Source organism: Occallatibacter gabretensis (assembly GCF_001449115.1).
Classification (GTDB): domain Bacteria; phylum Acidobacteriota; class Terriglobia; order Terriglobales; family Acidobacteriaceae; genus Telmatobacter; species Telmatobacter gabretensis.
On sequence record NZ_LAIJ01000004.1, the window covers coordinates 1 to 57,671 of the forward strand.

General features: G+C 56.1%; 42 protein-coding genes and 3 tRNA genes (1 of these 45 running past the window's edge). 29 read left to right on the top strand and 16 right to left on the bottom strand.

Features of this window, described 5'->3' with window-relative positions:
- The first annotated feature begins 464 nt into the window (after positions 1 to 464).
- From VO84_RS03765 to VO84_RS03775, 3 genes are all read left to right on the top strand, one after another.
- Positions 465 to 1,043 (top strand): ECF-type sigma factor, encoded by a 579-nt coding sequence (locus tag VO84_RS03765; RefSeq protein WP_082661681.1) that lies wholly within the window; start codon positions 465 to 467, stop codon positions 1,041 to 1,043.
- Positions 1,044 to 1,089: 46 nt separating this feature from the next.
- Entirely contained in the window at positions 1,090 to 3,525 is a 2,436-nt protein-coding gene (locus VO84_RS03770; RefSeq protein ID WP_058185963.1) for a serine/threonine protein kinase, read from the top strand.
- A 101-nt stretch (positions 3,526 to 3,626) separates the two neighbouring features.
- Positions 3,627 to 7,526 (top strand): DUF7948 domain-containing protein, encoded by a 3,900-nt coding sequence (locus VO84_RS03775; protein WP_058185964.1) that lies wholly within the window; start codon positions 3,627 to 3,629, stop codon positions 7,524 to 7,526.
- A 170-nt stretch (positions 7,527 to 7,696) separates the two neighbouring features.
- Here the strand turns inward: VO84_RS03775 and VO84_RS03780 are convergent, their stop codons facing one another.
- Entirely contained in the window at positions 7,697 to 11,266 is a 3,570-nt protein-coding gene (locus tag VO84_RS03780; RefSeq protein ID WP_058185965.1) for an outer membrane beta-barrel protein, read from the bottom strand.
- A 273-nt stretch (positions 11,267 to 11,539) separates the two neighbouring features.
- On the opposite strand from VO84_RS03780, the gene VO84_RS03785 reads away from it, so the two are divergent.
- The 8 genes from VO84_RS03785 to VO84_RS03820 all read left to right on the top strand — a co-directional run bounded on the left by VO84_RS03785 (position 11,540) and on the right by VO84_RS03820 (position 21,716).
- The gene (locus VO84_RS03785; RefSeq protein ID WP_058185966.1) at positions 11,540 to 13,765 is read left to right on the top strand and encodes a winged helix-turn-helix domain-containing protein; all 2,226 of its coding nucleotides are present in this window, start codon (positions 11,540 to 11,542) and stop codon (positions 13,763 to 13,765) included.
- A 597-nt stretch (positions 13,766 to 14,362) separates the two neighbouring features.
- Positions 14,363 to 15,778: a Gfo/Idh/MocA family protein gene (locus tag VO84_RS03790; protein ID WP_082661683.1), complete on the top strand. Its 1,416-nt coding sequence runs from the start codon at positions 14,363 to 14,365 to the stop codon at positions 15,776 to 15,778.
- Between the two features lie 123 nt (positions 15,779 to 15,901).
- Positions 15,902 to 16,795: a sugar phosphate isomerase/epimerase family protein gene (locus VO84_RS03795; RefSeq protein WP_058185967.1), complete on the top strand. Its 894-nt coding sequence runs from the start codon at positions 15,902 to 15,904 to the stop codon at positions 16,793 to 16,795.
- Positions 16,796 to 16,819: 24 nt separating this feature from the next.
- Positions 16,820 to 17,362 (top strand): hypothetical protein, encoded by a 543-nt coding sequence (locus VO84_RS03800; protein ID WP_058185968.1) that lies wholly within the window; start codon positions 16,820 to 16,822, stop codon positions 17,360 to 17,362.
- On the top strand, positions 17,356 to 18,699 hold the full coding sequence (locus tag VO84_RS03805) for a Gfo/Idh/MocA family protein (protein ID WP_058185969.1): 1,344 nt from the start codon (positions 17,356 to 17,358) through the stop codon (positions 18,697 to 18,699). Before VO84_RS03800 ends, VO84_RS03805 begins: the two co-directional genes overlap by 7 nt.
- A gap of 4 nt (positions 18,700 to 18,703) precedes the next feature.
- The gene (locus tag VO84_RS03810) at positions 18,704 to 19,372 is read left to right on the top strand and encodes a discoidin domain-containing protein (RefSeq protein ID WP_157439708.1); all 669 of its coding nucleotides are present in this window, start codon (positions 18,704 to 18,706) and stop codon (positions 19,370 to 19,372) included.
- Positions 19,373 to 19,397: 25 nt separating this feature from the next.
- Positions 19,398 to 20,879, top strand: a complete 1,482-nt coding sequence (locus VO84_RS03815) for a flippase activity-associated protein Agl23 (protein WP_197413881.1) — start codon at positions 19,398 to 19,400, stop codon at positions 20,877 to 20,879.
- A 6-nt stretch (positions 20,880 to 20,885) separates the two neighbouring features.
- Complete coding sequence (locus tag VO84_RS03820) at positions 20,886 to 21,716, top strand: FAD:protein FMN transferase (RefSeq protein ID WP_058185971.1); 831 nt, start codon at positions 20,886 to 20,888, stop codon at positions 21,714 to 21,716.
- 47 nt (positions 21,717 to 21,763) lie between these two features.
- Here the strand turns inward: VO84_RS03820 and VO84_RS03825 are convergent, their stop codons facing one another.
- The 3 genes from VO84_RS03825 to VO84_RS03835 form a co-directional block, all read right to left on the bottom strand.
- Complete coding sequence (locus tag VO84_RS03825; protein WP_058185972.1) at positions 21,764 to 24,025, bottom strand: Tex family protein; 2,262 nt, start codon at positions 24,023 to 24,025, stop codon at positions 21,764 to 21,766.
- A gap of 382 nt (positions 24,026 to 24,407) precedes the next feature.
- Positions 24,408 to 24,484: transfer RNA gene (locus VO84_RS03830), tRNA-Pro, on the bottom strand.
- Complete coding sequence (locus VO84_RS03835) at positions 24,475 to 25,023, bottom strand: DUF4112 domain-containing protein (RefSeq protein ID WP_231737777.1); 549 nt, start codon at positions 25,021 to 25,023, stop codon at positions 24,475 to 24,477. The genes VO84_RS03830 and VO84_RS03835 overlap by 10 nt, the downstream gene beginning before the upstream one ends.
- A gap of 99 nt (positions 25,024 to 25,122) precedes the next feature.
- Here VO84_RS03835 and VO84_RS03840 point away from each other — a divergent pair.
- A tRNA-His gene (locus tag VO84_RS03840) sits at positions 25,123 to 25,197 on the top strand.
- A gap of 201 nt (positions 25,198 to 25,398) precedes the next feature.
- On the opposite strand, the gene VO84_RS03845 is transcribed toward VO84_RS03840, so the two are convergent.
- A complete protein-coding gene (locus VO84_RS03845) occupies positions 25,399 to 25,641 on the bottom strand; it encodes a hypothetical protein (RefSeq protein ID WP_058185973.1) in 243 nt (80 codons plus the stop codon).
- Between the two features lie 184 nt (positions 25,642 to 25,825).
- On the opposite strand from VO84_RS03845, the gene VO84_RS03850 reads away from it, so the two are divergent.
- Positions 25,826 to 27,769: a glycoside hydrolase family 88 protein gene (locus VO84_RS03850; RefSeq protein WP_058185974.1), complete on the top strand. Its 1,944-nt coding sequence runs from the start codon at positions 25,826 to 25,828 to the stop codon at positions 27,767 to 27,769.
- Between the two features lie 53 nt (positions 27,770 to 27,822).
- Entirely contained in the window at positions 27,823 to 28,290 is a 468-nt protein-coding gene (locus VO84_RS03855; RefSeq protein ID WP_058185975.1) for a hypothetical protein, read from the top strand.
- 7 nt (positions 28,291 to 28,297) lie between these two features.
- Here the strand turns inward: VO84_RS03855 and VO84_RS03860 are convergent, their stop codons facing one another.
- Both VO84_RS03860 and VO84_RS03865 read right to left on the bottom strand, forming a co-directional pair.
- Positions 28,298 to 29,062 (bottom strand): glucose 1-dehydrogenase, encoded by a 765-nt coding sequence (locus VO84_RS03860; protein WP_058186019.1) that lies wholly within the window; start codon positions 29,060 to 29,062, stop codon positions 28,298 to 28,300.
- Between the two features lie 147 nt (positions 29,063 to 29,209).
- Positions 29,210 to 32,893: a TonB-dependent receptor gene (locus VO84_RS03865; RefSeq protein WP_058185976.1), complete on the bottom strand. Its 3,684-nt coding sequence runs from the start codon at positions 32,891 to 32,893 to the stop codon at positions 29,210 to 29,212.
- Positions 32,894 to 33,021: 128 nt separating this feature from the next.
- On the opposite strand from VO84_RS03865, the gene VO84_RS03870 reads away from it, so the two are divergent.
- From VO84_RS03870 to VO84_RS03910, 9 genes are all read left to right on the top strand, one after another.
- On the top strand, positions 33,022 to 34,095 hold the full coding sequence (locus VO84_RS03870; protein ID WP_058185977.1) for a LacI family DNA-binding transcriptional regulator: 1,074 nt from the start codon (positions 33,022 to 33,024) through the stop codon (positions 34,093 to 34,095).
- Positions 34,096 to 34,109: 14 nt separating this feature from the next.
- Positions 34,110 to 36,779 (top strand): glycoside hydrolase family 2 protein, encoded by a 2,670-nt coding sequence (locus VO84_RS03875; protein WP_231737772.1) that lies wholly within the window; start codon positions 34,110 to 34,112, stop codon positions 36,777 to 36,779.
- Positions 36,776 to 38,098: an APC family permease gene (locus VO84_RS03880; RefSeq protein ID WP_058185978.1), complete on the top strand. Its 1,323-nt coding sequence runs from the start codon at positions 36,776 to 36,778 to the stop codon at positions 38,096 to 38,098. The genes VO84_RS03875 and VO84_RS03880 overlap by 4 nt, the downstream gene beginning before the upstream one ends.
- A gap of 104 nt (positions 38,099 to 38,202) precedes the next feature.
- On the top strand, positions 38,203 to 39,297 hold the full coding sequence (locus VO84_RS03885) for a YheT family hydrolase (protein WP_231737773.1): 1,095 nt from the start codon (positions 38,203 to 38,205) through the stop codon (positions 39,295 to 39,297).
- A 3-nt stretch (positions 39,298 to 39,300) separates the two neighbouring features.
- Positions 39,301 to 39,858 carry a hypothetical protein gene (locus VO84_RS03890; RefSeq protein ID WP_058185979.1) on the top strand — a complete coding sequence of 186 codons (558 nt, stop codon included), beginning with the start codon at positions 39,301 to 39,303 and terminating at the stop codon, positions 39,856 to 39,858.
- 47 nt (positions 39,859 to 39,905) lie between these two features.
- Positions 39,906 to 39,982, top strand: a tRNA-Arg gene (locus VO84_RS03895).
- A gap of 168 nt (positions 39,983 to 40,150) precedes the next feature.
- Positions 40,151 to 40,510 (top strand): flagellar biosynthesis anti-sigma factor FlgM, encoded by a 360-nt coding sequence (flgM, locus tag VO84_RS03900; protein WP_197413882.1) that lies wholly within the window; start codon positions 40,151 to 40,153, stop codon positions 40,508 to 40,510.
- Between the two features lie 93 nt (positions 40,511 to 40,603).
- Complete coding sequence (locus tag VO84_RS03905) at positions 40,604 to 41,191, top strand: class IV adenylate cyclase (RefSeq protein ID WP_058185981.1); 588 nt, start codon at positions 40,604 to 40,606, stop codon at positions 41,189 to 41,191.
- Between the two features lie 41 nt (positions 41,192 to 41,232).
- Complete coding sequence (locus VO84_RS03910) at positions 41,233 to 41,652, top strand: energy transducer TonB (RefSeq protein WP_082661687.1); 420 nt, start codon at positions 41,233 to 41,235, stop codon at positions 41,650 to 41,652.
- Positions 41,653 to 41,718: 66 nt separating this feature from the next.
- On the opposite strand, the gene secA is transcribed toward VO84_RS03910, so the two are convergent.
- The 3 genes from secA to VO84_RS03925 form a co-directional block, all read right to left on the bottom strand.
- Positions 41,719 to 44,739 (bottom strand): preprotein translocase subunit SecA, encoded by a 3,021-nt coding sequence (secA, locus tag VO84_RS03915; protein WP_058185983.1) that lies wholly within the window; start codon positions 44,737 to 44,739, stop codon positions 41,719 to 41,721.
- Between the two features lie 96 nt (positions 44,740 to 44,835).
- Entirely contained in the window at positions 44,836 to 45,225 is a 390-nt protein-coding gene (locus VO84_RS03920; RefSeq protein ID WP_058185984.1) for a hypothetical protein, read from the bottom strand.
- Between the two features lie 61 nt (positions 45,226 to 45,286).
- On the bottom strand, positions 45,287 to 46,915 hold the full coding sequence (locus VO84_RS03925) for a DHA2 family efflux MFS transporter permease subunit (protein WP_058186022.1): 1,629 nt from the start codon (positions 46,913 to 46,915) through the stop codon (positions 45,287 to 45,289).
- Between the two features lie 113 nt (positions 46,916 to 47,028).
- Here VO84_RS03925 and VO84_RS03930 point away from each other — a divergent pair, with 113 nt between their 5' ends.
- The 3 genes from VO84_RS03930 to VO84_RS03940 all read left to right on the top strand — a co-directional run bounded on the left by VO84_RS03930 (position 47,029) and on the right by VO84_RS03940 (position 51,679).
- Positions 47,029 to 47,619 (top strand): TetR/AcrR family transcriptional regulator, encoded by a 591-nt coding sequence (locus VO84_RS03930; RefSeq protein WP_231737774.1) that lies wholly within the window; start codon positions 47,029 to 47,031, stop codon positions 47,617 to 47,619.
- A gap of 107 nt (positions 47,620 to 47,726) precedes the next feature.
- Positions 47,727 to 51,104 (top strand): S41 family peptidase, encoded by a 3,378-nt coding sequence (locus VO84_RS03935; protein WP_058185985.1) that lies wholly within the window; start codon positions 47,727 to 47,729, stop codon positions 51,102 to 51,104.
- A 104-nt stretch (positions 51,105 to 51,208) separates the two neighbouring features.
- Positions 51,209 to 51,679 carry a DinB family protein gene (locus VO84_RS03940; RefSeq protein WP_058185986.1) on the top strand — a complete coding sequence of 157 codons (471 nt, stop codon included), beginning with the start codon at positions 51,209 to 51,211 and terminating at the stop codon, positions 51,677 to 51,679.
- A 16-nt stretch (positions 51,680 to 51,695) separates the two neighbouring features.
- On the opposite strand, the gene tmk is transcribed toward VO84_RS03940, so the two are convergent.
- Positions 51,696 to 52,361 (bottom strand): dTMP kinase, encoded by a 666-nt coding sequence (tmk, locus tag VO84_RS03945; RefSeq protein ID WP_058185987.1) that lies wholly within the window; start codon positions 52,359 to 52,361, stop codon positions 51,696 to 51,698.
- Between the two features lie 104 nt (positions 52,362 to 52,465).
- Here tmk and VO84_RS03950 point away from each other — a divergent pair, with 104 nt between their 5' ends.
- The 3 genes from VO84_RS03950 (at position 52,466) to VO84_RS23000 (ending at position 54,595) form a co-directional block, all read left to right on the top strand.
- Positions 52,466 to 52,936 (top strand): hypothetical protein, encoded by a 471-nt coding sequence (locus tag VO84_RS03950; protein WP_157439710.1) that lies wholly within the window; start codon positions 52,466 to 52,468, stop codon positions 52,934 to 52,936.
- A 41-nt stretch (positions 52,937 to 52,977) separates the two neighbouring features.
- On the top strand, positions 52,978 to 53,418 hold the full coding sequence (locus VO84_RS03955; protein ID WP_058185989.1) for a hypothetical protein: 441 nt from the start codon (positions 52,978 to 52,980) through the stop codon (positions 53,416 to 53,418).
- A gap of 124 nt (positions 53,419 to 53,542) precedes the next feature.
- Complete coding sequence (locus tag VO84_RS23000; protein ID WP_082661688.1) at positions 53,543 to 54,595, top strand: YXWGXW repeat-containing protein; 1,053 nt, start codon at positions 53,543 to 53,545, stop codon at positions 54,593 to 54,595.
- Positions 54,596 to 54,714: 119 nt separating this feature from the next.
- On the opposite strand, the gene VO84_RS03965 is transcribed toward VO84_RS23000, so the two are convergent.
- The 5 genes from VO84_RS03965 to VO84_RS03980 form a co-directional block, all read right to left on the bottom strand.
- Complete coding sequence (locus VO84_RS03965; RefSeq protein WP_058185991.1) at positions 54,715 to 55,935, bottom strand: pyridoxal phosphate-dependent aminotransferase; 1,221 nt, start codon at positions 55,933 to 55,935, stop codon at positions 54,715 to 54,717.
- 268 nt (positions 55,936 to 56,203) lie between these two features.
- Positions 56,204 to 56,428, bottom strand: a complete 225-nt coding sequence (locus VO84_RS23270) for a ribbon-helix-helix protein, CopG family (RefSeq protein ID WP_157439711.1) — start codon at positions 56,426 to 56,428, stop codon at positions 56,204 to 56,206.
- Positions 56,367 to 56,663: a hypothetical protein gene (locus VO84_RS03970; protein ID WP_058185992.1), complete on the bottom strand. Its 297-nt coding sequence runs from the start codon at positions 56,661 to 56,663 to the stop codon at positions 56,367 to 56,369. The genes VO84_RS23270 and VO84_RS03970 overlap by 62 nt, the downstream gene beginning before the upstream one ends.
- A 9-nt stretch (positions 56,664 to 56,672) precedes the next feature.
- A complete protein-coding gene (locus VO84_RS03975) occupies positions 56,673 to 57,194 on the bottom strand; it encodes a hypothetical protein (RefSeq protein ID WP_058185993.1) in 522 nt (173 codons plus the stop codon).
- Positions 57,191 to 57,671, bottom strand: partial view of a DDE-type integrase/transposase/recombinase gene (locus VO84_RS03980; RefSeq protein WP_058185994.1) — the 3' portion only. The gene runs 344 nt beyond the window's last position; only the last 481 of its 825 coding nucleotides appear in the window; the start codon falls outside the window, past its right edge; it ends in the stop codon at positions 57,191 to 57,193. The genes VO84_RS03975 and VO84_RS03980 overlap by 4 nt, the downstream gene beginning before the upstream one ends.

A 57,671-nucleotide genomic window follows, 5' to 3' on the forward strand; every position in this document is an offset into this window, starting at 1 on the left:
CATGGTCGCCCGACAGCACCAAGGTAGCTTTCGTCAGCTATCAACTCCTCATTGACGAGCCGCGCGATTAAGTCAGCACCTGGAGTTGAAAATAAGGATAGCCAGGGATTCCTCCGAATCTCTTACGTTCTTACCCACATCCGAAAGCAATCCATTCAGGATGGGCGAAGAAACATTGTTATTCTGCCGGGACAGTCTTCAGATATTGCAGCGTGACATTGAGCTAGTGCGACAGAGTCAGGCCTCCTACTCCAGTGTTGCCGCTATTTTTTTAGTGCCGATGGCATTTCGGTGCCCCGTTATCGTCTTTTAGCCCGAAAAATGCTTGGACAGTACTTCGATTTCGTGGTCCAATACTGCCAGCCGTACGCCGGTTTTTTGATCTTCTTCCCCAACGGAAGATCAGGTCGAGTATGTTCGGTCAATCGCATCCGGGGGCGCGATGACAAGCTGAGGGAGATGTCGTGCCGTTGACCGAACCCGTTGATAAGCCAGGGGATATTACAGTTTTGCTGCATGAGTGGACGGCTGGCAAGCCGGAAGCGTTGGACCAGCTTTTTGAACTGGTCTATCCGCATTTGCGCAAGATTGCGGGGGCGCTATTTCGCGGCGAGCGTCCGGAAAATCTGCTGCAGCCGACCAGTGTGGTCAACGAGCTTTTTCTGAAGCTGGTGCGTCAACGCAGTTTGCGCTTTGAGGACCGGGAACACTTTTACAGCTTGTCTGCCAAGTTGATGCGTCGCGTGCTGATCGACCAGGCCCGCAGCCATGCGCGCATCAAGCGGGATGGCGGTACTCCGATCCCGCTGGATGAAGGGCTTGCCTGGATCGACGCTACACCAGTGGAGGCCATGGATGTTGATCGCATTCTGAACGAGCTGGAAGCGATTGATCCTCGTAAATGCCGGATGGTGGAGCTGAGATTTTTCCTTGGATTTACCGCTGAGGAAACGGCAGACTTGCTGAGCACCTCAAAGGCCACTGTAGACCGCGAGCTACGCTTCGTCCGGGCATGGTTGCACGAGCGGCTGCACACCGTCTGACGCAGTTCCACGCCCGATCACGCGAACCTAAACAGAGTTGCCAGGAATGCCTCAGGATTCAGAAAACTGGACTTTACTGCAAAAGCTCTTCCATCTTGCGGAAGAGACGAGTGCAGAGGACCGCGAGCGCGTGCTGACCCAGCATTGCGCGGATGAAGCGCTGGTGCGTCGTGCGATGGAGATATTCCGTAACTCCGCTGTGCTGGAAGCAGGTGCGCAGGAACGGCCTCGTTCAGCCGGTCCTGCCCGCATCGGACCTTATACAGTGATCCGCCTGTTGGGCTCGGGTGGAATTGGTACTGTGTACCTGGCAGAACGGATTGTTGGCAGTTCGCCGCAGAGAGTAGCGCTGAAGATGCTCGCTCCGCATGCGGCGGGCCCATCCTTTGTCGAGCGATTTCATCGCGAGCAGCACATTCTGGCCACGCTGGATCATTCGCATATTACACGGCTGCTGGATGCCGGAATGACCGAGTCAAACCAGCCCTTCCTAGTGATGGACTATGTGGAGGGTGAGCAGCTAGACGCTTATTGCGATGCTCGCAAGCTGGGCATCGATGAACGGCTGCGACTGTTTCTGCAGGTATGTGACGCGGTTGCATATGCGCATCGCAGCCTGATTGTTCATCTTGACCTGAAGCCGTCGAATATCCTGGTCTCAAACGATGGCATAGTGAAGTTACTTGACTTTGGAACGTCGAAGCTGATCCAGACGGATGGCCTTTTCACGACCACGATGCTGGCTACTCCCGCCTATGCAAGTCCGGAGCAGTTGCGAAATGAGCCTGTAACCACTGCTTGCGATGTGTATTCTCTGGGAGCAATTCTTTTTGAGCTGCTTTGCGGGCGACGCCCACATGCGAATTCGTCTGTGGCTGCGATGATTGAGCGGGCCATTACCGAACAGAATCCAGAGAGCCTTCTGTACGCCGTCACCGTTGAGGGATCACTCAATCGGGGCCTGTCGGAGGCTCGATTGAAGCAGATACTGAGTGGCGATCTGCAGACTATTGTGGGCAAATGTCTGCAACCAAAACCGCCTGAGCGATATGCCTCGGTCGATGCGCTGATGCAGGATATGAACCGGTATCTGGATGGGAAGCCAGTATTGGCGCGGCCGCAGACTGCCTTCTACCGCCTCGGCAAGTTTGTGCGACGTCATCGTGCGGGGGTTGCAGCGAGCATCGTAGCAGTGCTGCTCCTGATTGGCAGCGTGAGTTACGCGATCTGGAGGCAGGAGCAGGCTTTACGTGAAGCCCAACGCGCTCTGAGCATGCAAACGTTTATGTCATCGCTGTTCACTATGGCGAATTCCCAGTACTCAGGCAGACCCACGATGAGTGTCAATGAGTTTCTGAACCTGGGAATCAAGGTCCTGCCGCTTTACATCCATAACGCTGCTGACCTTCGCATGGCCAAGGATAGCCTGGCGCAGTCATTGTTAGTGAATGGAGATACTGAGGATGCGCAGAAGGTTTTTGCGGAGAGCGAACGTACGGCTCACATGGATGGGGATAAGAGTGCTGAGACGGAGGCCTTGACGTATGAAGGCGAGATTGCAGCAAAGCGGGGGAATCTCAACCAATACCTTAGCCTAAGCGCGCGAGCGCTGGATCTTTCGCGCAGTCCTGAAATTCCGCCTTCGATTCGGACAATCGTAAAGAAGGACTATGCTTTTTTTCGCGACGACCATGGGCCAGCGACTGACGAAAACCTAAAACTGCTGCGGGAGTCGGTGCAGGAGTCGAAGGACGCAAAGCTATCTCCGTCGAATATAGGAAACGCAATTTACGATCTCGCTTCTGACCTTGAGGAGCGCGGCCAGATTGACGAGGCAGAGGCGCTTCTCAAGGAATCCATTCAGTATTATTCGCAAGACCCGGCATATGTCTGCAATATGAACGCGGTCGTCGGCGATCTTGGATTTATCAATTTGCTGCGGGGCAATGTCAACGACAGCCTGGTGAATGATCAGCGGGCTTATGAAGGCGCTGTTCATTGCAAAGGGCCGGAGAGCGATGACGCGGTATACCAACAAACTTACCTTGCGCAGGCGCTGACATTGGCGGGACGATACGCGGAATCCATACCGATGCTCGAGAAGATTGTGGCGATCAGAGAGACGGAGCCTGGGAAAAAGGACTACCGGGAAGAACCGCTAACTTTCCTTGCCACCGCCTATGAATCGGCGGGACGATATACGGATGCCGAAAAAGCTATGGGTCAGGTCTTCAGTCTCAACACTGAGATGGGTGAGGACAAGACGGGACGCGTGTTTGGCAACTATAACTATATTTATGCCAAAGCACTGGCGGGGCAGCATCGCGACGCAGAAGCGCTGACTCACGCGCAGATCGCCGACAAATTGCTCGGCCAGACCCACCCTTCGCGGACCCCCACGGGAAAGCAGCGCGACGTAGATGCTCATCAATTATTGCTGGATCTGGAAGCTCGACTGGGAAAAACGGCGGGGCAGCCGTAAGTCCCGCAGTCTTTCTGCCGTTTTCTGAAGGCGACATAATATTTTCATGTTTTGTGACTCACTTCTCCTGTACCTGACGCGAACGGTACAGGAGACCACCTATGAACCTAAAAGCTGCATTCGCCCTGCTGGCCCTTGCACTCTCGGGAATGACTGCTCATACGCAGCTTGCACAGCAGTCCCCGCAGCCCGTTCCCCCCACGCCTGCACGTCGATCCATTCAGTACGACAAACTGCCCCTTGGTTTTGAACCGAACGTCGGCCAGACCTCCAGCCAGGTCCAATGGCTGGCGCGCGGGCTCGAATACACGTTGTTCCTCTCAGGACGTGATGCGGTCCTCGAACTGAACAAGGCGACGTCGGGTGAGCATTCCGGCGACGGCCCTCGAGTTAGCTCATCGGTCGTTCGGATGAATCTACTCGGCGCCAATCCATCGCCAAAAGGACATGGCGAGCAACCCGAACCGGGCAAGGTGAATTACTTTACCGGAAAAAACCCGGCCGACTGGCAGCACAATGTAAGCCTGTATGGCCGGGTGCATCTTGACAGCGTTTACCCGGGCATTGACCTTGCCTACTATGGCCGCCAGGGACAGCTGGAATACGACTTCATGGTTGCTCCGGATGCAGACCCGTCTGCTATTCACCTGGCCTTCGATGGCGCCACACCTCGTCTCGCCGACAACGGTGATCTGGTGTTACCTGTCAACGGGAACGAAGTACGCTTCGATCATCCTGTCGTTTACCAGATGGTGAACGGGAAACGTCAGGTCGTCGACGGTTCTTTCGATATTGTGAAGAACGGCAATGTTTCGTTCCACCTGGGGCCGTATGATCACAGCCGCGAGCTGGTGATTGACCCAACGCTGGTGTATACGGGCACATTCGGCACCGCAAGTGAGAATGATGCTCCCGCTGGAATGGCCGTTGATTCGCAAGGGGAACTCATCATCACTGGAACAACGCTCGATTTGAATTTCCCTGCGACTTCGGGCGCCTATCAAACCTCCTGCAGTCCAGTGAGCGCGACTGATACGCAGAACGGAGTTTTTCGTTGCGCAGTTGGGGACCAGCCCGGCGCAATGAGTTCGGCCTATGTTGCCAAGCTCAACGCGGACGGCACTCAGCTGATCTATGCAACTTACCTTCATGGAATTACCGGCTGGGAAAAAGGCGCGGCCGTTCAGGCCGACGCATCCGGCAACGCCGTCGTCATCGGCCAGACCGCTTCGGCTGACTTTCCGCTGGTCAATGCCCCCGCAATACCGCAGATGTCTCTTTGCCAGCCGCTGATCTTCAACGGCCAAACCGCCCCCTCACAATCCTGCTCCGGTTATTTCAATGGCGGTGGTACGGAGTGGACGATTCAGGGACCGACCGGCTTTATTTCCAAGCTCAGTGCCGATGGCTCCAAACTGCTCTACAGCGCCTTCATGGGTTTTTCCGGGACAACTTACCCGCATTCACTTGCGTTGGATGCCTCTGGCAACATGTATATGTTGAGCCAGGTCAACAATGCCGATCCTGATCCCAACCCAGGCTCCGGCGGCGAAGTGTTTTACCCCACCACTTCAACCGCGTTTCAGACCGCAGGCGTGGGAGACTATGAAACCGCACTTACTGTGTTAAGCGCGGACGGGCAAAAGATCCTGTATTCGACAATCTATGGAGAGACAAAACCAATCGCAAGCGGTTGCGGAAGCTGTCTGAACGGGACGGTGCCCTCGAGTATTGCTGTAGGGCAAAACGGCACGGTTTTCATAGCGGGAGAAACCAGAGTCGCTACTTTGCCGGTCACTGCGAATGTTGTGCAAACCTCATGCGTAGAGTCCACACCAACCCAGTGCGCAAACAACGTTGGTTACGTGGCCGCATTCAATATCAACAAATCCGGCGCCAGCTCCCTGGAGTGGGCTACCTATGTGAGCGGACCAGACAATCCGAACACGGCCGTATCAACCCAATTGAATTCGATTGCCGCCGATGCATCGAACAACGTCTATCTCACGGGCTATACCACGGATGCCCTCTTTCCAATTACAAAGAGTGCTTATGCATCCACGTGCCCTTTAGACGGGAGGAGCGGCGCAAACTTCTGCGATAACAGCGTCTTTGTCAGCAAGCTAAATTCCTCCGGAACGGCGTATGACTGGTCCACATTCATTGCCGCTACGCAAGGCGCAGCGTCAGGCGCAAATTCCAATGGAATTGCGGTCGATCCGGAAGGGAAGGTCTACGTCTACGGCGATTCCGGGAACCTGAATATACCCGCCGTGAACCCCCTGCCGCAGTATTCGAATGACTGGTATCAACCGTATCCATTCTTAACCGTTCTGAATCCTACAGGATCAAATGTCATCTTCTCCAGCCAGGTTGCGCCGAACAATTTCGTCAGCTCGATGCAAAACGGGTTGGCGCTGGATTCGGCCGGCAACATTTACATGGTTGGAAACACGCAGGGCAATCAGACCTATTTTGTTGGCAACACTACACTCACCAGCTGGCCGACAACAGAGGGTACTTACTCCACTCCATTCACCGGAACCGGGCCTGTCCCGTTTTTTGTGAAGGTCGCTGCTGTGCTGAATCCAACGGCAACTACCCTAACTGCTTCGCCGGCAACTACTGTCTCCGGACAGAAGGTTACCTTTACTGCAACGGTTGCGGGAACTACACAATCCACGCCTGCACCAACAGGAGCGGTCACGCTGACCAATACATCAGCCACCCCGGCTACCACGCTGGGAACGATCGATTTGAGCAATGGCACCGGCACTTATTCGACGACGTCGCTTGCCGCGGGGACGTACAAGATTGTGGCGACCTACTCTGCGGATTCCGTCTACGACACAAGTACAAGCACCGCAACGACGGTCACAATCACCGCGCTGCAGAAAGCAACCGTCGCTCTAACAGTTCCGGGGACCGCTATTGTCGGCTCGTCAGTGACTTTTAGTGCAACCGTAACCGGCAGTGGTGGAACTCCGACAGGAACCGTAACGTTCTCCGACGGGTCGACCACTCTCGGAAGCGGAACACTCAGCAGCGGGAAAGCTGCCTACACCACGAAGACGCTTGCTGCCGGCATGCACACTATCTCCGCCGCATATAGCGGGGATAGCACATTTGGATCCGCAACCAGTTCGCCTTCGACGATCGATATTGCGGCTCTGCCAACGCCAACCATCGCACTTAAGCTACCATCGTCAGCAGTCAGCGGAAGTTCGGTGACACTGAACGCAACTGTCAGCGGATCGGGCACGACTCTTACAGGAACCGTGAAGTTCCTGGATGGAACGGCCGTTCTGAATACGGCCACACTTGCATCCGGTTCGGCGAGCTACTCCACCAGCTCACTTGCGGTTGGCGCGCACAGCATCACTGCGCAGTATTCCGGAGATTCGAATTACTCGTCAGTAGCATCGGCTGCACAGACTGTCACCATCACCGCACCGGCACCAGACTTCTCGGTCGATCTGAGTCCGGCGTCAGGCTCTGTCACTGCAGGCAGTACAACAACCACGATGATTACCGTAACTCCAGCAAACGGGTTTGATACTGCGACAACGTTCAGCTGCTCGGGACTTCCCGCGTACTCATCCTGCGCATTCAGCCCCACCAGCGTAACGCCGAACGGGAAGGCAGCTCCGACCACACTGACAATTGCCACGAACGTCGCCTCGGCGAGTGCGGCTCTGGATAGCGGAGTGACGAGACGGCGGCTCCATCGCTTTGCGGCTGCTGGCTCGGGCGGCGCAATTTTGGCTCTTCTCTTCTGGCCGAGCGCGTTGAGACGCAAACAGCGGCAGGCGTGGCTGCGCATGCTTGGAGTTGTGATGTTCTCATTGCTTGCTTTGCATACGCTGACAGGTTGCGGGGGCAGCTCGAAGTCCTCCGGCGGTTCTGGATCGGTAACGCCTTCAGGCACTTCTACCGTCACCATTACCGCAACTGCCGGCAGCCTGACGCACACCACAGCTTTTACTCTCACCGTCAACTAAGCATTTCAACAAAGTAGTACAAGGCAGAAGGGCCACCCCATCGCGGGTGGCCCTTTTTTTCGTGGTAGCAATGAAAAGCAGATCCTGGAACACAATGCATGGTTCCGCTTTTGTGGTTGCTTGAAGAAAGAACGCGGCACGAAGCTATGGAACTTCGCGCCTCGCGAGGGTTAGAAGGAGATACGTGCGCCAAGCTGAATGACGCGCGGACCACCGGGCCCTAACTGACTGTACACGCTGGTCGGCTGACCAAAGCCGGTATCGAGTGAAATCGATTCCGGTGTGTAAGTGTTGTTCTGGCTGTTGTAGCTGGGCAGCGTAACGTTCGCGCCAAAGTCCTTCGACGCAAAGTTGGGGTGGTTGAAGATGTTGTAGGTTTCGGAGCGCAACTGAATCGAGCGCTCCTGCTTGCCGGGCAGTGGGATGTTTTTGAACAGTGACATATCCCAGGTCTGCATGCCACCTGAGCGAAGACGGTCCGGCGTGCCGGGATCAGGATGGCCAATGGCAGGCAGAATAGGCTTCATGCTCGAGTCAACACTGAGGGTCACCGGAGGTGTCTTGCTGTACTGGCGTCCACCATCGAACTGGTTACCCGGAACATAGATCTGCGTCCAGTTCGGCGTACCGGTCATAAAGTTCGACAGGCCCGAAAGCTCGTAGTTGTCCGTGAGATAAGCCAGCCAGTGCGGCCCGCCAAAGCGCTTCACCACGCCGGGAATATCCCACACGTAGTTCACAGCTGCAACATTGCGGCGATCCCAGGCAGCAACCTGATAGTTGTAAAGCTTCGGGTTGAAGGGATCCACGTAGCCATTATCGCTCGACTCAGTCGTCATCGACTTAGACCAGGTGTAAACCGCGCCGAAGGTAAGACCCCTGCTGAAGCGGCGCTGCAGAGAAGCCTGCAGGCCGTTGTAGTTGGCCGTGCCGTTGAACTTGGTGTATGGAAGCTGGTCATAGCCCGAGTACGGAGCCAGGTAGTCAGTCGCATAAGCATATTGGCCGCTGAAGCTGTAGCCGGCCGCGGCATATTCGGGCGGAAGGTTCGGTTCCACGTTCGGTACAACGCCGCCAGCGAAGTTCGCAGGGTTCTGCGCTGCCTTGCTGAACGCCGTTCCGTAGGGAATCGTGTTGATGTCGTAGTTGGTGATCAGGTGGCGCGACTGCGTGCCCACGTAGGCAATGTCGTACGTAACGCCCCAGCCGGCCTCGCGCTGCACACCGAGCGAGTAGCTGTAGACAGTCGGAACCTGGCCGGCGCGGTCCACCCCCGTAATCGAGCTAAGTGTGCCCGGAGACGACTGCGGCGCATTCGCAATCTGGCTGAAGTTCAGATACGTCGGCGAGCTGATCGACGGCGTGGTTTCAAGCAGCGGGTTGTTGAAGGCCGGGTTGAAGACCAGGTTGCCTTCTTCGCGGTCATGCGACATGCCGAAGCCGCCGCGCAGCACGCCCTTGTGGTCGCCATACGTATCCCACGCAAAGCCAATACGCGGCTCCGGCATGATACCGCGGTCATCCCATCCGCCCTTGGGCAGTGAGCCGTTGGACGCATAGGCCATGCCTTCGAGCGCATTGCCGGTGTTGGGAATTGGGTTGCCGCTGCTGGGATCAATGTGGATCGCATTCGCCTGTACGTATAGCGAGGGGTCGAAGAGAGCGATCTGATTCTTGTCGTCATACTGCGGCGGAATCCACGCGAAGCGCATGCCGAAATCCAGGGTGAAGCGCGGCGTGATCTGCCACGTGTCCTGCAGGTAGAACTCAAGCTGGTTATAGCGGAAGTAGCCAATAGGACGCGAACTCGACTGATCGAAGGACTGGAAGTCGCCGAGCAACGCGCTTGCAAAGGGAGACCCCAGATTGGTTGCGCAGTTTGTTGGACTGCTCGACGTGGCGCAGTTGTTAAAGCTGAACTGGCCATTCGAGTTGCCCCACGCAATCTGGTCCTTGCGGTTGCGCTGGTAGAAGGCGCCGAATTTCATTGTGTGGTTCGACTTCACCCAGGTCAGGTTGTCGTTCACGTTGATGGTGGTGTTGGCCTGATACCACGGCGTGGCGCCAAAGTAAGACCATGCATAGCTCTGGCCATTGCCGCTGTAGCCCACGTCGGGAATCGATGTGGTGCTGGTCACCGGGAAGAGCAACGGCAGGTTGATATTGTTGGCGCCCACAGAGAGGTTGCCATTGTTGCCGGTGGTGTCGGAGCGGTATTCGCTGGGGCCCACGTTCACTTCGTTCAGCAGATTTGAACGCAACGTGCTGGTCAGGTCAACCGCAAGGTTCCAGCCGTTCTGCGTGTTGAGGCAGCCGCCGACAATCTGCACTTCTCCATCGCAAGGCAGACCGAGCTGGCCTATCGGAGCGACGGTTGACTGGTAGTTGCCAATCCAACGGGCGAAGATGCGCTCGCCGGGAGTGATCTGGTAGTCAGCGCGGCCAATGTACTCATGGCGCGGATTCTGGTACGAAAGCGCATCCACGCGGTTGTAGGAGTCCTGCACTGTGCCGTAGCCTGCCACGTTCGGCTGAACGTAAAGGTTGTATACCGCCTGTATAGACGGGTTGATGTCAGTCGAAGTGATCTTGTTGCCCGCGTAAGGAGTGCCTGTGCCGGGCTTATAGATGGTGAGCGGATTGCCGCTGCTGTCGATGCTCTGCGAAAAGTCACCTGAGCGCTCGGCCGTGGTGGGCACATAATAGGAGTTCGTGCCGCCGGGGACAAGCTGCTGGTAATGCTCGGTCGAGAAGAACCAGTAGCTCCTGTTCTTCTTGATCGGGCCGCCGATGGCTATGCCTTCTGTGTTGTAGCGGTAGAGCTCCTTGGGAATGTCGTTGAAGTTGTTGTACCAGCCGGTCGCGTTCATGCCGTCATTGCGATGGAAGAAGTGCGCGTTGCCGTGAAGGGTATTGGTTCCACCCGCGGAGACCACCGAAATCTGCCCGCCCGATGCCTTGCCGTACTCCGCCTGGTAGTTCGAGGTGAGCACCTTCACTTCTGAGATGGCGTCGGGGTTAATCGTTACGTGCGTGCCGCCGTTGTTGCCGGTATCCACGTTCGAGGCACCGTCAAGCGTGAACTCATGCGAGTTGGCTCGGGTTCCATTGATGTTGTAACTGTCCAGTCCGCCGGTGCCGGAGGCGCCAAACTGCCCCACGCCTGCAACACCCGGGATCAGGCGCATGTAATCGAGAACGTTGCGGCCGTTGGTGGCCACTTCCTCAAGCTGCTTGCCGGTAATCAGATCCGAGCGCTCGCCGGAATTGGCCTGCACCTGCAACTGACCGGTATCGGCCGTTACCGTGACTGAGGCAGACACCGCGCTGACCTGCAGCGTGAATGCGCCCGCGTTCAGGCTGTCTGCCGCACTCAGGAAAACGCCGGACTTGGTTAGCGTTCCAAAACCCTCCGCCGCCACCTGCACTGAGTAGGTTCCCGGCGGCAGGTTGGGAATCGAAAAGCTTCCGGTTCCGCTGCTGGTGGCTGTGCGGGTTACACCTTTGGCCGGCTCCGTTGCCGTAATGGTTGCGTTGGGAATCACGGCGCCAGTGGGGTCCTGTACTGAACCGAAGATCGATCCCGACGTCACCTGGGCCCGGCCAGCCGGAGCCAGACCGAGAACAGCTGCCAGCGTCAGAACCACACCCACAGCCAGTCTGGCCCACCGGCTATGTGGTTGGTCTGAAGCGCCGAAAGCTCGTGAGCCCGATGCTTTTGAGACAGTTGCGTACAACATACTTCCTCCTGTTACTTGTTGCGTCATGAAAATGTGAGGCTTCACCCCACGTGAGGGGGTCATTTTTGCTTCGTTCTATTCCCCCGGAGCACATCAATGCCGGACATGCAAAAACAATGTCCAGCACTTTGCACAACCGAATGACCCTAGGCTTGTGACGTAATGATGGTCATGACGACAGGCTGAGGAATTGCTGATGATTTTCTGAGGGCTTCTAATTTGCTGAAAATAGACACCTTATCTCGAAGCTTCTGCAGTGATAAACTGGTAACGATGCCAGCAACTGTGCCCCAGAGGGGGCATTTTGTCATTGCCGAATGGACCGTCGAGCCTGAATTAAATGCAATTTCGAGAGACGGCGTGACCACTCACCTGGAGCCAAAGGTGATGAAGGTCCTTCTGCAGCTAGCCATGGCGCCGGGGCAGGTTCTTAGCAAAGAGCATCTCATTGAGGCCGTCTGGCCGGACACCTTTGTGAGCGACGACGTGCTCACTCGCTGCATCTCCGTATTACGCCGGGAGATGCACGACGCCCCCCACGCCCCCCGCTATATCCAGACCATCCCCAAGGCCGGTTACCGCATGGTGGCCGAAGTACGTTATATCGAGTCGCAGGAAAACCACTTCGCTCCTGCGGCATCCGAACCACCTGCAGCCACTCCGGGCTCGCCTCCTTCCGCAGAAATGCACAACCACATCCATATGCTGACGGCCGCACCGGAGACCGTGCAGCAACCTCTTCGCAACTCATGGCTGCGCTATTGGCCGCTTCTGGCGGGAGCTGCCGCCGTGTTCGTGCTGGCCGCCGTAGGTTTTGCCGCATGGAGAGTGCACGTTCGCCGGCCCCAATCGGCCTTCAACATCCTTCCACTTACCTCCTATGCCGGCCAGCAGGATCAGGGAGCGTTTTCGCCGGACGGTACCCGTGTCGCCTTTGTATGGAGCAAACCGGACGATAATGGCAGCCGTAACCTCTTTATTAAGCAGATCGGCAGCGAGACCCTCCTGCGGCTGACCGACAATTTAGACGAGTCTGATTACTCGCCTGCCTGGTCACCGGACGGCACACGAATTGCTTATCTCTCCTTCAGCGACAAAGGGCTAGGCATCTACGTGATCTCCAGCTTTGGCGGGCCGGCGCAAAAGCTTTACACCCCGCACAATATGGTGCATTGGGAGCAGCGTGCACTTTCCTGGTCTCCTGATGGCAAGTCTCTGATCTTTCCTGATGGCGTGCCGTCGTCCATCTATATGCTTCCGCTGGACACGCTTCAGGCGCACCTTGTCACCACACCGCCGCATGTGTGGGATGGCGACGTGAATCCCGCCTTCTCCCCCGACGGGAGCCAGATCGCGTTCATCCGCGCCATTGAAGGTGCGGTCCGCGATATCTATATCGTTTCCGCTGTGGGAGGTGCTCCGCGGCAGGTTACCCATGACGGCCGGTTCGTCGAAAGCCTGACTTGGGCTGCGGACAAAAACGGAATCCTATTCTCTTCGGATCGAGGCGGAGAATTCGCCCTCTGGAAAGTAGCCCTTCGCGGCGGTGAACCGCAACGACTGCCAGTCGGTGCTGAGAATGCATATCAGCCGGCAGTGTCCCCGGCTACTCATTCCCTGCTCTACACCGAGAGTTCAGCTACATGGAATATCCTTGGTTTCCGTTTGCATACGGGCCGCGAAGCGAATCGGCATCGGGAAGCCAACAAACCCGAAGCAATTATTTCTTCCACGCAGCAGGACTCGGCGCCATCCTTTGCCCCTGACGGTTCACGATTTGCCTTTCAAAGCTGGCGTTCGGGAGCCCAGGAATTGTGGCTCGCATCCCGTGACGGCATCACCTTACGACAACTCACCTGGCGCGGCCGCGGACTCACCGGCAGCCCATCTTTTTCCCCGGACGGTCAGCAGGTAGCCTTCGACTCCAGGCCCGAGGGTCACTCCCATATCCTTGTAGTCCCGGCGGCAGGGGGCGCACCGCGGGAAGTCACGACCGGCAATTCAAATGACATCCTGCCGCGCTGGTCAGCCGACGGGCAATTCATTTATTTCGCTTCGAACCGGAGTGGCGTCTGGCAAACCTGGAAGGTTCTGGTTGCCGGCGGTCAGCCACAGCAGGTCACCACGAACGGCGGATATCTCGCCATGGAATCGCCTGACGGAAAGTGGCTCTATTTCACCAAAAATAACGACTCCGGTCTTTGGCGAATGCCTTCGGGAGGCGGTCCGGAAACACACATTTTGCCCCAACCGGCAGATGGCTTCTGGGGCTACTGGGCCGTCACAACTTCCGGCATCTATTTCCTTGATGCCAGCCAGCCGATATGGCGCATCCAGTTCTATGAGCCGGCGACCGGTAGAATTTCCACCGTTGCGGCACTCGACCGGCACCCCCCACCGTACTCCGGAATCAGTGTTGATCGCAAAGAGGATCAGTTGCTGCTCACGGACGAGGTGAACGCAGGCAGCCACATCACTCTCATACAGAACTTTCGCTGATACCGCAATGCGGCGTTGGTAGCCTGACGGCTTGCGGAGATCACAGCAGCAAATCGCCAAGCTACTCGGGAACCACCGCTGGACCATACACCTTTACCGTAATACGTCATAGTCAAAGTGCGACTGCGTGCGCGTGCAGCTGTGCAATCCACAGCTTGTGGTCTCACCGGCTCTAATTTTTTGCCCAGGCCGATCCCGCGCTGGTGTTGATGAAGAGCATGGCCTACCTCTCGTTGTTAAATTAATAGGTAGCGGGTGAAGTCGTCCGTAAGCCACAAACGATAATGAAGTGATTAGATTTAGGCTGGTACACGGAACAATTTTTTCTTCGGAAACCCCTCACTCTGCTTCAGGCCGATTGCCAAAACACTAACCCTCTATCCGGTACGTTTTGCCAGATCATTCAAGGGGCAACGGCTCGCATAACACTTGTCACATTCGAACTTCCTGAGCAGCCTGTAATTCACACATAGATAAGGAATTAGCTGCTGCTTAATATATTTTTACCTGCTGCAGCTTCTCTCATACGTGCTCGTAGTTGGACTCTGCATCTATAATCGGCGTTTTGAGTTAATTCAAGCTTTGGTTGGGAGGATCGTGCCGAAACAATCTGGTTCTGAAACAATACTCCGTTCGTTCAATCGCCGGCGGTTTCTGAAGTCCGCTGGAACTGCCGCTATTCTTCCCATAGCTCTTCATGGGTACGCTTCGCAAGGTACGAAAGCTCCCGCCAACAATCGCATCAACCTTGGCGTAATCGGCATGGGTTGGCAGGGGCCCGGCAATACGCAGGCTTTCCTGGCCTCACAGGATTGCCAAGTGGTCGCCGCGTGCGATATCGACGCGAATCATCTGCAGGCCGCGCTCAAGATGATTAACGATGCCAACGGCAATGAAGACTGCAAGGGCTATCACGATTACCGCGAGTTGCTCGCTCGCGAAGATATCGATGCCGTGATGATCGCCGTGCCTGATCATTGGCATGAAATCGTTGCCACTGAGGCCGCGCGCCGTAAGAAAGACATCTACGCCGAAAAGCCCCTGGCGCATACGATCGCGGAGCAGCAGTCCATTGTGCATGCGGTCCGGGAAAACGGAATCATTTGGCAGATGGGGTCCTGGCAGCGCTCAGTTCCCATGTTCCATAAGGCCGCGGAAATTGTTCGCAACGGACTCATCGGTACGGTGACCCATGTGCAGGTCGGCCTGCCTGGCGGCAACGCGGACTTTGACGGCGTGGGCAAAGAGGCATTGGCCAAGCTGACGGCTGCAGGACAACAGGTTACGAGCCTGGAGAAAATTGTGTCGGGCACGCCGGCGTGGGATCTGCTGGTCACTGACCCGCCGAAGGAATTGGACTACGAGATGTGGGTAGGCCCATCCAAGATGGAACCTTACATGCGGGCCCGTTCTCACAAGTCCTGGCGCTGGAATTACAACACCGGCGGCGGCGAACTGCTGGACTGGATTGGTCATCATTGCGACATTGCGCACTGGGGTTTGGGTTTCGACAATTCCGGGCCGTCGGAGGTGGAAGGAAGCGGCGAACTGCCGCCCGCCAACGCAGTTTGGAACAGCGCGCCGAAATACCGGTTTGAGCTGAAGTATCCTGGCGGGGTCACGATGACAATCGCAGGCGGATATGACGATATCAAGACCGGTGTGAAATGGATCGGCACCGAAGGCTGGGTGTGGGTGGATCGTGATGGGTTCGATGCTTCCAATCCCGAATGGAAGCAAGGAAAGTATCTTCCTCGCGAGCTGCGCAAGGTGAAGCTCTACACTTCTTCCGATCATCAGCAGAATTTTCTGGACTGTGTGCGGACCAGGCAAGCAACTGTTACGCCTGTCGAAGTCGGGCACCACTCGGCAATCCCCGGACACCTTTGCCTTATCTCCATGCTCACTGGAAAAAAGATCCGCTGGGACGTGAAGGATGAAAAGATTCTCGGTGATCCGGCGGCGAGCAAACTGATGACACGCGAATACCGCGGTCCCTGGAAAATGAGTTAGGTGCTCCGCGGTCTGTAGCCAGATCTCATTCAGCCGGCTATCGGATCGCGGAAGCATTTGAAAGGCTCTGCAATTTAGCCTGAGCTCGGGCCGAAAGTAGATGGCCGATTCAATTGGAGGAATATGAGAGCGGTGACACGCAGGAAGTTTGTTGGCGGGGCGGTAGCAGTTGCCGCACTCTCTTCAACGAAGTTTTCGTTTGGACTGCCAATGGGACTTGTCCAAGGCATCCAGTTGTACAGTGTGCGTCAGCAGATGGCGCAGGATTTTGAAGGAGCGCTGGCGGCGGTGCGCGAAGCCGGGTTTGTTGAAGTGGAATCTGCCTCGCTGCCGAAGAAGCCGGCGACGGAGATCCGTGCGGCGCTCGACAAGGCGGGGCTGAAGTGCGTCAGCTCGCACCGCTCCTTTGACGACATTACCAAGAATCTGGATGCCACCACGGAGTTTGAGAAGATTCTCGGCGTGAGCTACATCATCTGTCCAAGTCCAGGCCGCAGAAAACCCGCCGTTTCCGACGTCTGGCCGGGGTCATTCACCATCGACGATTGGAAGTACAACGCGGAAGAGTTCAACAAAACCGGTGAGAAGCTGAAGAAGGCTGGCATCACCTTCGGCTACCACAATCATTGGATGGAGTTCACGCCCGCTGATGGCAAAATACCTTACGAAGAATTACTTCGCCTCTGCGAACCCGACAAGATGACTTTCGAGATGGATTGCGGCTGGGTTAAGGTCGCAGGCCAGGACCCCGTTGCCCTGATGAAGAAGTACCCGCATCGTTTCTCCATGCTGCACGTGAAGGACTTCCATCTTCCGCCTGATATCTCGTATGCAACGCATCAAGAGGCGAAGGTAACGGAGTTGGGCCGCGGATCGATTGACTACCGGCCGATCTTTGCACAGGCGGCTAAAAACCAGAAGGTTACACATGCCTTTGTCGAGCAGGAGGAATTCGATATCCCCTGGCAGGAGTCTCTGAAAGTGGACGCGGATTACCTGAAAAACCTTAGCATTTAGCGTATCTCAACCGTCCGAGGATACATGACTGATTCAACTGAATTGAAACCGGCTCCTGTCCCACAAGCACGTTGGGACTTTACCTTCGCCTTTCTAATTTTGCGCTTTTGGCTTGGCGCGCGCGCACTGTTCGTCGGCATTCAGAAGTTCGCCGTGTATAAGTCCGTGGCGATGCCGCTTATCGATCCTTCCACCGGACAGCCCGATGCAAGCGGCGTGATGATCAACGTGAACGTCAAGTCGTATGCGCTGGCCAATTATGCAGGCATACCGGTGGCGTTCAAAGACAAATTTGCGCATGAGCCTCTGCTTCCGAAATTCGCATTGGTGCTGTTCGATCGTCTGCTCGGACCTGCATTTATTCTGGCCGGTGTCATGCTTATCATTGGCCTGGGAACACGCCTGTCTCTGCTTGTCCAGGCAGTCCTCTTCCTTGCGCTCACCATAGGCTTGATCCTGATCGATCAGAACGATGGCGTGGCATATCTTGGTATTCATATAGGCCTGGTCTCTGCCGCATTCCTACTGGCACAACACAACAGATTTGTGGTCCTCAAAAAATGGTAGATAAACTCCTGAATCGTCGTGAATTTATCGGCACGACAGCGGTTGCCGGTGCAGGTCTGTTATTGGAAGCATGCAAGTCCGACTCCGATGCGCAGAAGGCAGTGGTAAAGAAGTCTTCGCTTAACACTCTCAACGTCGCTCTCATCGGTTATGGCGAAGAAGGCAAGATCCTGCTGGAATCTTTGCTGAATATCGAGGGCGTCAGGCTTGTGGCCTTGTGCGACATCTGGGATTACCACCGCAACGAAGGCGGACGCTACCTGCAGAAGCTCGGCAATGAGGTTCGCACATACGAGAATTACGAAGACCTCCTTGCGAAGGAAAAAGATCTGCAGGCGGTTCTTATCGCCACACCGGATTTCTGGCATGCTCCAATGACCAACACATGCCTGAAGGCAGGCTTGCATGTGTATTGCGAAAAGATGATGAGCAACACGATTGACGGTGCGCGCTCTATGGTGAAGACCATGCGCGAGACCGGAAAGCTGTTGCAGATCGGCCATCAAAGGCGCAGTAATCCCCGGTATCTTTTTACCCTGAACCGTCTGCTCCATGAGGCAAAGTTTTGCGGACGTCTGACGGCAGTACAGGGACAATGGAACCGCGCAGTCAAGGAAGACTTCGGCTGGCCCAAGAAGTTCGAGATGCCAGCGAACATGCTCACCAAGTACGGCTATAAAGACATGCACCAGTTCCGCAATTGGCGCTGGTACAAAGGGCTCGGCGGCGGTCCGTTGTCTGACCTTGGCGCGCATCAGATCGATATCTTCAACTGGTGGATGGGTACCACACCGAAATCCGTCATGGCGAGTGGTGGCCTAGATTACTTCAAGAATCATGACTGGTATGACAACGCGATGGTCATCTACGAGTATCCAATGGCCGAGGGTGTGGCGCGGGCGTTCTATCAGGTACAGACGACCACCAGTGCGGGCGGCGGTTACTTCGAGATGTTTATGGGGGACGATGGCACCATCAAGATGTCCGAAGACCCGTCGCTATGTGCGATCTATCGTGAGGCTCGCGCCGATGCGGTTTCATGGGATGATCTAACTCAGAAAGGCTACGTTCGCGCGAAGCCGACCTCAGCTGAAGACGCTGCGAAAGTGGATGTTCGCGAAACAGCACAGTTGGCGGAATACGAAATCCCCGTGTTTTTCAATAAGCCGCCGCATCAGCCGCACCTTGAAAATTTCTTCAACACGATCCGCGGAACAGCAAAGTTGAATTGTCCTGGCGACGAAGCTTTTACGAGCGAATACGTCATCCATAGGGCGAACGATGCCGTCGCCGCGCAGACAAGACTTGTAATTACTACCGACGAAGTGAGGGCTTAATACCATGAGAAGAATTGTTTCCATAAATCTTGCTGTACTGGCTGGGGTGTTTGTTGCGATTGCTGCACAGGCCCAGGATAAAGTGCCGCTGCAGACTCAACTGCCAAAGCCTCTCTTTGTAGGAACGCCTGTGCCGCTCAACGTGCCTAACCTTGAGCCTCCGATGAAGGGCAAGCGGCCTGATTTTTATGTTCCCGCGGGCACAGTGAACCTCGCCAAAAACAAGAAAATTACGGCCAGCGACAACAGTCCTGTAGTGGGGACGTTGGATCTGGTCAATGATGGCGATAAAGCCGGCGACGAGGGATCATGGGTTGAACTTGGGCCTGGCAAGCAATGGGTACAAATCGATCTCGCGAAAACCGCGAATATCTATGCGATCCTCGTCTGGCACTTCCACTCGCAGGCGCGTGTGTATCGCGATGTTGTGGTACAGGTCTCAGATGATGCGACGTTCAAGTCGGGCGTGACGACCATCTTCAACAACGATTTCAAGAATGACCTTAGTCTCGGCGCAGGCAAGGATCTGAATTACGTCGAAACTTACCAGGGCAAGCTTATTGACGCCAAAGGTGTAAAGGGGCGTTATGTTCGTCTCTACAGCAACGGAAACACGACCAACAAACTGAACGACTACATTGAGGTTGAAGTGTGGGGCAAGCCCGCTGCCTGAGCGGGCTCATTACGATGCTGCCGGCGTGACCGCGGTCCCTTTTGCGCGATGGATTCGTTGGGCTGTCTTTCTTCTTGTAGCTTTAATTGGACTGGTTATTCGTCTGCCGCAACTGGGCGCGCGGCCTATGCACACGGATGAGGCCGTCAATGCATACATCGTAGGACAATTGCTTGCGGGAGAATCTTTCACCTACGATCCACAGGACCGACATGGTCCTGCATTGGCGGCTCTTGCTCTGCCTCTCGCCAGAGTTGAAGGGGCAAGAGCGTTTTCTGATCTAACCGAATCCGGTGTGCGCCTGACATCGGTGTTAGCCGGGACGATCACAATCCTTCTCTTCGGCGCGGCAGTCGAAATGTTCGGGTTCGCACCGTGCCTTATTGCTGCGGGTCTATTTGCCATCGCTTCCCTGCCTGTTTACTACGACAGATATTTTATTCATGAGTCTCTTTTTGGCGCAGCTACCTTTGGATTGATTTTGTCCGCTTGCCATGCATGGGGGAAAAACTCCGTTGGCCTGGCATCTTTGACAGCCGCATGTGCGGCGATTATGCTCGCATGCAAAGAGACCGCAATTCTTCACTTTCTCGCTTTGGCTGTCGCCGTGTTCGTCTTCTGGTTCTGGAATCTGCGCAGAAGGAGCATCGGCTGGATTCGCCCAAGAGTCGTGCTGACCGCTGCCGCCGCTTTCGTCTTCCTCAGCGTTATTTTATTCACGTGGTTTGGGCAGGACTGGAAAGCGCTGGCTGCGTTGTTGCATGCAGTTCCCAATTTCGCTATGCGGGCGGCAGGTGAAGGTCATCAAAAGCCCATTGGGTATTACGCCCAGCTTCTCACTAATAGCTGGTCGGGCCGCATGCTGTGCGCCCTTGCCTGCATTGGAATTTTCCAGATCGTAAGAAAGCGCGATTCTTCGACCTATGGGTTTCTGGCATATTACTTTTTGTTTCTTGCTGCCATCTACAGCTTGATTCCATACAAGACGCCATGGCTGGCGCTGAATTTTTGGCTACCCATCTCGTTGTTTGCCGCACTGGCGGTAGAGTCACTCTGGCGCATGTCGAAAAGATATCTCCCTCTGCGCGCAGCGATTCCTGCTTTCAGTATTTTGGCTGCATTGGCTGTTGTATTGATCGTTCATGACACGCGACAGCGCGTCTTTGTCCATGCTGCCGACGAGACCAATCCGTATGCCTATGCCCACACTTCGGAGGATCTGCTCGGACTGCCAATGGAGATTAGCGAACTGGCCCGGCGAAATAGCATTGCATCACCGCGCATCGTCGTGATTGCTTCAGATCCCTGGCCGCTGCCATGGTACTTGCGGCACTTTGCCCAAGTCGGATTCTGGCAGCCGGGCCAACCAATGGGCGAAGCGGATTTCTATATCACTTCCACCGAAGCTGCTGAGCAATACAAAGACCGCTTGCATAACTTTCGCCCGGATTTTTTCGGAGTTCGGCCGGGTGTGCTCATTCTCTTGTGGTTGCCCGCACCGAAATGAAATCGTATGGCTGACATCCATCAATTCAATCATCGCGCCATGGCCACGCACTTTCAGGTGCGTATCGCGAACGAAGAAGGCTCGTATGCCGCGCAGGCTGCACAGGCCGCGCTCGATCTTCTGGATACATTGGAATCGCACTTAAGCCGGTTTCGTGTAAACAGCGATATCTCGAAACTCGCCCAACTGGCCCCGGGCGATACGATGCGCCTCAGCGAGCCGGCCTTTGCCTGCCTGGAAATCGCAAAGAAAATGGAACAGATCACGCGCGGCGCGTTTTCCGCGACTCCTGCCGCTTTGCAGGCGCAGGTGTCCCTGCCGAAGTGGGATCTACTACGGGAAGAACTCTCCATTCGCTGCGAGAGTGGAAAGCTCCAATTCGATCTTGGAGCCATTGGAAAGGGGTTCGCGCTTGACCGCATGGCTGAACTGCTGCACGAATGGGATTGCCCTTCATTCTTGCTGGTCGCGGGTGGGAGCAGCATTCTGGCGGGCGATCCTCCCCGAGAAACTCCGGGCTGGTCGTGCGGCCTGGGGGATGACAATGCGCCGCAACGATTCTTTCTCACGCACACTTCGTTGAGCGGCTCGGGCCTGGCGGTGAAGGGACAGCATATTCTTGATCCGCGTACCGGCGGTCCAGCTTTACGGCAAAATCGGGCCTGGGCTCTTGCCGATGCGGGGGCCGAGTCGGATGCCCTTTCGACTGCATGCATGGTTTTGAGTGAACCGGAACTGGAGGGCGTGCTTGCCCAAGAATCGTCCTGGCTGGTGTTTCTCGAGACTGAAGAGAAAATTCTTACGGTGGGGAATCGCATAGCGCCGCCCAGTGCTTGATTTAGATGAGACACATGGGCTGCGCATAAACCCAACAGCAAAATCCCTTATGCACGCGTCCGCCACTTCGTGGACAATGTAGCTAACTTGTCGTCAAAGGTGGCCGGGGGCGGGGGCGCCTGTTTCTTGGGCATAGGCCGTGAGGCTGGCGTAGAGAGCGCCTTGATGGAAAGCCCAATACGTTTAACTTTGGTGTCTACGCTCAAGACCTTCACCTTTACAATCTGTCCCGTCTTGACTGCCTCGGATGGATCTTTGATGAAGCGGTTTGAGAGCTCGCTGATGTGGACTAGTCCGTCCTGATGAACACCGATATCCACAAACGCGCCAAACTTTGTCACGTTTGTCACCATGCCTTCCAGCACCATTCCTGTCTGCACGTCATCGATTGTGCGCACCGATTCGAGGAAGCTGGGCGCCACAAACTTGTCACGGGGATCACGGCCGGGCTTGCGCAACTCCGCCAGAATATCGTCCAGCGTGTAGGCCCCGGCGAAGAGCTGGCTCCGGTTGACCTTCTCGAGCAACTGCGGCTGACGAATGATCTCATCCACAGTAGTCTCGAGCGATTGGGCGATTTGCTCCACCACTGAATACGACTCGGGATGCACTGCAGTCATGTCGAGCGGATCCTCGCCATTGCGGATGCGCAGGAAGCCGGCAGCCTGCTCAAAGGTCTTTGGTCCGATGCCCGGCACATCCAGCACCTGCAAACGGGAGCGGAAACTACCATTTTGGTTGCGGTGGCTCACAATGCTCAACGCGATGCGCTCGGTGATGCCGGCAACGTGCCGCAGGAGCGTCCAGGAGGAAGTATTCAAGTCTACCCCGACGCGATTTACGCAGCTCTCAACCACGCTGTCCAGGGACTCTGCCAGTTGCCGCTGGTCCACATCATGCTGATACTGGCCCACACCAATGGACTTGGGATCGACCTTTACCAGTTCTGAGAGCGGATCCTGCAGACGACGGGCGATCGAGATGGCCCCACGTACGGTCAGATCGAGATCTGGAAACTCTTGCCGGGCCACCTCCGACGCCGAGTAGACACTGGCGCCAGCCTCGCTCACGGTCACTGAAAAGACTTCCGCAATTTCCTTGTCGCGCAGGAACTCGCGTACAAAAGCATCTGTTTCGCGTGATGCGGTGCCGTTACCAATGGCGATGGCGCGCACGTTGTGCTGCCGCAACAGGGCCTCCAGCTTCGGTGTGGCTTCAGCACTGCCGTGCTTTGAGGTATGCAGATAAAACACATCGTGCGCCAGAAGTTTGCCCGTGCGGTCCACCACTGCCACCTTGCAGCCGGTACGCAAACCGGGATCGATGCCCAGGACAGAGAGGGGGCCGGCTGGCGGGGCTAGTAGCACATGGTAAAGATTGTCGCGGAAGACCTGGATGGCCTCAGTGTCTGAACGACGTTTGAGCTCGAGCCGTATTTCTCCCTGGATTGATGAGTTCAGCAGGCGTTTCCACGCATCTTCGACGGCCAGTTCGAGCTGTGGTGTCCAGTCACCTGGCTGCCGCAGTACGTGCCGGCGCAGAATACCATTCGCACGCTCGGCCTCGATCTCGATGAGGAAATAGAGCACATTTTCACTCTCGCCGCGACGGATGGCCAGCATGCGGTGCGAGGGGATGGTCTTCACCGGCTCTTTGTACTCGTAGTACATCTTGAATTTTTCCTGCTCATCGACCGCGTCTGCGGATCGCCGGCTCATGATCACGCCTTCCTCGAAGACCAGTTGGCGCAGGGCTTTGCGCAGATCGGCGCTTTCGCTGATCCACTCCGCGACAATGTGCCGTGCGCCCTCGAGTGCTTCCTCAACAGTTGCCACGCCCAGTTCTGCATTCACAAATCCGGGGGCCAGGATGTGCAACGACTCGGCTGTGGATTGCTGCGCCCACAAATACGCGGCCAGCGGCTCCAGTCCCTTTTCGCGCGCGATGGTGGCTTTGGTGCGGCGCTTCGGCCTGTACGGCAGATACAGGTCTTCAAGCTCGTTCCTATCCAGTACGACCGTAATACGCGCTTTCAGCTCATCAGTCAGCTTGCCCTGTTCGCTAATGGAAACCAGGATGGTTTCGCGCCGCTCCTCAAGCTCGCGAAAATAGCCAAGCTTCTCCTCAATAGCACGAATCTGGACTTCGTCCAGGTTGCCCGTGGCCTCTTTACGATAACGGGCAATAAATGGCACGGTGCCACCGTCATCCAGCAGTTCGATGACTGCACAGAGTCCACGAAGCGGGACATTCAAGGTTTGAGCGATATGAGCGAGGATTGCGGGGGAGAGTAGTTTCTTGTCCGTCATGGGTGGTCCTCGTTCATCCTAAACGGGACAGGCGGCCCAATCGGATCTGACTTGTGCAAAACGCGAAATGCCAAAGTCAACTGTAGATCCGGTTGCGTTGCCGGAGACGTACTTGCTAAGGCTCGTTTCCAGCGGCGGTGGTCATCGCTTTTGAGTGTGCCCCGAATGCAATCCGGTAGCGCTTTCTCAACCTCAGTAGGCTAGTACTGCTCGCGATTGTCTTCGTCCCCTTCGACCTAGTCCTTCATACGGTGTTCGTACTCGAACGCGTCGTCAGCGATGTCGATACGCTTGGTGATATGCACTTGCATGGGCTCTCCCACGGCAAGTTCGTATCCCAACCCTGCTACTCAGTCAAACTTATTGAAAGGAAAGAGGTAGATGGTCGGGGCGGAGGGATTCGAACCCCCGGCCCTCTGCTCCCAAAGCAGATGCGCTACCAGGCTGCGCTACGCCCCGACACTGCTATTGATTGTAACGTGAAATGCGGCGACAGCGGAGGGCTGCAGGCCTTCAAAAAGGAGGGCTAACAGCCATGCGACGATGAGGATCGGAATGGCGAAGACGACGCCCAGTGCGCAGAGAAGAAGCAACAGGAAGCACCAGTCACGCCAGGTATGCCTGCGGGGCTCGTGCAGATGGCGCTGGAGCAAGAGGTAGTTGCGGCGATTGGCCTTCCAGGCGACGTCGAAGATGTCTCCGAGGAGAGGAATGGCCCCGACAAGAACACCTATGGCGATGTTGACGGCCATGCGAATGAGGGTGACATAAGGAACGCCACGAATCCATGCGGCGATCGGGATAATGAGTGAGAGGAGGCCGGCGAGAACGTCCCCGAGGCCGGGAATGAGGCCAATGATGCCGTCGATACCGAAGCGGAAATCGGTTCCAGGAATGCGGAAAGCTTCGTCGAGCAGCACTTCAAGCTGACGGAGTGTTTCGTCGCGGAAGAGCCAGACTCCTCGTTCCCACCGACCAGTAATGGGAGGCAAAATCACTGGAGTTTGTGATGGTTCCGGCAGCTTGGAGAGGGAGTTTGGCATAGGGTTTCAGAGCCAGTCAAATTGAATTTAATGGTACAATCAAAGGGTTGCATGGCGGCTATAGTTCAGCGGCAGAACGCCTGACTGTGGCTCAGGATGTCGTGGGTTCGATCCCCACTAGCCGCCCCAATTGACATTACATATATTGAATTATTGAGTGCTGGCACCTTCCGTTGTGCGATTCATGCCAATCTATTTAGAACCGTTTGACCGGAACTAAAACAGGCTTAAAGCTCTGGCTCCCGCTGAGTGAAAGCGTAACCGTCCGGCTCCAGGATGTTGTTTTCATGCTGAATCCACTCTGGAAAACCGGGCAGTCCCCCTTCATCTTCATGGCGTAATGGGCTTTTTGGGGTGCTCCTCGGGCTGGTCTGCCACGTGCGATTCCGTGCCCGCAACAATTGTGGCGTGGCCGCCTTCATGGTCGGGAGCATGGTTCGGTGGGCATTTATCACCTTCTTTGAGGGCGGAGCCGCTGTCGCGCGGCACGGCCGCGGCTACGCTTCCCATCGGCTCATCGTGCGCGGCGGTCTGTTCGGCTTCATCTTCAAGCTTCTTCTTTGCGTCTGTCATGATTCGCTCCCCTTTGGGTCTTTTCCTTCTTCGCTTTATTAGATGCAGTTTTTTCTTCGCCGTCTTCTTCGCTGTATTGCTGATTTCTCCTGTCAGAGATTCTGACCACCCAATTGGTCTAACGATGGCGCTCCGAATTATGATGTCTGAGCATTTAAAAGCCTAGCCAACATAGACTGCTGCAATGCTGCCATTTCCTCGCTTCTATCCGCGCTCAATCATCCTGCTGCTTTGCATCGCATTCTGCTGCGCTGCGGTTGCTCAGCAAATTTCCATCTCGCAGCGCATGGCCAACGCTACAATGGCTCGCTGGCCTCAAGGCCGCTTTACGAAGCCGGGTGAAAAGTGGAAGTGGAACTATGAGCTGGCCACGCTGCTGAATGGCATGGACGCGGTCTGGTACTCGTCCGCTGATGGTGACTATTTCACGTACATCAAGGAATCCGTTGACGCGCTGGTTTTGCCTGATGGCACCATTCCAACTTATGATCCGGCTGCCAGCACGCTGGACAATATCGCGCTGGGTCGCGAATTGTTGCTTTTGTATCGCGTAACCAGATATGCCCGTTACCATAACGCTGCCACCTTGCTGCGTGGGCAGCTTTCTACGCAGCCACGCACGGCATCCGGCGGCTTCTGGCACAAGCAGATTTACCCCGATCAGATGTGGCTCGACGGCCTTTACATGGCTGAACCTTTTTACGCCGAATATGCTGAGGTCTTTCAGGAGCCGCAGGACTTTGCAGACATCACGCGGCAGTTCACGCTGATGGAAGCGCACACACGCGATCCGAAAACTGGGCTGCTGTACCATGCATGGGATGAATCACGGAAGCAACCATGGAGTGATAAGACTACGGGCGTTTCACGTATCTTCTGGGCTCGCGGTATGGGCTGGTACATGATGGCGCTGGTCGATTCCCTGCCCTTTTATCCGCAGAACGATCCGGGACGGGCTGAGTTGATCGGCATTCTCAACCACACAGCCCAGACCGTAGCGCGGGTACAGGATGCGCGCACCGGGCTGTGGTACCAGGTGCTGGACAAGCCCGGCGAAAAAGGAAACTACTTCGAGTCTTCCGCTGCCTGCATGTTTGCCTATGCGTTTCAAAAAGGCGTACGCCTGGGCTATCTGCCTGCGCAGTACTCCGCGAATGCAAACCGCGCCTGGAAAGGAATCCAAGATCGTTTTGTCCAGACGGGAACGGATGGTTCGATTACGTTGACCAGCACGGTGAAAGCAGTGGGGCTGGGCGGCACGCCGTATCGTGACGGCAGCTACGACTACTATGTGCATGCGCCCGTGGGAGACAACGATCCTAAAGGCATTGGTGCATTTCTGTTGGCTGCTTCTGAAATGGAGAACTCACAGGATGGACCGAAGGCGCAATTCGATGCAAGCGGCCAGACAGTAGTTGTTGACGCGTGGTTCAACAGCCAGAAGAGAAAAAACGCTGCCGGACAGGATGAATTCTTCCATTACAAATGGGACGACATGAGCGACAGCGGCTACTCGTTGTTTGGCCAGATTTTTGCGAACCACGGTGCGACGCTTGGAACGCTTTATAGCGCGCCTACTGCGAAGAATCTTGAACAGGCGCAATACTATGTCATCGCCTCGCCTGACAATCCTTCTAAGAATCCGAATCCACATTATGCGCAGCCTGAGGACGGCGAGCAGGTTGCCTCATGGGTGAAGCGGGGCGGTATACTTGTGCTGCTTGAAAACGATCCCCCCAACGCTGACATTGAGCACTTCAACAATATTGTTGATCGATTCGGCATCCACTTCAATGCAGTACTGAGTCATCATGTGGTGGGCAATGACTATGCGCCGGGATTGATTGCAGCGCAGCCGGATGGTGCGCTATTTCATGCCGCGCATACGCTTTATATGAAAGACACCTGCACGATTACGGTCTCCGCAGCGGCTCGGGCTCTGCTTACGGATCGCGGAACCATCGTCATTGCCACAACGAAATATGGAAAGGGTACCGTGCTTGCCGTTGTCGATCCGTGGATATACAACGAGTACACCGATGGGCGCAAACGTTTGCCGGTGGATGACAACTTTGCTGCAGGCCAGGAAGTGGTGCGCTGGCTGATCGAGCAGAGGAAGCAGCAATAACGGCCGTTTTGCCCGGTCACTGAAAATTCTTCGCTGAACAGGAAGGTATCTGCATGAGGCTCATTCCGGCTTTTATTCTGTCCGTGGCGATCGGTGCTCCGGCATTTGCGCAATCGGCATCTGGTGCGCAGGTCTACGCTGGTAAAGATGTTGTCGCGCAGCTTGAAGCGCTGATTGCGCCGGCCAAAACCTCCGGTAGCAGCGGAGCAACGCTTGGCGATTTCCAATCACACGCCATCAAGCTTTCCGTCCGCACCAGCAGTGGCGGAGCCGAGGTACACGCGCATTTCGATGACATTTTCTTTGTCACGGATGGCAGCGCCACGTTGATTACCGGCGGGCAGGTCCAGCATGCGCAGACAGCGCCGGATGGAGAAACAAAGGGGAGCGGAATTGAAGGCGGAACGCGCCAGGTGATCCGCAAAGGTGATGTTGTGCACGTTCCCGCAGGCACGCCGCACCAGTTGATTCTTGCGCCAGGGGAGACATACAGCAGCATTGTGATCAAGGTGAAGGAGTAGCGCGCTCTTATCGCGCCATCCATCCGCCGTCAACTACCAGGACTTCGCCGGTCACGTAGTTGCTTGCTGCCGAGGCGAGAAAGACAGCTGCACCCGCCAAGTCCCCGGGATCGCCCCATCGTCCTGCCGGAATTCGCTCTAGAATTTGCCGGTTCCGCGTTTCATCCTGTTGCAGCTGCGCGGTGTTCTCCGTGCGGAAGTAACCGGGTGCGATCGCATTGACCTGCACATTGCGCGCGGCCCACTCATTCGCAAGAGCTTTGGTCAGTTGCGCAACGCCGCCCTTGGAGGCTGCATACGCCGGCACACGGATGCCTCCCTGAAACGCCAACAAAGACGCGATGTTGATGATCTTGCCTTGTCCGCGCTCGAGCATTGCTCGCCCTGCAAGCTGGCTCAGCCGGAAGACGCTGTTCAGATTCACCTGGACCACCTTCATCCACGCCTCAATGTCGAAATTCTCCGCTGAATCGCGGTGAATCATTCCGGCATTGTTGACCAGGACCTCGGGCGCACCCATGCTTGCCGTTACTGCAGCATAGAGCGTGTCCGCTCCGTCCGTGGCGCTGAGGTCTGCGGCAAAGCTTTCCGCACTACGTCCGAGCGAGCGGACGTACTCTGCCGTATCGTGGGCTGGGCGCCGATTGCCGTGGCACGCCACATTTGCTCCCGCCTCGGCCAGAGCCACTGCAATCGCCGCACCCAGTCCGCTTGCTGCTCCAGTTACCAGCGCCAATCTTCCATCCAGCCGAAACTTGTCCAGAACTCCCACGTTCACCCCCGCAACTTCTTCTCAAGTTGCGCAAATACCAACCAGACCAGTGTATGGGGAGATACAGAGAATCTGACTGCATGAAATAAAAAGGAGCGGCTTAGTTCAGCCGCTCCCTTTTTATGAATGACTTATGTCGACCGCACCTTAGAACGTAAAGCGCGAACCGAACTGGAACTGACGTGGCGAGTTGACGGTAGAGGTAATCTGGCCGAAGAGCTGAGCCACGGAAGCCTGTGCGTAGACGTCTGTGATATCGGGAACATTTGGCATGCCGAATTGCGCGCGGTTGGCAATGTTATAGGACGATACCTCGATGCGAATCGATCGAGTTTCTCCGAGACTGAACGCTTTGTAAATGGAGAGGTCAACACTTTTTGCGCCCATGGTGCGCACGCCGTCGAGATAGGCTGGCGCATTGCCGGCTACGTAGAGCGAGGGATTTGTAAAGCAGTTGTAGTTGAACCAATGGTCGAGGTTATGCGGCGCGCCAGATGCCGGATTACAAGTGAGATTGGGACGCTGGTTGAAGTAGGCATTGGGAGCGCCGGCGACCGGCGAAGCAATCGGAATGCCCGAGCTCCAGTAGAAGATGCCATTGAAAGTCCAGCCACCGAAGATCGCGTTGCTTACGCCGTTGAGAACAACCAACTGGTCTTTGCCAAAGGGCAGATCGTAGGAGGCCTCGCCGGTGAACTGATATTTCACGTCCTGCGGGCTAACGGAGTGCTCGAGCGAAAGGTTGCGGGTATCCTGTGCAGCGCCGAGGTGCGCGCCTACGAAGCCGAGCGGTGGATTGCCATCGTCAGTCATGAGCTTAGACCAGGTAAAGCTGCTGAGCATGGTGAAGTGCTTAGTGAGGCGCTTTTGCAGCTTGGCCTGGAGCGAACTGTATTCTGAGTCGCCGGCGGGATAGCCGTGGATGTTTATACCGTTGCCCGCGCCGTAGCTGCCATTGCCGAACTGCGGGAAGGGCTGCAGGGCAACGAAGAGTGGAACTGTCGCCGAGCCATAGTTAGCGTTTGTTGGGTCTTGAATCGCAGCCCACTGGTTGGGAACGGTGGTGTTCTGCAATGCGCCCTGGTATTTACCAATAGTGGCAAGGTCTAGCTGGTTGACGTCCACGACGCCAAACGGCAGAAAGAGCCCGCGGCTGCCTACGTACGCTGCACTGAGCACGAAGGCGCGCGGAAGTTCCACCTGGTAGCCGAAGTTGAAGTTGTAAGTGGTGGGCGTACGCTGCGAGTGCAGCATGGCGTTGAGCGTGGTGCCGAGGTTATTGGCATAACCGGTTGGATGAGCGATTGTCTGCACAACTCCATTGGGGAATGGATTATTCAGAGGATTGAGAATGACGGTGTTGCCTTGGAGACCGCAGAGGTTTGAGTTGGAATTGCAATCGTAGTTGATCGTGTTGGGGTCATTGTTCCACTGGGTCGCATTCCATGTGGTGCTGGTGGAATAGCCATCACTGTCGAGGCCGGTATTGCCGACCATTTGCACGCTGGGGCCGTAGTAAATGCCGGCGCCGCCGTGGAAGACAACATGTTTTGTCGGCTGCCAGGAGAAGCCGAGACGTGGACCGAAATCCTTGAGGTTGGTGGTGAAAGGCGAGCGGCTGCCATTTGATGCATAGACTTCCGCACCGGTGTAATTCACGCCACTCGCGGTTGCGCTGATTGCGGAATCAAAGTATTCGAGCCGGTTATGGCGCTCAGTCTTGCCCCCGAAGATATCCCAGCGAAGGCCAGCGGTGATGGTAAGGGATTGCGTGGGGTGCCAGGTATCCTCTACGAAGGCGGCGTAATAAGGACTGGACTCAGCGGCAAAGAGATCTTTGGTGAAGCTTGGGTAGCCGCCGGATTCAGTTCCAGGAGTCGTACCCGCTCCGAAGAGAAACGATGCGAAGTCACTGCCGCCGACGGCGGTGTTGGTGGTCTGGTCAGTGGCCGAGATGTCGAAGGCGTAAGCGCCTGAGGCAGCTGGTGGTTGACCGACGTTCATGAAGCGCTTCATGTATTCAAAGCCGGCGGAAAGAACATGCTTGCCGAAGGTTTTGGTGAGCGCCGCGCTAGCATCTGAATTTTCGCTGGCGAACTGGAAGGTATTGTAATCTGCAGTGCCGCCTACGCCGCTGCCGTTGTCGTTGAAGAGAACGAAGGGCAGGCCCTTGAAGTTCTGCTCCGCGGCCAGTGAGGCAGGGAAACCAAGCGTGGTGATGTCAAAGCCGTCCTGGCGAGGATCGCCGCCCTGATTTTCAAAGTGACGGGTGAACGAGTAACGCAGGTTGAGCGCCATGGTTGAGCCGAGCGTCAGATCATCGGCGATGAGGATGTTGCGCGCGTTGGTGACGTTCTGCGCGTAATTCAGATCCCACATGTTGCCAAAGGCGTTAAAGGTGGACTGGGTGTGCCGGTCGAACGAGAAGCGGCCGAAGATGCGTTGATTCTGGCTTTGAGCCCAGTCAATGCGGACGTCGAACTTTTTGAAGTCGGTGGGGTCGAGACCAGGCAGGAAGAAATTCGGGGTTAGGTCGTCTGATTGCGAATCACAAGCAACACCATTGACGTTGCTCATATTGCACTTTGGCATCTCGGCAAGAAACTGTGTGGCGGTCGCGTTCGGAGTGGCGATGACATTGCTTCCATTGCCGACAGGCTGGCGCGTGCCAGCGAGCGGACCCGTGGCGACGTCCGGCTGCGTAGGGTCGTAAATGGCCACGGGATTGCCATTGGAGTCCGTGAGACCAGAGAAGTCACCGCCGCGCTCGGCCGTGGTGGGAACGACGAAGCGGTTGGAGGCATCGTATTGCTGTTGCTGGGTGGCTTCAAAGTCCCCAAAGAAGAAGAGGTGCTTGCTGGGCCATATCGGGCCGCCGAACGAGCCGCCTTCCTGGTAGCGATGAAACTCAGGCGTGATGTTAGGCGTGCCGGCGGCAATCTGACTCTGCTTGTTGAAATACTCATTCGCGGCGAGAGCGCTGGGACGGAAAACGCCGAAGGCAGACCCGTGGAATTTTTCTGTACCGGATTTACTGGCGACGCTTATAACGCCGGCTGCGCCGCTCTGATAGGAGGCTGGCGTGTTCTGCGTTTCTACGCGAACTTCATCGACAGCATCTTCGGGGATATCCGTAGCGGGCAGAATGGTGCCCGCATTGTTTTCTGACACACCGATAGGGCTGCCATCGATCATGTAATAGACCGAGCCGACGATGGCGCCGTTGACAGTATAGGAAGAGACGTCAATGTTAGGGCGTCCGCTGGAGATGTTATTGATGGCATAGGAGCTGGAAGAGTTCGGCGTACCGTTGGCGGGAGTTACACCGGAACTGAGCTGAATAAGATCGTAGACGTTGCGAGTAAGCAGTGGCACGCGGTCGATGGTTTCAGCGTTAATGAGCTGGCCAACGGTGGAGTTACTGGTGTCCATGAGTTCCGGAGCCTCCGTCACCGTGACCACTTGGGCGACAGATCCGACCTTGAGCGAAAGATTGATCGTGGTTGTCTGGTCGAGAGTCACCACAACATTCTTCTGAACCAGGGTGTCAAAGCCCTGGGCGCTGACAGAGATTTCATACCGGCCGGGAGAGAGCGAGATAAAGGAATAAAGTCCAGATGCGGTGGACTTGCTGACGAGTTGCGCCCCTGTGGCTGGATTTTTCGCAGTGACTGAGGCTCCAGGAATGATGGCGCCGGTGGAATCAGTGACAAGACCGCTGATGGCGCCACGGCCAGCCTGAGCCAAAAGGAGATGCGAAGAGACGAATAACAGAATCAGACAACATAACTTGCCCAGGAAAAACATCTTTCCAAATTTTCCAATTCTCATCTCGGGCCTCCGGGATTATATTGATTGAAACGTTTGAATCAGTGTTTAGCGAACTATATGTCCGATTCGCTAAGGTGTCAATAAAGAAAATTCCAAGCCGAAGAGATTGCTCAGCAGGAGGTACGCGGATGGGCCAGCGAAAGTCAGGGCACGTGACGTTGCTCGACATTGCGCACGCCAGCGGCTTCTCCGTATCTACGGTGTCGATTGTGCTGAGTGAAGCACCCCTCTCGCAGAACGTGGCGGAAAAGACGCGCGGGCATATCCGCACGATCGCGCGGCAGCTTGGGTATCACCCGGATGCGTACGCGCGAAGCCTGCGGAGGCGAAGCACCATGACGATCGGCGTCCTGGCGTTCGATCTTTCAGACCCCTTTTGCATACCTCTCATGCGCGGCATTCAGGAAGGCGCTCACAAAGCTGGCTACATGCCACTGGTCATGGATGCGCAAACGCAGCGCAGACTCTTCGACAACTACCTGCACACGTTGCTGGAACGACGCGCCGAGGGCGTGATTGTGATCGCAAGCTGGGTATTTGAAGAAACCAATCTGCTGGGAGATATTCGCAAAAACAATGTGCCGATCGCGATTGTAGGCCGTGATCTGACTTCACGCGGGGTCAACTCGATTCTTGTGGATAATGAGGCTGGCGGCGCGCTGGCGGCACGGCATCTATATGATCTCGGACATCGGCACATCGCGGTGATTCGCGGGCCGGAAGAGATGTGTGACAGTGAACCGCGCTGGACAGGCATTCAGCGCGTTGTTGCGGAGACCGGCATGAAGTTGGATGAAAAGCTGGTCTTTCAGCTTCCGGGCGTGGTTGGACCTGCCTCGGGCTTTGAGGGTGGACAGTGTTTTGCGCGTCAGATGCTTCAGTCACGCAAACTCTTTACTGCGGTGCTCGCGTTTGATGATCTGACGGCGCTGGGCGTGGTGCGAGGGCTTACCGAAGGGGGAGTGCGAGTACCTCAGGACTGTTCCGTTACAGGATTTGACGATGTGCTGCCGGCGGAAGTGGCAACACCGGCAATCACGACGATCCGGCAACCTCTACGCGAGATGGGAATAGAAGCGGCTGAACGCGTGCTGCAGGCAATTCAGTCCGGCGTAAACTTGCCGGCCAAAGCAAAATTGCATAAGACACAACCAGAGCTGATTGTGCGGATGTCGACCGCGCCGCCGGCAAAGCAAAGATAGAAGGAGACTTCTCTATGATGAAGATGGGACGGAGTTTTGCATTTCTGGCAATGCTGGCAGTGCCTGCGGTTGTGGCTCAGAAAAACTCAACGCCGCTGCACGATGGATGGCGTCTGCAATCGGCATGCGCTTTGCACGCGGGTGGAGAAACAATCTCCGCGCCAGGCTTTGCTGCAGAGGATTGGCAGAAAGTGCGCGTGCCAAGCACAGTGTTGGCCGCGCAGGTGGCCAATAAGCTTGTGCCCGATCCATTCTTCGGAATGAACCTGAGATCGATACCGGGAACGAGCTATCCAATCGGCCATAATTTTTCCAATCTGCCGATGCCGCAGGGTAGTCCTTACAACTGCGGATGGTGGTATCGCACAGAGTTTGCGGTGCCTGCGAGCACGGAACACGATAAACGTACGTGGATACATTTCGGTGGAATCAATTATCGCGGCGAAGTGTGGGTAAATGGCCGCAAGGTCGCCGATGGAACTTCGATTGCGGGCGCGTATCGCACCTATGACCTGGATGTGACGGATTATGTGAAGCCCGGCATACAGAATGTGTTGGCGGTAGAGACGTTTGCGCCGACAGAAAAGGATCTTGGTATCAACTGGGTGGATTGGAGTCCGTGTCCTCCGGATAAAGATATGGGTCTTCAGGGAGAGGTAATCCTTAGTGCATCCGGCCCGGTTACACTGCGCTCGCCTATGGCTGTGACACACTTTGAAGACGAAAGCCTGAAGGTTGCAGAACTGACGGTCTACGCGGAGTTGCATAATGCGGCAGATCATCCAGTGAAAGTGGTAGTGTCAGGCACGGCGGCAAGTGTGCATTTTGAGCAGCCAGTAGAACTGGCGGCGCATGAAGACAAGACCGTGGTGTTTACGCCGGAGAAATTTGCGCAGTTAAAGATTCATGATGCGACGCCGTGGTGGCCGGCGCAAATGGGAACTCCGCATCTGCAGCAGCTCTCCATGAGTGCCACAGCCGGCGGGGCAAAGTCCGATGAGCAGAGCGTAGATTTTGGATTCCGAGAGGTCACTTCTGAACTTACCGCAAATGGATCGCGGCTCTTTCGCGTAAACGGCAAGCCGATTCTGATACGCGGCGCGGGCTGGAGCCAGGATATGCTTCTGCGCACAGACGAGCATAAATTGAAAGAGCAGTTCCATCTGGTGCGCGAGATGCACCTGAATACGATTCGGCTGGAAGGCAAGCTGGAGACAGAAGAGTTCTTTCATCTAGCCGATGAGCAGGGAATCCTGGTGATGCTTGGCTGGTGCTGTTGTGATCACTGGGAACGCTGGAGCACGTGGACGCCGGAGGATCTGACAATTGCTTCGGCTTCACTGCGCTCACAGATGCTGCGTCTGCGCCATCATGCGAGCCTGTTGGTATGGCTCAATGGCAGCGACAATCCTCCACCGGCGAATGTGGAGAAAGCATATCTGGATATTGAGGCGGAGACGCACTGGCCGAATCCTACGCTCTCGTCCGCTACGGGCACACCCACGGTGAACGCAGGACAGACCGGCGTGAAGATGAGTGGGCCTTACGACTATGTGGCTCCAAGCTACTGGTACGTTGATAAACAGAATGGTGGCGGATTTGGATTCAACACGGAGACGAGTCCCGGCCCGGCAATTCCTTCTCTTGCCAGTAGAGCGAAATTCCTCACAGACCCGGAGGCGTGGCCGCAAAGTGATGACTGGAGCTTTCACAATGGCGGCGGAGAGTTTAAAACGCTAACCGTATTTAACGAAGCGATGGCTGCGGTATACGCGCCGCCGCATAGTGCCGCCGAGTATGAGCGCATGGGACAGACGATGGCGTATGACTCCGAGCGCGCCATGTTTGAGGCCTACACCAGGAACAAGTACAGCTCGACGGGAGTGGTCCAGTGGATGCTGAATAATGCGTGGCCGTCAATGATCTGGCATCTGTATGACTACTATCTCGATGCGGATGCGGGATATTTCGCGGTTCGAAAGGCCTGCGAACCGCTGCATATTCAATACTCGTATGATGATGCTTCGATTCAGGTGATCAACAGCACGTACCAGCCTGTAAGCGAGTTGCACGCAAGCGTGAGTGTGCGTGGGTTGCACTGGAATGAGTTGTACGCGGCGGAGACGACATTGGATTCCGGCGCGGACAGTGTACAGCGTGTGTTTTCGATTCCCGAGTCATTGTTTACCAGCCCTGAACGACTGTTCTTCATCGATCTGACACTGAAGGATGCAGCCGGACGCATCATGAGCCGGAACTTCTACTGGGTACCGGGAACACTGACGAGTTTCGACTTTCCTCACACCGACTACACGCACACGCCCGCGCAACGTCATGAGGATTTGAGCGCGCTGACGAATTTGCCGCAGGCAAAAGTGGAAGCAACGGTGACCGTTGATAAATCAGAGCATGGGCGTGTGGTGCATGTGCGGCTGAGCAATTCACAACAGGCACTGGCCTTTCAGGTACGCGCCGCAGTCACAACGGAGAGCGGCGGATTGATTGCTCCGGTTTACTGGTCGGATAACTGGATCGAGCTTGCGCCCGGCGAAATGTCAGAGCTTACGGCTCAGCTGCCGGAGGATGCGCCCGACGCGCTTTCGGTAAAGGTCGAAGGATGGAACATTGCGCCGGTTAAACTGACTCCAGAGAAGTCTTCTGCCACAAGCAAAGGTGGGCGATGACGGCGACGCCGCAGGAAACCGGACTGAAACGTACGCTTGGCTTCTGGGATCTGGTCCTTTACGGGATCGTGCTCATCCAGCCCACGGCGCCCATGCCGAGCTTTGGCGTGATTTACCAGGAAGCGCGCGGACATGTGGTTACAGCGATTCTGCTGGCATTGGTGGCGATGCTGTTCACCTCCATCAGCTACGGCCGCATGGCGCGCGCCTACCCGCACGGCGGCTCTGCGTTTTTGTATGTCGGCAAGGAGATTCATCCGAGCCTGGGATACATTACCGGCTGGTGCCTGGTCATGGATTATGTTCTGAATCCTCTGATCTGTACCATCTGGTGCAGCCAGGCGGTGAGAAATTTTCTTCCCGGTGTGCCGTACTGGACCCTGGCCATCTTCTTTGCGATTTTCTTTACGCTGCTGAACTGCAATGGAGTCGAAACGTCCGCGCGAATCAATGCAGGCATGGCAGCTGCACTGGGGCTGGTCATCGTGCTGGTGCTGGTTGCAGCGGTGCGATGGCTGATGCAGGTCTCGCATCCTGATGCAGCGTTTTTTCTGACGCCGTTTTATGATCCTTCCACCTTCAATACCGGCGGCCTGCTGCGCGGAACATCCATCGCGGTGCTGACATATATAGGCTTCGACGGTATCTCGACACTGACAGATGAAGCGAAAGATCCGGCGCGAAGCGTGCCGCGTGCGATTGTACTGACGTGCCTTGTCACAGGTATTCTGGCAAGCGTTGAAGTGTATGTCGCACAACTTGTGTGGCCGCGCGGACTTGCTTTCCCAGACATCGACACGGCCTATGTGCACGTTTCTGGGCGCATGGGCGGCCCAATTCTCTTTCTCATTGTGAACAGTTCCCTGCTGCTGGCGAATATCGGCTCCGGCATGGCTTCACAGCTTGGCGCAGCTCGCTTGCTATACGCCATGGGAAAGGATGGCGCGCTCCCGAAGCGCTTCTTTGGCTCGGTAGATCCGAAGAGCCGTATTCCACGCAACAATGTGCTGCTGATTGGAGCCATCTGCCTAGTCGGTGCGCTGGTCTTCAGCTACCAGCTTGGCACTGAGCTTCTCAATTACGGCGCACTGCTGGCATTTATGGGTGTCAATGCGGCTTCTATGCTGAGGCTGTGGAGGCATGGCGGCACGCGGCAGTGGTTTCCCATGCTGATTTCACTCGGCGGATTTGCTACATGCCTCTGCTTATGGTGGAACCTGGGAAATCTCGCACGTATTGTGGGCACATGCTGGGCAGCCGCCGGAGTTTTGCTCTGGTTGATGAGGCGTCGCCAGACAGTGCTTCCGGAAGAAGCATAATTCGATTTGTGATAACCTGAGTTAGATAAGTCAAAGGGAATAAAGGTGCGAAATGGTTTTTTCTCGCACTGGCATTGCTTCTTTTTGCTGCTTACTGTTACCGGATGGATACACCAGCCCACTCGCTTCAACCCGCGGCTTCTGCGATTTCCGAAATCGGCATGCCTCTCGTTACGTCCGCTCTTCCAATCGCTCTAAATCCACAGGTTTTTTCTGATTGGATCAAGGCGTTTACGCCTCGACGTGGGCTCAGCAATGGACACGCGCAGACTATTATTGGCGATGTCTATCCACGGTCGGCCTTTCGGCTCGCTTCCAGTACAGATGAAGTCGTAGTGGACCTGCGGGATAACAGCCGCGTGCTCTGTCATTGCCATTGGCAGCCCGTCAGTAATGCCGGTAGCCGATTGACAGTTGTTCTCATTCATGGACTCGAGGGATCGTCCGACTCTCGCTACATTCAGGGCATCACCACTCGGGCATGGAACGCTGGATGGAATGTGGTGCGGATGAACATGCGTAACTGCGGCGGCACAGATGCGCTGACACCTACGCTATACCACTCAGGCCTTTCCGGCGACGTCGGCGCAGTGGTGGAGTACTACGCGCGGCAAAAAGGTCTTGAGCGCGTGGCGCTCATTGGCTATTCGATGGGCGGCAATCTTGCGCTGAAACTGGCCGGTGAGTGGGGAGCGCGAACGCCTCTCTGCGCCGTGGCCACGGTTTGCCCGGCCATCGATCTGGCTGTCAGCTCCGACGCTCTGCATACACCTCGCAATCGCTTTTATGAATGGCACTTTTTGCGGCGGTTGTTGCGGCGTTATAAAACAAAGGCCGCGCTCTTCCCTGATATTTACTCCACAGAAGATTTGGGATCGATTCGTTCGCTGCGGGACTTCGATGACAAAATCGTGGCACGCTACTGCAGCTTCCAGGATTCAAGCGATTATTACTATCGTGCAGCAGCGGCCCGCGTTCTTGACGGCATCGCAGTGCCCACGCTGGTGCTGCGCGCGCTGGACGATCCATTTATCCGGCTCACGCAGGAGACGCGCGAAACTCTTCTGGCCAACCGGCAGATTACGCTGGCGGAGACGCAACATGGTGGCCACTGCGCTTTTCTTTCTACTGGAAAAGGCATGGAAGTGCATTGGGCTGAGGCAGCGGTGATTCGGTACCTCCGGGAAATCGCAGCCTGACCCATGGAAGCCGACTGGGAGTTCGAGATTGGCGCCGACGTGCCGATAATCGATGCGCACTGGGAAAGTCTTGTTGATCTGACCGCGCATCCCGAAAAGGTAACCGAGTTGCCAGAAGCTGCAGACTTTCCGCAGCTTGCAGATGCGCTTGTGCGGCTGAACGGGCCGCATTCCGCAGTGCGGACATCGAAGTGCGATTTGTGGCCAGTGGACCTGGATGAAGAATCGCTCGATGCGGATGAACTGGATGCTTCACCCGGCATGGCAGAAGCCGCATGGGCCTGCTATATCGATCTGACGGCTCGTGATCCGCAACGGTGGGAAAATCCGGACACCATCAGGCAGGATTGTGTTGCTCTCTGTGCTCAGCTTCGTCTGGTTTCGCTGCGCTGCTGCCGTGCGGATCTAGTGATTCGCCGCGCTGTTGTAGCCGGCGGAGATGCACTTGGCGTGACCGCCTATCTCACGGCCTGCAGCCAGTCGGAAGAACACGCCAAAAATGTTCTGAAGCAGGCGCTTCATGCCTTTGCGGATTCCGCTTTGGCTGTCCCGGCGAACTGAAATTCCAATTCGCCGCTACAATAGGACAAGCGCCGCAAACGAGTTACGGGCGAGTAGCTCAACTGGACAGAGCACCGGCCTTCTAAGCCGGGGGTTGCAGGTTCGAGCCCTGCCTCGCCTACCATCTTTCAACGGAGCACCACGAAGAAAAATTTAGCGTTATTCGACTCAGTAGGATTCGAGCGCACGCTGCGCTCTCTGGCATCCAAGTGATTTGATTTGTGGCATTTGCCATCCATGGCATATGCATCCGTGTACGCTCTAAGAAGGTTGCTCTTAGTAACCTCTAATTTTGCACCATCGTGCCGTATCGGCTGGTGCGCTCACGCCGATAGAGCCATTGAGGAGAAAGACCGTGGAAATTCGTAATTCTTTAAGTGGATTGAATGCAATCAGCAATCCGACCCCAGTGAGCAACCAACCGGAAACAGCGCCGCAGAGTGCACATAAAAATAATCAAACCATGCAGAACACGGATCGAGCAACGGTGAGCGCAGCAGGCGCGGGAATTTCTCAATCCGGTCCGGATAGTGATGTGCGTTGGGAAAAGGTTACTGCCATACAACAGGCGCTGGCTGCTGGAACCTACAACGTTCCGGCCTCAGCGGTAGCGACGAAGATGGTGGATTCGATGTTGGGAAAACCCTCCTAGTCCAGACTTTACTTTCATCGGGCCCGTCCGGCAGCGGACGGGCCTTTGTTTTGAATGAATGGCCAGCGAGTGGACCCGGCGTATACTTTTTGCATGATCGCCGTGGAGACCGAAGTAAAATTTCGCGTTACAGACGCGGAGGACCTCAGCCGTCGGCTGAAAGAATCTGGATTTCACTGTGAGACGCCGCGCGCGTTTGAGAGCAATACACTCTATGACACTGCCGACCGGATGATGCGCTCCAGAACCGAGATTCTTCGCATTCGCAGCTACGCAGGCCGAACGGTGTTGACCCACAAGCGGCCGCCGGAATCTGGGCCCGGGGAAGACCGGCACAAGCATCGCATTGAGACTGAGACCGCAGTTGCGGATGGAACGGCGCTGGCGGAGGTTTTTCGCTCGCTGGGGCTGGCTCCGGCCTTTCGATACGAGAAATGGCGTAGCGAGTGGAGCGATGGCAACGGACATTGCGTGGTGGATGAGACCCCGATTGGCAGCTTTGCCGAGCTTGAGGGCGAGCCGGAGTGGATTGACCGTGTAGCTGCGGCACTGGGAGTTGCGCCGAATGATTACATTACCGCCAGCTACGGCAGGCTGTTTGAACAGTGGCGCGCGGAGAACAATTCCACTGCCTCAGACCTGACCTTTGAAGCAGTTCACGCTTCCGCCGCAGCACACTGAACTGCGCGGCTTGTCCCGTTTCTTCGCCTGAAACTCCTCTCATGTGCAGCCGCAATCCGCCGATAAAACGGACAGATGCGCCACCGCGCTCGAGGACCCCAATGAGGAAATCATTCGCCTCTTCCCTGCTGAATTTCCGGCAGCATCTGAACAGCTGGTTTGCCCGCGTTGCCTTCCTGGTTCTTCTGGCCGCCTTGGCAGTTACTGCCCGTGCGGATGAACGCGCTGTCAAGACGCGCGTGCAGCCTGTTTATCCTGAACTCGCCAAGCGCATGAAGATCTCCGGGTCTGTCAGCATTCAAGCCACCGTGGATGCGGAAGGCAAAGTTACCGATGCCAAGGCTATGAATGGAAACCGCCTGCTGGCCGGTGCTGCCGAGGATGCTGTTCGTAAATGGAAATTTGTTCCAGGCGACGGTGTTTCGGTTGTGACCGTGGAAATCAACTTTGCTATGCAATAAAACTGAAGGTATTGCGGCACACAAAAGGCGCGCCAGAGTGGCGCGCCTTTTGCTATCGGGCGCAGCTTATGCTTCCACGCCGTGGCATTTTTTGTACTTCTTGCCTGAGCCACAAGGGCACGGATCATTGCGGCCTACTTTTTCGCCCGTGCGGCGCTGGTTAGGCGCGCCGGCAGCGGAGCCTCCGGCCATCTGCGCGGCTTTTAGCTCCCGCTCCTTTTTGCGAGCAAACTCCTTTTCGAGTGCGTCGATGGTGGTGTGCGGCGCGCGCGTAGGTACGGGTACGGCTGCGGCCGCGATTTCGCGAGGAGCAGGAACGGCATCGATGACAGCACTGGCCACAGGCGGCGCAGGAGGAACATGCCTGCTAGGCTGCGGTACAGCCTGCACCGGCTGACCACTCTCATCGATGATCTGCATGCGGAAGAGGAAGCGCACGGTGTCTTCCTGGAAGCGCTGCATCATGCTCTCAAACATATCGAAGGACTCGCGCTTATAAGCCACGAGCGGATCCTGTTGCGCGTAGCCGCGCAGGCCGATACCTTCCTTCAGGTGATCCATTGAGAGGAGATGATCCTTCCAGAGCCCATCGATGACGCTGAGCATGACCATGCGCTCGTGATAGCGCATAGTCTCAGGACCGAGAATTTTCTCCTTCGCTTCGTACTCCTGCTTGAGCCGTTCGTAGATAGTATCGCCTAGCTCGTGGCGATTGAGTTCGGCGATGTTGATGCCTGCAGCGCTCAAGCTGAGCCCGAACTGGCCTATGACCTTCTCTTCGAGACCCTTCACATTCCACTTGTCAGGATGCTCGTTTTCAGGCGAGAACTCATCCAACGCGCCGCTCAGAATATTGCTCACGTAGTCATCCAGCACAAGCTCACGCTGGTCGACACCTTCAAGAAGCTTGCGACGCAGGCCATAGACGGCTTCGCGCTGCTTATTCATTACGTCGTCGTACTCAAGCAGATGTTTGCGGGACTCAAAGTTTTGCGCTTCGACAGCTTTCTGCGCACCTTCAATGCGCTTGGAGATCATGCGCGACTCGATAGGCACGCCTTCTTCCATGCCCAAGCGCTCCAGCAATACGGAAACCCACTGCTTGGCGAAGATACGCATGAGATCGTCTTCCAACGAGAGGAAGAAGCGCGAGGCGCCTGGGTCACCTTGGCGTCCGGCACGGCCGCGGAGCTGATTATCAATGCGGCGGGACTCGTGACGCTCCGTGCCGAGGATAAAAAGACCGCCTGCCTCGCGGACTTTTTCCCGCTCAGCATCGGCGGTGGCGGCATGGATGATGTTGACCTCTGTCCAGTCGGGCTCAGAGATCTCAAACTCCTGCCCCTGATAGTAGAAGCGCAGGAAGCCGGCTGGGGCCATGGGGTTGATGGCGCCCTCAGCCAAACTGATGGCGCGAGCGTGCCCCTGCTTGACGAGCTGCTGGCGGGTCATGAAGTCCGCATTGCCGCCGAGCAGAATATCCGTGCCCCGGCCCGCCATATTTGTGGAAATGGTTACCATGCCGAAACGACCGGCCTGCGCGACGATCTCCGCTTCGCGCTCGTGGAATTTTGCGTTCAGCACGACGTGCCGCACGCCCTTGCGCTGCAGGATGTTCGAGAGGCGCTCCGATTTCTCAATGGAAGTGGTACCGACCAGGACAGGCTGGCCTGTTTCATTCAGCTCGGCGATGCTGTCCGCGACAGCTGTGTACTTTTCTTTCTCAGTACGATAAACAACGTCAGAATTTTCGAGGCGAAGCATCGGCTTGTTTGTGGGGATGACCACGATCTCAAGCTTGTAGATTTTTTCGAACTCGGCGGCTTCAGTTTCTGCTGTGCCGGTCATGCCGCTGAGCTTTTGATAGAGGCGAAAGTAGTTCTGGAAGGTAATGGTGGCAAGGGTCTGATCTTCCTTGCGGATATTCACGCCTTCTTTGGCCTCGATGGATTGGTGCAGGCCATCACTCCAGCGGCGACCCGGCATGAGACGGCCGGTAAAGGTATCGACGATAATGACTTCGCCGTCCTTGACGACGTATTCCACGTCGCGGCGATAAAGCGCATCCGCCTTGATGGCATTTTCGACGTAATGCTTGAGATCCCAGTTTTCGACGTCAGCAATGTTGTCGATGCCGAGATGTTTTTCGATGGTGATCCAGCCCTCGTCTGTGACGCCGATGGTGCGATGCTTCTCATCGACAACATAATCGCCGCTAAAATACTTCTCACCTTCAGAGAGCGAGATTCCGAGTTCTGCCTGGCGCTTGTGGTCACTCCACTCCACTTCTTCGCCTAACTTGAGCAGGGGCATGATTTTGCGAACGCGAACATATTGATCAGAGGTGACGTCAGTGGGGCCGGAGATGATGAGTGGCGTGCGTGCTTCATCGATGAGGATGGAGTCGACTTCATCGACAATCGCGTAATAGTGCCCGCGCTGTACGCAGTCCTTGATATCGAACTTCATGTTGTCGCGCAAGTAATCAAAGCCGAATTCATTGTTGGTGCCGTAAGTGATGTCAGAGGCGTAGGCATTGCGGCGTTCCTCATCGCTCAAGTCGTGCACGATAACGCCGACGGTGAGGCCGAGAAATTCATAGATTTTCCCCATCCACTCGGCGTCGCGCTTGGCGAGGTAGTCGTTGACCGTGATGACGTGAACGCCTCTACCGGCAAGTGCGTTCAAGTAACAGGAAAGCGTAGCGACGAGAGTCTTTCCTTCTCCGGTTTTCATCTCGGAGATTTTGCCCGCGTGCAGTACCATGCCGCCGATCAGTTGCACGTCGAAGTGGCGCATTTTGACTGAACGCCAGCCAGCTTCGCGGACTACCGCAAAGGCCTCCGGGAGGATCTCATTGAGCGCAGCGTTCTCAGCGACCTTGATGGCATCCGCATCGTTAAGTTCAGCAACGCGAGCCGCGATACGCGATTTGAATTCAAAAGTTTTGGCGCGAAGCTGCTCGTCGGAGAGTTTCTGAACGCTTTCTTCCAGTGCGTTGATTTGCGCCACAATGGGCACAAGGCGTTTAACGGCACGCTCATTGGCTGTGCCGAAGATTTTTGTCAGTACTTTATCGAGAACCACGTGTTGCTCCGTATTTCAGTGTGAATTCCGCGCTCTGAGGGAGTTAGGCCTGGGATCTTTCGCGGGCCTGTGAACGATGCTGCAAACCTGAAAAGGTCAGGCGAGCGAGACAGGCGGAGGACGCTGGAAGGAGGAAGGAAGAGCTGGAGATGCCAGATAACAGCGGGAGAAATCTGTTCGGAAAGCCAGAAAACCCAACGGCGCAATGAGGCCGATGAACAGCACCGGCAACATAGCCTGTATCAGGCTATCACTGGAGTTGCGAGTGGCGGAGTATGTCTGGCGCGAGGACCAGCTCTTCAGCAGCCGTGGAACGCCGCGCGGAGTGAATGCGCTGGAATTTGAATGCCCGGAGAGAAACTCGAAGACAGGATGCGCGAATGCCGCGGAGTTTGCCGCACCGGCTTCTGCGCGCGCCACGGTGGCAACAGCCACAACGGCGACCGCAAGCCAAATCCACGCGCTTCTGTATCGAGTAGCTTTCATGCCTGGGAGTAGATGAGCCATAGGCCCATCTACTTATTGTGCCATAAAGGAGCCTGGCGCCTCAGTGCCCACCGGCCGGTCCGCCGCCAATATGGAAGCGCCGCGTCAACAGCACCAGCGGGGCAGCGATCAGCGTCAGGATGCCAATAATGTAGAAGCAGTCCATAAAGGCAAGCATCTGCGTCTGATTATGGAGCTGGTCGTAGACGCGACCATACGCGGCGCTGAGCGCGTTAGCATGGGAAAAGCCGTGCGTCTCAAGAAAAGCTGCCGTGTTTTGCACCTGCTGCTGCAGCCAGGGAGAAGAAGCGGCGATACTGCCGCCAGTCCTGGATTGATGGAAGTCCTGCCGGCGCTCCGTGATGGTGCTCATAAAGGCAATGCCGAAGCTGCCGCCCCAGTTGCGAAAGAAATTGGTGAGCGAAGATGCCTTGTTGTTTTCGCTTGGCTTGAGCTCCGAGTAGGCAATGACCGAGAGCGGGACGAAGAAAAATGCGTAGCCGAGACCCTGGAGCGCGCGGGCCCAGGCATAGTGCGCGTAATCGGTGTCTAGAGTGAAATGGCTATAGTGGATGAAAGAAATTCCGACCACCACCACAGCACCGAAGAGCAGGATACGCGGCTGGACGATTTTGCGCTGAACGAGCTGTGCACCTACGGGAGCCAGCAGCGTGATGACAAATGCGCCGGGGCCGAGAACCAGTCCCGCGTCGATGGCTCGATAGCCGTAGAGTGATTGCAGGAGTTGCGGGATCATGGTGGTCGATGCAAAGAGCCCGACGCCGAAGACGAAGTAGAAGAGATTGGCGAGAGCGAAGTTACGCGATCTCAGCAAGCGGAATTCAATGACTGGGTCTTTGTGATGGAGCTCCCAGAAGACTGCCGTAACGAGACAGACTAAGGCAATGACAAACATCACCACGATGAAGTTGGAGCCGAACCAATCGTCAATCTGACCGCGATCGAGGAAAATTTCCAGCGCGGCTGAGCCAATACCGATCAATGCGATGCCTAAGGCGTCCACGCGAAGCTTGCCGTCCGGGCCGCGAACGGTTTTGCGTTCCTCTGCAAACTGTGGCGAATCATGCACGAAGCGGCTGGTGAGCACCATGGAAAGAATACCGATCGGGATATTGATCAGGAAAACCCAACGCCAGTTGTAGTTGTCAGTGATCCAACCGCCGAGCACCGGGCCAATGGCCGGTGCGGTGACAATCGCGATGGTGTAGAGCGCGAAGGCCGAGGCGCGCTGGGCCGGCGGAAAGGTATCGACCAGGATGGCCTGCTCTACCGGGGCAAGACCGCCACCACCAATGCCCTGCAGAACGCGCGCGAGCAGCATGATTTCGAGGCTTGGCGCGATGCCGCAGAGAAACGATGTTGCGGTGAAAAGCGCCACGCATATCATGTAGTAATTTTTGCGGCCAAGCACGCGGGAAAGCCATGCGGACATAGGCAAAACTACGGCATTGGCGACTAGATATGTAGTTAGAATCCAGGTGACTTCGTCATAAGAGCGCCCCAGGCCGCCGGCTATATAAGGAAGAGAAACATTAGCGATGGAGGTGTCAAGCAACTCCATGAATGTGGCCAGCGTGACGGTAAGCGCAATCACCCATGGATTGATGGCGGGGCGCGCAACGGTCAGGCGGAGCGGAGCGGATGGGGCAACGGTAGCTGTGGCGGCCATGCAGAATCCGAAGTTGCTTGAAATTTGAGACCGATCGGTCTCATAATGGATCAGATTCAATGTGGCAGCTTCGGATGCGTTTTTTTGCATCCGATGGATTCAGAGGAGCAGAGATGGCGAAGAAAGGCGAGACAACACGGCAGATGATTGTTGTCGCGGCTGCGCCTATCTTCAATCAGCGCGGCTACGAGGGAACCTCCATGCAAAATCTGATGGAGGCTACGGGCCTGGAAAAGGGCGGGCTCTACAGGCATTTTTCCGGCAAGGAAGAGCTTGCCGCTGAGGCACTTCGTTACTCGCTGAAACAGTCTGTCAAAATACGTACCGAACACGTAGATGGCGAGCACGGCGCGCTCGCGTTGCTGAGATCGCTGGTAAGACGGTTCGTTGAAAAACCGTCCAGTATGCCGGGCGGCTGTCCGCTGATGAACACCGCTATTGATTCAGACGATGGCAACCCCACTTTGCGCGGATTGGCGCACGAAGCCTTGAGTGACTGGAGAACCCGGCTGATCAAGGTCATCAGCGATGGAATCCGTGACGGTGAAATCAAAGCGGAGACCGTTCCTCGAGAGATCGCGAATACGATCATTGCCGCGCTCGAAGGAGCACTTATGATCAGCCGGCTGGATGGAAATCGGGTTGCGCTGGCGGACGCGCGGAAATCTCTGGAAGTTCTACTGAACCAGATCGCTGCAGGGTAAAATCCTCTTAACGCAGATTCAAGAAAGCCTGCTAACGCGAAAGCCTCGCTCTCTGCAACGAAGCTGAGGCATTCTGCACTTTCAATTCAGAAACTTCCGGAGGCTTGATGCCCATCCAGCTCTCGTTTGCCCGAGTCGCAACCCTTGCTGCTCTGTGCCTTGTTTCTACCGTCCCAGCATTTGCAGAAAACGCGCCTGACACCGGCGCAGAACATACGCATCGAGGCTACTACCGTTACCCGGCGGTGCATGGCGAGACAATCGTCTTCACCTCTGAAGGTGATCTGTGGACTGTTGGCCTCCATGGCGGCACCGCACAGAGGCTGACTACCGCTCCCGGAACCGAGCAAATGGCGACTATCTCGCCTGACGGCAGGACGGTGGCATTTCTGGCCAATTACGAGGGACCGAGCGAGATTTACACCATGCCTATTGCGGGCGGGCTGCCCGAACGGCGTACCTGGGAGGGGTCAGTTCAGCCGGCTGGATGGTCACCGGATGGCAAGCTCCTGATCTCCACTGAGCGCTACTCTACGCTGCCAGGCAACAGGCTGGCGCTGATTGACACACAGGGCAAGCGTGAGATTCTTCCGCTGGCTGAGGCAGCTGAAGGAACCTATTCCGGCGATGGCAAGACGCTTTTCTTTACGCGTTGGACAAAGCAGTGGAGCGAGACGAAGCGCTACAAGGGCGGATTTGCAGAGAGCATCTGGAAGTTCGACGGCGAGCATGAGGCCGTTCCACTCACGGCGGATTTCGCAGGCACCTCTGCGCACCCGATGTTCTGGAAAGACCGTGTGTATTTTCTCTCGGACCGCGACGGCATTATGAATGTCTGGTCGATGGATACAGAGGGCAAGCATTTGAAGCAGGAGAGCCACCAGAAGGTCTTCGATGTGCAGGCAGCATCGCTCTCCGATGGACACATTGTTTACGCATCGGGCGCAGATCTCTGGCAGGTAGATCCTGCTACGGGCAGCGAACAGGCGATTCCAATTACACTTCAGTCCGACTTCGACCAGATGCGTGAGCACTGGGTAAAGAAGCCGACCGACTACCTGACGGAAGTGCATCTTTCGCCAGATGGATCGAGTGCCGTTTTCACCGCGCGCGGTGAGGTCTATGTGATTCCGGCCAAGCCGGGCCGCATTGTGAAGGTAGCTTCAAACTCAGCAGTGCGCTATCGCGAAGCGCACTTTCTGCCGGATGGAAAATCGATTGTGACGCTTTCGACAGAGAGCGGCGAGACGGAGTTCTGGAAGTATCCGGCAAATGGCGTGGGTGCACCGGAGCAATGGACGCGCGATGCAAAGGTTCTGCGCTGGGATGGGGTTCCCTCACCGGATGGACGCTGGCTTGCACATTGGAATAAGGACCAGGAGTTGTGGCTCTACGACATCAAGGGCAAGCAGGAGAAACGCATTGCTCAGTCGATGAATGGAGACTTTGGCGACATAAACTGGTCTCCGGATTCGAAATGGCTGACCTACTCGGAGACGGCGAACAATTCTTTCCAGCAGATCAAGATTCTCAATGTTGATTCCGGCAAGATCGAGACCATTACCTCTGACCGTTACAACAGCGGCAACGCGCAATGGAGCAGCGACGGTAAATGGCTTTATTTCCTCTCTGATCGATCGTTGGAGACCACCGTGCCGGCTCCCTGGGGACCGCGCGCGCCTGAGCCGCATTTTGATCGCACGGTGAAGATCTATCAACTGGCTCTGACCACGGGGCTGCGCTCGCCTTTTCTGCCGGACGATGAGCTTCATAAGGACGGCAAGGATATCAACGACAAGGACGCGAAGAAAGAAGACAAGAAGGACGACAAAAAGCAGGACGATAAATCTTCCGCGGATAAGAAAGACGACAAGAAATCGGACGACGAGAAGAAGGATGACAAAAAGGACGATAAAAAAGACGAGAAGAAGGTTGAAGTCAAGATCGACTTTACCGACGTTGCAGCGCGGGTGACGGAGGTTCCCGTTCATGCAGGCAATTACGGCAGTCTGCAGCTGACCGAGAAGCGACTTTGCTGGATCAGCGCGCCCGATGAGCATGTTTCTGTGGAGTGCCTGGATATTGCTAACAAGGGCGATGAGCCGGATACCGTTCTGCGCGATGTAAGCGGTTTTGAAATTTCGCAGGACCGCAAGAAGATGCTGGTGGCGCAGAGTACCAACTTCTATATCTTTGATTCCGACGTCAAGGATGGAAACGGCGCGAAGGCAAAGTCCGGCATCGATCTTTCACGCTGGAGCATTACTACAAATCCGCGCGAAGAGTTCCACGGTCTCTTTCTGGATGCGTGGCGCCTGGAGCGCGATTACTTCTACGACCGCAACATGCAAGGCGTGAACTGGCCGGCAATGCGCGACCGTTATCTTCCGCTGGTGGATCGCGTGTCGGATCGTGATGAGCTGAATGCCGTAATTGCACAGATGGTGGCAGAGCTTTCCGCGCTGCACACCTTTGTGAGCGGCGGCGATGCGCGAAAGCCCAGCGACCATATCGATGTTGCCACGCTTGGAGCGCGTTTGAAGCGTGACGAAAAGGCCGGCGGTTACGTGGTGGAACATGTGTATGAACATGATCCCGATCTGCCGAACCAGGCACCGCCTCTGGCCAAGCCCGAATCGGCGGTAAAGGAAGGCGAAGTTATCACCAGCATTGATGGTACAGATGCGCTGAGCGTACCGGATGAGCGCGTGCTGTTGCGCGGCAAAGCCGGAACCCAAGTGCTGCTGCATATAAAGAACGACAAGGGCGAAGCGCGCGATGTGATTGCTGTACCGATTTCAGCAAATGAAGACTCAAACATGCGTTACTCCGAATGGGAGTATACGCGACGCACTGTGGTGGACAAGCAATCAAACGGAACGATTGGATATGTGCATCTGCAGGCGATGGGCTCTGGAGATATCAACCAGTGGGCGCGCGAGTTCTATCCGGTCTTCGATCGCCAGGGGCTGATTATCGATATGCGCCACAACCACGGCGGCAATATCGACTCGTGGCTCTTGGAGAAGCTGCTTCGGCAGGCGTGGTTCTATTTCCAGGGCCGCGTGGGCAACCCGACATGGAATATGCAGTATGCGTTTCGCGGACACGTTGTCGTGCTTTGCGATCATGAGACAGCTTCCGATGGCGAGGCCTTCAGCGAAGGCTTCCGTCGGCTTAAACTTGGCAAGGTAATCGGCATGCGCACATGGGGCGGCGAAATCTGGCTGAGCGGCAGCAACGTGCAGGCTGATAATGGCGTGGCGACGGCTGCGGAGACAGGCGTCTATGCTGATGGCAAGTGGTTGATTGAGGGCCGCGGCGTAGAGCCGGACATTGTGGTGGATAATCTGCCGCACTCGACGGATACCGGAGACGATGCGCAGTTGAATGCCGCGCTGAAAGAACTGGAGCAGGAAATTAAGGCAGATCCGCGCCCTGTTCCGCCGCCCCCGCCCCATCCAAATAAGTCGTTCCACAATTAAAAGCAGAAGAAGAAAGCATCCTGATTCTCTTGGAGGGAATCTCTTGAATTGTGTGAGCGCCGGGCTTTCTACGCCGGCGCAGAATCCAGAGAGCGAGAGGTTTCATGAATCATGACGCGGCGTTGCGGCAACAATTAGTAACACTACTTACGAGCAGCGAGGCGCATGCTGAGTTCGAGGACGCCGTGAGTAAATTCCCGGAAGAGCTGCGCGGAAAGCGCCCGGAAGATTGCCCGCATTCGCCATGGCAGCTTCTTGAACATATGCGCATTGTCCAGTGGGACATTCTGGAATTTACACGCGATCCGAAGCATAAGTCCCCGGAGTTTCCGGAAGGCTATTGGCCGAAGGCCCCTGAGCCTCCGGATGCGAAAGCATGGGACAAGACTGTGAAGTCTTTTCTGGCGGACCGGAAAGCCTTGTGTGAGCTGGTAGCGGATGAATCAGTTAATTTGTTTGCGAAGATTCCACATGGGGATGGGCAGACGATTCTACGCGAAGCTTTATTGACCGTAGACCACAATGCCTATCACCTTGGCCAGCTGCTGCTGTTGCGGCGGACGTTTGGCGCGTAAATCCGTATGTGAGGGCCTATTTCTTATGGGCCTGAGTGAGCCGCATCGTTACGGCTTCAATAATCTGCTCCTGCACCTCGTCAATGGAGAGATCGCCTTCAATCGTCACCACACGCTCGGAGTCGCGCGAGGCGATCGCGCGATATTTCTCCCATACGCGCTGAAAAAACGCCTCCTGCTCGGCTTCAAAGCGGCCTTCATCCTTAGCTTCATCCGCGGCTGCGCGCTCGTTACGGCGGCGCGCGCGCTCCAGGCTGCGTTCCAGTGACGGCAGCAGCAACAGCGTCAGGTCCGGTTGCAGGCCTCCGCAGATGAGTTGATGCATTGCGAGCACCAGATCTGAGCCGAGTTCCCGACCACCGCCCTGATACGCCTCGGTGGAATCGGTAAAGCGATCGCAAAGAATTGTCTTGCCTGCGGCAAGCGCGGGCTCAATCACTTCTGCAATCGCCTGTGCGCGATCGGCAAACATGAGAGCCATCTCCGATAAGGGAGCCAAACCACCGGTGCGCGAGTTAAGAAGCAGCTCACGGATGCGGTCCCCTGTCTCGGTTCCACCCGGCTGCCGCGTCACCACGGGATCGGCGCCGCGCTTTCGCATCCATGCACCCAGACGCTTAATCTGGGTGGTCTTTCCGGAGCCGTCGAGTCCCTCAAACGTAATAAATAAGCCCTGTGGCATGGCGTGAGTCTACCATCCAATGTCGAACGAGACGATTGCACTGCAATTGTGATAGAAGTGTGAAGATTTGTTGACAGGGCTCCGCTCCCTGTATGGAGTGCGCAGTGCGAAAGATCAGAATTTCCCCCGTTGCGGCTGTCCTCTCAGCCGCGATTTTCTGCTTGGCCAACCTTAACCTCCAAGGTCAGAACCTCACCCTGGAAGGACAAACCGGCGGCTTCGTCACGCCTACGGCTTACGTTGTTCCCGTTGAGAAGAGCCATGTTTTCTCGCACCCCACTGTGGGTTATTACTTCGTCAACGCCAACAAAGTGATTGGCGACATTCACACCTTCAGTATTGTGGAGGGTTTTGGCAATCGCGCCGAGGTTGGCTATACACGAAGCGTGCACCAAACGGGCGACAGTGCGGAGTTCAGCCAACTCTGGCATTTTGCGGGCATGAATGTCTTTAACGGCAAGCTCGTAGCCATTAAAGATGGACAGGGATCGCCATTTACTCCCGGCCTTGCAGTGGGATTCGTGGTGCGGACCGGAGATAAATTTGTCTCCGCGGCGCCATCGATGGGCTTCTAGGCCAAGCGGTCAAGTCTTATACCAATGGCGATATTTATGCCGTGGCCACCAAAACATGGCTGCACGCTCCGTTGCCTTTTATCGCCAATTTTGGCTTTAAGGTAACAAATGCATCCATTCTGGGCATTGGCGGCCAGTCAACACGCTTCCAGGGCAGATTATTCGGCGGCCTCGGGATTCCAATTCCCTTCCTGTTCCACACTGCCATTATTCCCGCGGCCGGATTTCTCCAGCAACCGCCTCACTCTGTAAACCTGAACGAGGTTCTAGTGGTGCATGAAGGACGGCTGCCGACGACGCTCGACTATGCGGTCCGGATCACGCAGCGTGAGAATCCGCACTTCAGCTTCGGAGTAGGCATTGGCCAGGTAGCAGGCATGATTGGTGAAACCTATGTACCGCCTCCATATGGTCCGGGTCCTGTTCCCGTGGATCTGCAGGCACGCCATGTGCTCGGCATCAATCTCGGCTTCCGCTACTGAAGGCTTTATCCTGTTGAATATGAATGTTTTTTCACAAGCTCTGCAACTTCCCAAGGGTGCAAGGGTTCTAAGTTTGTAGTCTGCCAAAGCACGCAGGCTCTAGATATTCAGGAGGATTACCTATATGAGATTTTTACGATCTTCTGCACGTTGGCTATTGCTCGCGCTGCTAATTTCCGTGATTCCCGCCTCGCAGGCACGTGCAGGCGTCATTATCAGCGTCGGCTTTGCGCCTCCTGTGCTGCCGGTTTATGTGCAGCCAATTTGCCCACAACCTGGGTTGATGTGGACTCCGGGCTACTGGGCATACGGCCCTGATGGCTACTTCTGGGTGCCTGGCGCATGGGTACCGGCACCTTATATGGGCGCGCTTTGGACCCCACCCTACTGGGGTTGGGAAGGCGGCAATTATCTCTTCCACGGCGGTTACTGGGGTCCGCACGTGGGCTATTATGGCGGCATAAACTATGGCTTCGGCTACGGCGGCATCGGCTTTGCCGGCGGCATGTGGCGGGGTGGAGTCTTCGCATACAACACCGCGATCATGCGCGTCGGCTCCGGTGGAGCATGGGGCAATCGCGTCTATGTGGACCGCGAAGTGATTAACCGCACCACGATCATTAACAACAACCGCGTGGCCTTCAATGGCGGACCGAATGGCATTCGTTATCAGGCCAGCGCGCAGGAGCGCTCGTATATGAACGAGCGGCATGTGCAGGCGACGAGCTTCCAGACCCAGCATGAGCAGACTGCCCGCGGCGATCGCATGGCCTATGCCAAGGCTAACAATGGCCGTCCGCAGAATCTGGTTGCCTCCCGTCCGCTCCAACAGGAAAACCGTCCGGCACCAGGTGCACGGCCAGGTAATGAGCAGCGCCCCGGCAATGAAGCCCGGCCTGCGGGTCCTGTGAATACCGGACGTCCGGGACCGGCCACGCGCCCGCCAGGGGAATCGCGGCCTGCTTACAACCAGCCTGGAGCGAGGCCAGCCCCGGAAACTCGTCCAAGCCAACCCGCGACGCGGCCAGCTCCCGAGTCTCGTCCGAGCCAGCCTACAACAAGGCCGGCTCCAGAGCAGCGGCCGGCACCACAGCAGCAGACGCGCCCCGCTCCCCAGCCTCATCCGCAACAGTCTCATCCGCAGCAGGAGCGCCCACACGAACCTAAGGGCAGGTAACTCTTCCTTCAGGCATACAACATACGCGAAGGCCCACGGAATCCCGTGGGCCTTCGCGTATCTGCAGCAAAAAGCCCCCGATACATCGGGGGCTTTTTGCTGACCTCAGGCTCTGACATTTACGACATATGGGTAAACGGCGTTTCGGCCAGCCGTCCTGGCAGGCGGGGCAGCTCCAGCTCAGCAGCGACTGCAGGGGCGGCCATCACTTCTGTAAATGCCTTGCGGAAGGCGAGCATCTCGTCATGCGTGCCGACCGTGATGCGCACCCGCGTGGGCCATACCGGCCAGATGCGGCCGATGTAGATGTCCTTTGCTGCCATCCCCGCCATCACTTGCCGGCCGGGGCGACGAACATCGAGCATAAAGCAGTTGCTCTCGGAGGGCGTGACTGCATAGCCATCGCTTTTGAGCCAGGCAAGTGTATCCATACGCGTGTCGCCAATAATCTTGCGTCGCGTCGGTACCAGAGCCTTATCCATCAGGCTCGCTTTAGCCGCAACCAGCGCTGTGACAGGCATTGAGTTTTGTCCGAAATATTGATACTTGGCGATCAAGTCCTTACGCCCTATGGCAAAGCCCATACGAATGCCGGCCATGCCATAAAGCTTGGAGAAGGTCCGCAGAACGATGACATTCTTCCCATCCTTCACAAAGTCCAGGGACTGCGGCTCCGTGCAGAGGTGAATGTATGCCTCGTCAATCAGGATGACGGTATCCTTCGGCGCACCAGCCACCAACTGCTCAATCTCTGCGCGCGGCGTGCATGTGCCGGTGGGATTGTTGGGGTTGCAGATATAAATCACGCCGGGATTCGCTGACGCGGCAAGCATCGCCTTCACATCATGCTTAGCCGCACCATTCGGATCGGCCAGAGGAACCTTGATGACCTGCGCGCCAGATGCTTTTGCCGCCCACATGGGCGCTTCATAGCCGGGGTCCGCAATGACCAGCGGGCGATCCTTGCTCGTAAAGGCCAGCACTGTGTAGTGCAGCGGATCGCTGGACCCGGCAAAGACCTTCACAGTCTCCGGATCGAGTCCCTCCTGCTTGGCGAAGGTCTCTGTCAGATCCATCTCAAGATTGAAAAGGTAGCGCCCTCCCCGCGGAACAATGTCCACAATAGCCTGGCGCGCAGCCTCAGAAGGGCCTAGCGGATTCTCATTGGCGTCAATGTGGATGCCCTTGTTGGGATCGGCGAACTGAGGACGTTGAGCCAGAGCAAGGTGGGATTCAGTCAAGATGGGCAAGGAGGCCAGCGCGGACGCGCCGGCGGCGAAGCGGAAGAAGGAACGGCGCGAAAATGCGCTAGCGACAACAGAGTCTACAGAAGGATTCATGAGTGGCTCTCCTTGATGCTGCATTGTTTAGGCAGATATATGGAGCACGCGCCGCCAGCGCGCCAGGAGGGAGGTCTCCGGAATGGCGAAGCAGGTGTGTGGAATTTCCCATAAGACACGTTAGCTCCGAACATCGCCAAATTCAATAGCCTGTGTATAAGGATTCCTGATAATTCCGAGTGCTGTCCGCTCAAATTGGGGGTAGTGTCCTAATTTGGATTGCAACACCGATTCGCAATTTAGACACACTGTTTGGCTCGTCATGTGCTTATGCCCTCTCCGTTGCCAGCAACTTTCCCCGAATGAATTCCGACCGTGTTTTCCCGGTGACTTTGGCTTCTGCCTCAATCGTTCGCAGTTCGTCCGCCGTCACACGGATTCGGAGCATTTCTCCCTTGGCGCTTCCCTTGGGCAGTTTGGGGCGTCCGGCTTTAGGTTTCTTCGGCTGATTCAAGGCTTCTGAACTCCTGTACGATTGCAGCGCGGACCGCATCCGCTGCTGATTTGATCGGACCCAGGTGCAGGGCTGTTACGTGATGGTCGGCGTCATTTTTCCACGCATAAACAATGGCCGCTCTAGGATGGCCTATCAGATCAAAAACCTCGACGATTCCCTCCCAAACGGTTTCACCCTTGAATGTCTCTTTTACGGGCACACTTTCACGGTGCGTTGGTTGCGCACCGTGCAGTTTTCGGATTACCTCAGCTAGTTCTTCGATGGGTGTCATGGATGGTCTCTATTCGGCGATCAAACCGTTGAGCATTTCCTCGGCGAGAGACTCCGGGGTGCGGACAAGAAGGGCCTGTTGGAAACAGACTTGCCCAGCCTGATTGATGAAAAGTGGACACGATCCGTTCTTGGTGTTTTTCTCCGCATTGCCGCTGTATTCCCACGTTAGCGCCTTTTGCGAAGAGGTCGGTTCAAACGTCACTTTCAGATCCGTCGCCACTCCATCCAACTCAAACCGCACATCCAACTGATTGAGGGCTATATCTTTTACCCGGACAATGACCGAACGGTAATTTTCGTTAAGTTCAAGGCACTTCTGCTTCACAGATTCGCAAACGTATACCCAGAGATTTGGACCTTGCTCTTGGAGCAACTTGCGATTTTCGAGCAAAACATGGTCCCTCATCTCTTTATCCTTCACTCTTTTGCGCAGTTTATCTGCTGCCTCCGCTCCCCACTTTGCCGACATATCGAATACTCCTTTACCGTAACTTCCCGTAGAGAACTCTACAGCCAATTGGAGCCTCATGCAGTAGCCTCCACCAAGTCTCCCACGGTCCACGTAGTTCCGGTGACGCCTGCGGCCATTGCCGGGGTGCAGCGAAGCGTATTGTGGCGCTTGACGAAGTTGTAATAGGCGAAGTGAAGGCCAACCGCCGCCTCGAAATTCTCCAGTTTCTTGCTGAATGCCAGCGTGAGGCGGGTCAACCGGCGCATGTGGAGGCGGGTTGTAGCATTCAGCCGTTCGACATAACTGGTAGAAATCAGGTCCATATCGGGGCGACCCGCAACAACCTTCTTTTCGGCGGAAACGAATTCCGGTTGGCTGTAGCGGCGATGGTCGCCGGGGGTCGTAGGCCCATAGGTCTTGATGATTTGACCGTAGTCCACATCCGCTCCGAAAGCGTTCTCTACCGCATTCACATAGGCATTCAGGCCATCGGTGGAGATTTGGACTCTCATCTTCATGCGAGAGGCGATGTCCTTCATAAAAGCGTTCGCCGTG

What these genes read in the sequence shown, in the direction of transcription:
- VO84_RS03770 (WP_058185963.1), top strand. Translation starts at nt 1,090, where the DNA reads ATGCCTCAGGATTCAGAAAACTGGACTTTACTGCAAAAGCTCTTCCAT.
- VO84_RS03775 (WP_058185964.1), top strand. Translation starts at nt 3,627, where the DNA reads ATGAACCTAAAAGCTGCATTCGCCCTGCTGGCCCTTGCACTCTCGGGA.
- VO84_RS03780 (WP_058185965.1), bottom strand. Translation starts at nt 11,266, where the DNA reads ATGTTGTACGCAACTGTCTCAAAAGCATCGGGCTCACGAGCTTTCGGC.
- VO84_RS03785 (WP_058185966.1), top strand. Translation starts at nt 11,540, where the DNA reads ATGCCAGCAACTGTGCCCCAGAGGGGGCATTTTGTCATTGCCGAATGG.
- VO84_RS03795 (WP_058185967.1), top strand. Translation starts at nt 15,902, where the DNA reads ATGAGAGCGGTGACACGCAGGAAGTTTGTTGGCGGGGCGGTAGCAGTT.
- VO84_RS03800 (WP_058185968.1), top strand. Translation starts at nt 16,820, where the DNA reads ATGACTGATTCAACTGAATTGAAACCGGCTCCTGTCCCACAAGCACGT.
- VO84_RS03805 (WP_058185969.1), top strand. Translation starts at nt 17,356, where the DNA reads ATGGTAGATAAACTCCTGAATCGTCGTGAATTTATCGGCACGACAGCG.
- VO84_RS03810 (WP_157439708.1), top strand. Translation starts at nt 18,704, where the DNA reads ATGAGAAGAATTGTTTCCATAAATCTTGCTGTACTGGCTGGGGTGTTT.
- VO84_RS03820 (WP_058185971.1), top strand. Translation starts at nt 20,886, where the DNA reads ATGGCTGACATCCATCAATTCAATCATCGCGCCATGGCCACGCACTTT.
- VO84_RS03825 (WP_058185972.1), bottom strand. Translation starts at nt 24,025, where the DNA reads ATGACGGACAAGAAACTACTCTCCCCCGCAATCCTCGCTCATATCGCT.
- VO84_RS03845 (WP_058185973.1), bottom strand. Translation starts at nt 25,641, where the DNA reads ATGACAGACGCAAAGAAGAAGCTTGAAGATGAAGCCGAACAGACCGCC.
- VO84_RS03850 (WP_058185974.1), top strand. Translation starts at nt 25,826, where the DNA reads ATGCTGCCATTTCCTCGCTTCTATCCGCGCTCAATCATCCTGCTGCTT.
- VO84_RS03855 (WP_058185975.1), top strand. Translation starts at nt 27,823, where the DNA reads ATGAGGCTCATTCCGGCTTTTATTCTGTCCGTGGCGATCGGTGCTCCG.
- VO84_RS03865 (WP_058185976.1), bottom strand. Translation starts at nt 32,893, where the DNA reads ATGAGAATTGGAAAATTTGGAAAGATGTTTTTCCTGGGCAAGTTATGT.
- VO84_RS03870 (WP_058185977.1), top strand. Translation starts at nt 33,022, where the DNA reads ATGGGCCAGCGAAAGTCAGGGCACGTGACGTTGCTCGACATTGCGCAC.
- VO84_RS03875 (WP_231737772.1), top strand. Translation starts at nt 34,110, where the DNA reads ATGATGAAGATGGGACGGAGTTTTGCATTTCTGGCAATGCTGGCAGTG.
- VO84_RS03880 (WP_058185978.1), top strand. Translation starts at nt 36,776, where the DNA reads ATGACGGCGACGCCGCAGGAAACCGGACTGAAACGTACGCTTGGCTTC.
- VO84_RS03885 (WP_231737773.1), top strand. Translation starts at nt 38,203, where the DNA reads ATGGATACACCAGCCCACTCGCTTCAACCCGCGGCTTCTGCGATTTCC.
- VO84_RS03890 (WP_058185979.1), top strand. Translation starts at nt 39,301, where the DNA reads ATGGAAGCCGACTGGGAGTTCGAGATTGGCGCCGACGTGCCGATAATC.
- VO84_RS03905 (WP_058185981.1), top strand. Translation starts at nt 40,604, where the DNA reads ATGATCGCCGTGGAGACCGAAGTAAAATTTCGCGTTACAGACGCGGAG.
- VO84_RS03910 (WP_082661687.1), top strand. Translation starts at nt 41,233, where the DNA reads ATGTGCAGCCGCAATCCGCCGATAAAACGGACAGATGCGCCACCGCGC.
- VO84_RS03920 (WP_058185984.1), bottom strand. Translation starts at nt 45,225, where the DNA reads ATGAAAGCTACTCGATACAGAAGCGCGTGGATTTGGCTTGCGGTCGCC.
- VO84_RS03925 (WP_058186022.1), bottom strand. Translation starts at nt 46,915, where the DNA reads ATGGCCGCCACAGCTACCGTTGCCCCATCCGCTCCGCTCCGCCTGACC.
- VO84_RS03930 (WP_231737774.1), top strand. Translation starts at nt 47,029, where the DNA reads ATGGCGAAGAAAGGCGAGACAACACGGCAGATGATTGTTGTCGCGGCT.
- VO84_RS03935 (WP_058185985.1), top strand. Translation starts at nt 47,727, where the DNA reads ATGCCCATCCAGCTCTCGTTTGCCCGAGTCGCAACCCTTGCTGCTCTG.
- VO84_RS03940 (WP_058185986.1), top strand. Translation starts at nt 51,209, where the DNA reads ATGAATCATGACGCGGCGTTGCGGCAACAATTAGTAACACTACTTACG.
- tmk (WP_058185987.1), bottom strand. Translation starts at nt 52,361, where the DNA reads ATGCCACAGGGCTTATTTATTACGTTTGAGGGACTCGACGGCTCCGGA.
- VO84_RS23000 (WP_082661688.1), top strand. Translation starts at nt 53,543, where the DNA reads ATGAGATTTTTACGATCTTCTGCACGTTGGCTATTGCTCGCGCTGCTA.
- VO84_RS03965 (WP_058185991.1), bottom strand. Translation starts at nt 55,935, where the DNA reads ATGAATCCTTCTGTAGACTCTGTTGTCGCTAGCGCATTTTCGCGCCGT.
- VO84_RS23270 (WP_157439711.1), bottom strand. Translation starts at nt 56,428, where the DNA reads ATGCGGTCCGCGCTGCAATCGTACAGGAGTTCAGAAGCCTTGAATCAG.
- VO84_RS03970 (WP_058185992.1), bottom strand. Translation starts at nt 56,663, where the DNA reads ATGACACCCATCGAAGAACTAGCTGAGGTAATCCGAAAACTGCACGGT.
- VO84_RS03975 (WP_058185993.1), bottom strand. Translation starts at nt 57,194, where the DNA reads ATGAGGCTCCAATTGGCTGTAGAGTTCTCTACGGGAAGTTACGGTAAA.